We start from the raw sequence: 57,671 nt of genomic DNA, 5'->3' as shown, positions 1-57,671 counted from the left end.
GGAGCGATTACCTTGACTGCTGTAGGAGCAATCACTGGTCTAGATGGATCCGGATTCTCAGGGATTTCACTAGCAGGATCTGTGGCGAGTTTGTTTGCTGTTGCCATTGGCAAAGGTGCAGCCACACTAACTGCACTTGGGCAAATTGCCGCAATCTGGGTGGGTGGCGGAACGCTCGTCCCGTGGGCATTAATTCCCGCTGCTGCAATTTGTAACGTCGATCCATTCGAGCTGGCAAGACGAAACCTTGTACCTGTATTTATTGGGCTCGTCGTAACGACGATTGTTGCAATGTTTTTAATTTAAAGTTAGGGAGAGGCAGACGGAGGTTTAGCCTCTTTTCCTTCTTTAAATAGTGTAAAGGTGTTAAAATAGTTTGAAAATACACTCTTTATTTTAAAGAAATTGGGGGAACTACATATGTTGAATGGATTATTTAGCAAATTAGAAGGTTACTACGAAGAAATGGTCTCCATCCGGCGGTATATGCATCAGCATCCGGAATTATCGTTTAAAGAATATGAAACGGCTAAATTTATTCAATCCTATTATGAAAAACTTTCTATCGAAGTAAAGGGTAATATTGGCGGGAATGGAGTAGTTGCCAAGGTCTATGGGAAAAAACCTGGTAAGACGGTTGCATTACGAGCAGACTTTGACGCATTGCCGATTCAAGATGAAAAAGATGTTCCATACAAATCAGAGGTGCCAGGTGTCATGCATGCCTGCGGACACGATGGTCATACTGCAACACTACTTGTCCTTGCAAAAGCATTAAATGAACTTCACGATGAACTTGAAGGAACCTATGTCTTTATACATCAACACGCAGAAGAATATGCTCCCGGCGGTGCGGCACCAATGATTGAGGACGGCTGTTTAGATGGTGTCGATGTGATTTTCGGTACACATTTGTGGGCAAGTGAACCGACAGGGACCATCCAATATCGAACAGGTCCAATCATGGCGGCGGCTGACCGTTTTGAAATAGAAATTCAAGGAAAAGGCGGCCACGGAGCGCAGCCGCATAAAACAAAGGATGCCATCGTTACCGCTTCACAGCTCGTATTAAATCTCCAGCAGATCGTCAGCCGCAAGGTCAATCCAGTCGAATCTGCTGTTGTGACTGTTGCTTCCTTTACAGCTGAAAATGCCTTCAATGTCATTGCCGACAAAGCAAAATTAATAGGAACTGTCCGCACCTTTAACGAAGATGTGAGGCAGTTTATTGAAGAAGAAATGGAACGAATCATTCACGGCACTTGCTATACAGCTGATAGTACTTATAAATATGATTTTGTCAGGGGTTACCCTGCAGTAGTCAACCATGCAAAGGAAACAGAGTTTTTAATTAATTACGCGAAGGATATTGCGGAAGTGAAAACAATTGAAGAAACGGAGCCGCAAATGGGCGGTGAGGATTTTGCTTATTATTTGCAAAAGGTTCCTGGAACCTTCTTTTACACAGGAGCAAAGCCGGTTGGTGACAATGAAGGGTTTCCGCATCACCACCCCAAATTTGATATTGATGAAAAAGCGATGCTCATCGCCGCTAAAACACTTGGAACAGCAGCAATAAGAATCCATAAAGAAGAATAATAAATAAATCCCCTGGACTCATTAGAGTTCAGGGGATTTTTGCAGCAGCCTTAATCGATAGGCATTCATCGCTGTTTCACCTAAATGCTTCAGGAGATTATTATTGGCATAGGCACCAACAAATGCACCAATTCCCGGCACAAGCTGAAATAACTTTGCCAGGTCAATATAATCGCGGTACTCTTGCTGAAACTTGCGCCAATCCATTTCGGCGAGAGCCTGTCTGCGGTTTTCCCAATTTTCAACTTCGGATAAAGTATCCTTGCGAATGTCATCACTTGAAAAAGCTAGTTGAAAAACATGGAGAATAAATAATCTTTCTTCATATTTTCTTGTATCAAACCCATAAACAGAAGCGGCTTCAAACAGAAATTTCATCTTTATCGTTAATAGTAACGGGAAATCGGCTAGACCTAGTAAAATTCCTCCTGCCCCTGTCCCTGCTCCTTCGACCACTGCTGTCTTCTGATAGGCAGCTATTTTTTTTCGCGCCAATTCATCTCTTTCTGCAAGCGTTAAGCCGCGGGCTTGATCTTTATTCGTTGTCACCTTAGAGCCTAATAACGTCGCTTTAACCATCGCTTTAATACTATCAGTCATGACTTCATGAACCTTTTCAGGAATCCATTCGTTGATTTTTCCTTGAGCTTTTTTCGATACACGGCTCATCATTCCAGAACGTCTGGTTAATTTCCGTTTCCATTCCTCAACTTCATCGTAAACCATTAATTCATACTCGTTCAACCATTCCACCCCTCTCCTTACACTTAACTTATGCTTCATTACGATAGAACCCGCCCAGTGGTTTCAAAAAAAATCCCCTTCATCTAAAAAGGAGATTTCGTAGATTACGCTTTTAATCGATTTTTACCGTAAAAATAAACAAAAATATAGCTAAACGCAAGACCAGCTAGTAAGGCAAGTATAGAAATAAGAAACTCACCTTTAATCAATATAAATAAAGTAAAAATGGCTGCCTGAATCGCTAAGATGGTCATTAATATCAAATGAAACGAAGCGGTTTTATATTTTTGTGCAACCGGATAGAGGTCAACCCACAGTTTGTTTTGGTGATGATTCCATAACGGCAGCAATTGGAAGCCGGTTAGATATAAAAATAAAACACTAAGTAAAATTTGCCCCAGACCAAATGAAATAAAATAGATGCCAAGCGCACCAATCACTGTTAAACGTAGGAATAATCCCAGGTAATCGGAGGAGCGCAAAAACGTTCGTGAAAACAAATACAGATAGGTCTTTTCTTGTGAAAACCGGATACTGCTAATGAATACATCCAGCCATTTTCGTCTTTTCACAGTGTCCTTTAATTTTGGCACATCGGTAAACATGTTGGCCAATCGATAAAAGGAAGCCATCCTCTTTTCTTCCTGTTCAATTAATTGATCCCACTTTAAGCCCATTTTTTTTGTTCGCATCAAAAAACTGTAATAATAAAAGCCCATAATCAATGCAATAACCAAAAAGATAAAAAGGTTTGCCTGTTTAAATAAAAGAAAGGAAAATGCTGCATTGATAAAATAGCGGACAACCATGTCCAATTTATGTACAGATGACTCCACGTAATAATGAATTTTCCAAGTGACAGCTAAATTCCAAACTTTCACAATGAGCAATACGACTAAGAATGGAATAAATGAGCTGAAGCCGTTATCACTTACATGTGCATACATCGGCATGAGTACTGCCAGAACCATTAGCAGAATATAGCCTTGAAAGACAAAGCTTGCAATCCCGGAACGGAGAAAATATCCTTTCAATTGATCCTCTAGCGGCAGTAAAAACACCCTGTCAGCCTCCAGCAGAAAGTTGTATACTGGACTGTATGTGACAAAAATTCCAATAATAACAGCCAAAATAAGCTCTGCGGGAAAATTGGGTGAAAGTGTTTCAAGCCATTTTTGATAATAAAAGGCTGCTGTTCCAATTAGAAATAACAAGACGATCACAAGATGTCCATTGAAAATATAGCGTAAATATCTTCCTAAATCTTTCATCCGACCGCCAGCGCGGTCTTTCCAAAGCTTCTTTTCATCAAACATAATTCTCTTCCTTTGTTAACTGAATATACAAATCATCTAAAGAGGCATTTGGCATCGAGAACTGCTCCCTTAACTCAGTAAGTGTTCCTTTGGCACGGATTTTTCCCTCATGGAGAATAACAAAGCGGTCACAATATTTTTCCGCTGTGGCAAGAATATGTGTCGACATTAAGATTCCCGCACCGTTTTCTTTCATCTTTTTCATTAAATCAAGCAGTGACTGGATCCCGAGCGGGTCAAGGCCAACAAATGGTTCATCAACAATATACAGCGATGGCTGTACAAGGAACGCACACATGATCATGACCTTTTGTTTCATCCCTTTTGAAAAATGAGCTGGAAACCAGTTTAAACGTTTTTCCATTCGGAATTCTGATAACAACGGAGTAATTCGCTGTTTATAGGTGGACTCATCCAGTCCGTATGCCATGGCAGTTAATTTCAAATGCTCATCTAATGTCAGTTCTTCATATAAAACTGGTGTTTCAGGAACAAAGGTAAACAAGCGGCGATAAGCTTCTTTATTTTCAGTAAAAGATTGTCCATTAATTTTGATGGTGCCTTTATGTGGCTCCATTAATCCAATAATATGTTTGATGGTAGTACTTTTCCCTGCCCCATTTAGTCCAATAAGACCAACTAATTCTTTTTCGCGAACTTCAAAGGAAACATCCTTTAATACAGGGTTCCTAGTATATCCTCCGACAATATTTTCAATTGTTAATAAAGACATTTGCAACGTCCTTCCGTAGCATGATTATGGTTTTCATTTTATCAAATTCCTCTGGATAAAAATAGTTTTCAATTTTTCATCAAACGTTTTGTATAATTCTTTCATAAGCGGACATCATAATATTCGAAGGGGAAACAACTGACGAAGATGAAGAAATTCATCAAAACTTGAAATGAGGTGTCTGTTAAAGACAATTTCCTTTCAAACAAGTGAGCTTCTATTCGATTCAAAATAAGGGGATGGTTGTTTTGTACAATGTGCATGCAAACCATTTAGAGTTCAACACCAACTGTTTATCTTAAAATAATAAACGGCAAATGAGGTGTTTACCGCAGATCGCAACCCGTTTTTAAAGGTTAGGAAAACCAATAAAAACAAATAGGGGATGGTCAGCTTGAACAATGATGTCTCTTTATAAAAAACACTCTATGAAAAATGAGGTGTTTATCAAAGAACACTCCTAATATGAACGCAAATTTGAAGCAATCCCCTTCGAGAGGGCAGGATTCCACGCGGATCCTGCCTTTTTCTTTTTTATTTTGTATGGTAAAATAATACAAACTATTTTATTGAGGGGTTGTATATGAAATGAGCGATTGTATTTTTTGTAAAATTGTTAATGGAGAAATACCTGCTGCAAAAGTTTTTGAAAACGAGCATGTTTTAGCGTTTTTAGATATTAGTCAAGTAACAAAAGGACATACCCTGGTCATTCCGAAGGTACATAAGGAAAACTTATTCGAATTGACTCCGGAAATAGCAAGAAATCTATTTGAAGTCGTCCCTTCCATTGCCAATGCTTTAAAAAGGGAATTTGAACCGATTGGATTAAATAGCATCAATAATAACGGTGAACATGCCGGCCAATCTGTTTTTCATTTCCATATGCACCTGATTCCTCGATATGGCAAGGGTGACGGATTTGGTGCCGTTTGGAAAAATAACCAAAGTGACTATTCACCACAAATGTTACAAGAAATCGCAGCAGCTATTAACAAGCAGCTTTAGGCTGGCCATTGAGGTGGTCGAAGATTAATTTTCTGAAAATTATATCTTTATTAATATTATAGTATTATGGTATAATGAATGTAAGTTTTTCGCTGCAGGCAATCAGTGCACTGCAGGAGGAACAAATAGCATAGGATAGCAGAGGAGAGATGAGAAATGAAAACAAAAAATCTAGTCATTTTAGCACTTTTAGCGGGGATTGGGGTCGTTTTGCATTCGGTAATGCCAAACTTTCTTGGTATTAAACCAGACATGATGCTGGCGATGATGTTTTTAGGAATTATTCTTGTACCAGAAGGAAAAAGTGTCATGCTAATGGGAATCGTAACGGGAGTATTATCAGCATTAACAACGGGATTTCCTAACGGACAGATTCCAAATATAATTGATAAGATTGTTACTTCATTAATCTTTTTCGGTTTATTTCTGGTCTTAAGGAAATTTGTAAAACCTATTGTTTGTGCTGCTATTTTAACCGCAGTTGGAACATTAATTTCAGGAACGGTCTTTTTAGGTTCTGCCCTTTTACTTGTTGGATTACCAGGTCCCTTCGCAGCCTTATTTTCTGTAGGTGTTTTACCTGCAATCGCACTAAATACTGTTATTATGATTATTTTGTTTCCAGTAGCTCAATCTATTTTCAAAAGATCTAAAATATCATCAACTTCCGTCATTCAAAAGTAATGCACGGGATCCTTTTTAAGAAAAGAACCCCATGGGGTTCTTTTCTTAAATTACATACTACAATACACCTATGAAAAAGTTGAAAGCAAGAATGCAACTAGCAGGCAAATCCCACCGGCCCCAGCCAATGCTGCTGCTCTTTTCTTTAATACTTGTTTTGGCGGATAGACACCGGGTCTTTTTAATTCAAATAAATATTTACATGTTCCCAAAAAAAGAATAGCACTTACGATAAAAAACGTCACAACGACAACCTTCATTTTTTTGTCCCCCTACTAAAAATCGTAATTCGAACAATGTTTGTAACTATTTATATGTTTTACCGTCCATTCCTATGAACATGGTCTCGTTACGATGGGTGATGACAGGATTACTATTCGAAAAAAATTTTAAAACGAGTTTTCAAAAAGTTGCCACTATTCGGAGGAGGCCAGTAAAATGAAAGTAAAACCTTTTTTATACGGGTTTATAGCAGGTGGTCTTGCTGCAGGTATTAGTAGTTTACTAATAGCTCCCAATGCAGGAAAAGTTACAAGGGATAGAATAAAAGAAAATAAACAGATGGTGCTTAGTCAATTGCAGGAACTTAAAACGGAGCTAATGCAATTGAAAGATTCTTTCACCAATGCAACGAAGGAAGGAAAAACGCAAATTTCAAAGTTTCTTTCAGATGTTAAATTCTCTCTTGCTCACTGGGAGAAAGAAATAAGGCCACAACAGCTTGAGATTCAAAAAGAAATTATTGAAATGAAAGAAACAGTTCAAGAATTAGAAGAGGAAATTTTAGAATATAGCAAATAACGAATATTTGGAGTTTTTTTCAAAATTGATTAGCAGGAACAGGGTTTTTCAATAGATTTTCAAATTTCGATATAAAATTACCCTAATTTCTAAAAATTTTGTGAATTTATATCTTTATTAATTTTTATTTTATTGGCATAATGAAAATAGAGAAATATAAAAGTAGGTGAAAATGGGGATGACTGAGAAACAATATTCGATGAAAGAAGCAATGATTTTTAGTCAGAGAATTACGCAATTAAGTAAAGCGTTATGGAAGTCGATTGAAAAAGACTGGCAGCAATGGATTAAGCCGTACGATTTAAATATTAATGAACACCATATTCTTTGGATCGCCTATCATTTGAACGGGGCTTCCATCTCAGATGTGGCCAAATTTGGGGTAATGCACGTCTCAACAGCTTTTAATTTTTCAAAAAAGCTAGAAGAACGAGGCTTGCTGAAATTTTCAAAAAAGGAAAACGATAAACGGAATACGTATATTCAGCTCACTGACAAAGGTGAAGAGATTTTACTTCAATCAATGGAAACGTATGAGCCAAATGACAATGCTGCTTTTTCCGGTGCCTTGCCACTGCGGGAATTGTATGGTAAGTTTCCGGATATTATTGAAATGATGGCAATTGTTCGCAACATTTATGGTGAAGATTTTATGGAGATTTTTGAACGTTCTTTTCATAATATTGAAAGTCAATTCACTGAAGAAAATGGGACACTGAAAAAAGCGAATAAAACGGAACAAGAGTTAGCGTAGGAACTCCATTATAAATATTTTTGGAACTCCTGAAAAAGAGGCTTATATAAATTCTGGACCAGGCATGCATTAATTACCTCTTCTATCTTCAGGTTAGCTGGTAATGAGGCTGATAAATCGTCAAAAAGCGGATGAAAGTAAACATACCCTTCCGCTTTTTGTTTTTCTAATTTCATGCTCAATGCGTCACATAAATAATAGAACTTGTCTATTTCTTGCTTGGTTACCCCGTTTTCAATGATTAACTTATAAAATGCAAGATTTGGGTTGTTTATCAGCTTTATTAACAGCTTTTGATGATATTCGAGTAGATTAATTCTTTGCATTAGCAATTCCTGTCCATTCATAAAACAACCCTCTTTTCGGTCCTTTAGAATACTCTATATTCATTATTCACCTTTTAAGGTGAAGGGTAAACCTTTATTAAATATTTATAACACAAATTTTAATGGATTTGTTTACATTCAAAAAAAGTCTAACATTCTTCCATTCTTTATGACTATCTTTTTTGTGTAATTTTTGGTATTGTATTAAGCATAACACGAACAACAGGGAGGGAATCGTTGATGATCTCCGTTTTTATTGTCTTCGCTATTTTTATATTGTTTTATGTAAATAAAATGACCAATTCTCTATGTATCCAAAAAGAAATCCCCGAGGAAAACCAGAATAAGGTGTTCCGCACCATTAATGTTCTAATTACGATATTACTGATCTCATCATACGTGGAAATTTTATATACATAATCCAACAATGAAAATAAACGAATGGTTTGGATTTCATTAGAAAACAAAAACATTGAAGCGATGAGGTAGCTCCCATCGCTTTTAGTTTGTCATTCTTATCTTAATAGATCCAAGAAGCCCCAATGATAATTAATAGGATGAAAAGGACTACGATTAATGCAAATCCTCCACCGTAACCTGCTCCACCAGACATATATCATTACCTCCTCTCAAGTATGTTATTTTCCCTGTTAATAAACCCAGGAAGCCCCAACAATAATTAATAGGATGAAAAGGACTACAATTAGAGCAAAGCCCGCTCCATATCCTCCAGCACTCATCGAATTACCTCCTTTTTCATTTGCTAAGATATCCTATTCATCAAGTATTCAATTCGTTTAGGCACTTGGCTTATTTTTAATGGAAAAGTCCATCTTACATTTAGGTATATTTCTAAAACGCACACATCATTTATTTTTGCAGTAGTTCCCATTTATGTTATAGTAAGTGATGTGGACAAAAAGACCAAAAGAATTTACTGATTAGGAGAGATTCAGCATGAAAAAATGGATATTAGCCCTTACATTAACTGGCGGGGTTCTTACATTAGGCGCTTGTAATCAAAGTGGTTCTGATACAGTGGCAAAAAGTAAGGTAGGAAATGTTACACAAGAAGAACTTTACAAAACAATGAAGGACAAGTATGGTGACCAAGCCCTTCAGCAGCTTGTATACGAAAAAGTTCTTTCAAAGAAATACAAAATAACAGATAAAGAATTGAATGAAAAAGTAGATCAATTAAAATCAGATCTTGGTGCAAATTTTGAAGCAACGCTTGCACAATATGGCTATAAAAACGAAGCTGATTTAAAGAAAACGATGAAGCTTGGCATGATGCAAGAAAAAGCAGCTCTGAAAGACGTAAAAGCAACGGATAAAGAATTAAAGGATTACTATGATAGCTATCAGCCGGATATTAAAGCCCGTCACATACTTGTTGCTGATGAAGCTACTGCAAATGAAGTAAAGAAAAAGCTTGATGGCGGTGCAAAATTTGAGGATGTCGCGAAAGAATACTCAACAGATACAGCTTCCGCTCAAAATGGCGGTGATTTAGGTACCATCAACAATACGAATAAAGCACAATATGATGCTGATTTTATAAAAGCTGCATTTGCTCTTAAAGCAAATGAAATTAGTGCACCAGTAAAAACACAATTTGGGTATCATATTATCCAAGTAACAGAGAAAAAAGAGAAAAAGCCATATGAGGAAATGAAGAAAGAGATCGAGTATCAGGTAAAATCATCTAAATTAACTAGCGACGACATTAACAAAGCGATGCAGCGTGAACTAAAAGCAGCAAACGTAACAGTTAGTGATAAAGACTTAAAAGACGCTCTTAATCCACAACCATCTGCAGCACATCAATAAAAAGAAAAGCGCAGGCGCCCTGGCGCTGGAGCTAGCCAAATAGAAAAGCGGAAACGCCACTGGGCGCTTCCGCTTTTCTTTTCGGCTAGCTCTTATTCTCCTGTAACCTTTAGTTCTTCACGCGATTCCTTTTCACGCTCCAGGCGTTTAATATAGATTTCTCCTTCGCGTTCGATGTCTTCCATTTCTAACTGACGCTCTTCCCTTCCAGTTTTGATCGCCATAAGGGCACTGATTACAATTCCAACCACAACTGCATAAATCCAAATAGGTATAGTCAAATTCTCTGCTCCCTTCCCTAGTGGTTGTCCACTTCTGTATTACAACTTATTCGATTTTTTTAAAAATATTCTTTTTCAAAAAAAAAATAACCCAACATGTGGGTTATTCATTATTTATGAAACACTGGCTTATAGAATGATCGGTTATCTAAGGCGAAAATTCGTTCAGTAAATTCTCCAGGCTTCACTCTTTCTAATGCACGATCAAGCATGTTCATTTTTGCATCAAGATTATCTATATAATGAAGAATTTCTGCTTCCTTGATTAATGGCGGTTTTGGACTGCCCCATTCCGCTTTTCCATGATGGCTTAGGACGAGGTGTTGTAAAATTAAAACCTCTTCACCGGATATCCCAAGTTCTTCAGCTGCCTTGCCAATTTCGTTAATCATAATGGTAATATGACCGAGCAAATTTCCTTCGATGGTATAAACTGTTGAAACCGGCCCCGATAATTCCATTACTTTACCCATATCATGTAAAATAACTCCGGCATAAAGGAGATCCGTATCAAGACTAGGATATAGGGAAGCAATTGCCTTGGCTAAATCAAGCATGCTAACAACGTGATAAGCAAGTCCTGAAACAAACTCATGATGATTTTTAGTAGCAGCAGGATATTCCAAAAACGCCTTTTGATGTTTCTTTATTAAATGGCGTGTAATCCTTTGAATGTTAGGATTTTTCATTTCAAAAATATATTGTGTCAGCTTACTAACCATTTCTTCCTGGCTAAGTGGAGCTGTCTCTAGAAAATCATCCAGTTTCACCCCATCAGAAGGTCCGGTTTTTCTAATCTGACGAATTTTCAACTGACTCTTACCCCGATAATTTTGTACATCCCCAAGAATTTTCACAATATTTTGGGCTGCGTAATTCTTTTCATCCTCTTCACCTGCATCCCAAAGTTTTGCCTCAATTTCCCCGCTTTGATCTTGCAGAATTAACGTCAAAAAAGGCTTGCCATTACTCGCAGTCCCTTTTGTGGAACTTTTTATTAAGAGAAATAATTCAACCTGTTCTCCAATATCATAATGTAATATTCCTTTTCCCAACCTATCCACGCTCCTTCCCATAATATGAGTATAACATATACAACTATTTCTCTATTAAATAATCTAAAACGGCACCTTTTTCTAATGAAAGGATATTTTCCCTCCGGAAATGCTGAAGCAAGTGTGAGTGACAAGTAAAGAATAATATTTGATTCCGCTTAAGTCTTTTAAGAAGTTCAATCACCTTGTGCGTTCTTTTAACATCAAAATTGACAAAGCTATCATCAATGATAATCGGAAACTGGTATTTTTCATAAAGCGTTGTTGCTAATGCAAGCCGAATGGATACATATAACTGTTCCGTCGTTGCTTGGCTTAGCTCATTTGCTTCGAATAACGTGTGATCTTTGCGCTCAACAAGGAAACCGGAACCTGACTTCTGCAGGTGAATCTTTTGGTAGCTTCCGTTTGTAAGGAAAGACATGTATTCTTCCGCTTTGGAGAGCATCCTTGGTAAATGAACGTTTTTATATTTATCTATCGTTTGCAACAAAATCTCTTGAGCTAAGCTATAAACAGACCACTCTTTCGCTGTCTCTTCTAGTTCAAACTTTTTTTGCTTATAGTGGTGGAGAATATCTGAATACATACCGCCTTCTTCAAGTATTTGAATCTCATACCTTATGGAAGCATGTTCCTCTTGAAGCTTTTTCAATTTTGCCTGCAAATGCTGTGCTTCAAGATTACATTCCGTAATTAACTCCTCGCTATCATGAATGGGTAAATAGCTTTCCCATACATGTTCAGGGAGGAGTGAGTATTGAAGCTGGCTCTGAAGCTGATTTAGTCTTTCAAGAAGTTTTTCTCTTTTTTCGACTTCTTCTCCCATTTTGTAGAATTGCTGTTCTGTTACTGCCTTAGCTGCCTGTAAGAGGCTAATATGTTCAGTTTGCAAAAGTTTTAATTCTTGAGATTTCTGCTTCAGATCGGCTTTAAGATCAGCAAGCTTTCCCAGCCTTTCTTGACTCTTTATTTGCTTTTCATGCTCTTCTTTTAACTTGTTCCGCAGTAAATAGGCTGAATTATGTAAATCTAAGCCTTTTTCTTGTAAAAAACGCTTTTCAAATGATGTTAGATCTTCCACTATTTTTGCTCGCTGTTGATTGATTTGACCAAGTCTTACAAGTAGTTGATTTTTCTCTCGGTAAATCGACTTAGACTGCTCAATGAACTCGAAAGCTTCTTGTAAAAAGGATGCAGCAATATATTCAGGAATCTTTAATTCTTTGCTTATGGATAACTGCTTTTCTTTATTTTGAGCCGAATCTACTTCCCATTCTTCAAACTTTGCCACTATCTTTTCAAATTGAGAATGCTGTTGTTTTAGCTTCATTTTTAACATTTGGAGCTCTTCACGCCGTTGATTATCCTGCATTAATTTGTTCTCTAGCTTTGTGATATCTAAATATTCTGCTGACTGAAGTTTTTGCTTTAACAGTTTTTCTTTTTCTCTTAAACCATTTAAAGTTTGCTTCATCTCGCCATTTTCCAATGGCTTTTTGCTTTTCACCATAAAAATTGCAATAGTGATACAACCCATCACGCCTAAAAATAAGAGAGCCCACTGCTTTGTAAACAAGCCATATGCGATTAGACCGAAAAAAATGAATTCAAATAGAAAAAATTGAAGCCTTTTCTGCTTTTTCATACTTGTATTTGCGGCAAGATCTCGTTCATATGCCTGTTGATAAAGGTTGATTTTCTCCTCTAATGTCTTTAAATCCCCTTCAAGGTCCCTCTTATCATTTTCAGTCCCTGCTTGCTCCTCAAGCAGTAACCTTTCCTGTTTAGAAAGAACTTGACTCTCAGCAAATCGGACATCCTTTTCAATTTCTTCCAATGTGTTTTTTTCATCCCGATACCGCTCCTCTAACTCTTCCTTTACTTCTTCTAGTTTTTGTTTTTTTCGAGAAACGACTTCAACTTGATTTTTCATATAAATATTTGTATTAATGGCAAAAATGGCTTCCTCATCTAAAGATAAGTGAAGCTTTTCTTTTGTAATGGCCAGCTGATCATCATACACTAATAGTTTTGCCTCATATTGTTGCTTTTCAAGTCTTAATTGCTCCATAATCGGAACTTGGTCAAGCAACGTTAATATCGCTGACTCATTTTCGAGGAGAGAAAGATTCGGCTCAATCGCTTCTAATTCTTTTTTCAAATTTTCGATTCTTTCACCAATACTTATTACCTCTGCATGATAAGGGTGGATAAGCTGATTTAATCTTTCCATTCTTTCAATCCCGCGTGCAGGGAACTCAATTTCCCCAAATTGCTTAAGCTCTTTCTTTGTCCACTTTTCTTCTTTGACGATAGGCTCAATTCTCTTCCATTCATGCAATTTCTCGACCTTTTCGCCCATTTTCTGTAGCGAGTCATTTATTGCTTCCATTTCTTGCTGCAGCATCTCTTTCGTTGTAATCAGGCTTTCATATTCTTTATTTTTGGCTGCGGCTTTTTTCAATTCTCCATTTATTTCATGAAGTGCCTGCAGCCTTTCATTCAATACTGGTTTTTTTCCGGACGGCTTAAAGCGGGACTCTAACTCTTTTTGGAGGATCGTTTCAGCTTTTGATAACTGCTCAGTTCCTAAAGCTCCGGCGGAGAACAAGAATTTCCCTATTTCTTCCCCCTTCATTTGATGAATGTTTTGTAGGCCATGCAAATTAAAGGAAAAAATGGCTTGGAATAAACCTTTGTTGAAATCTCCCAGCAGTTTTTTCAAAAGTTCCTCTCCGCCAATCGTTCCCGAATCCATGACTACCTTCACATCGCCTGAAGCTTTTCCTTTTATTCGCTCAATGACAGCGTATCCGTGCTCTTCATGATAAATTCTGATTTTGCCGCCATATTTGGTACTATGTTTTGGCACATAGCGCAGGTCGGATTGTTGTTTTGTCGGAAAACCGAAAAGAATACCATGAATAAAAGCCATAATGGTAGACTTGCCAGCTTCATTTTCACCATAAAAAACTTGAAAATCAGCTAGGTCCGTAATTTTGACATTCTCTAATTGACCATAACCGTATATGTGCATCTCAATAATTTTCAAAAAAACTCCCCCCTTCCTTAGGTTTGATATAGTAATTCAATGAGCATTTTCTCTGCCTCTTTAAGCAGCTCTTTTTGCTCTGACTTGGTTAAATGGGATAAATATTTTCTCCCTAATTGATGCTCATATAACGGGGCTAAAGCGTGATCAACATGGTCATAGTGATCAATTGTTTCAAATAGTTCCGCATAAAAATTAGCTTCTGTTTTCAATTGTTCTTTGTCAATTTGCCTACTTTCCGTGATGTGTAAGTCTACGATCCAAACAAAGGATTCCTCATCCTTTTCATCTTCTAATAAAAGCTCTAGTAGCTCACCATTCAAACTTCTTTTTTCACGGTCATCGGCCAATTGAATATTTTTCAAAAAAAGAGTTAGTAATGTACCCATTTGAGCTCTTCGAACGCTATTGATGGCAGTTTGGCATAACCTAAGGCAATCGTAAAAGCTGCTCGCTGTGGAGGCATCAATCACAGTCTCTTGCCAGATCATATCAGATGATTCAATATAGTCCATTTTTGCATCAATGTCTGTCAAAATAACATGATAAAACCCTTTACTGCCGGATTCTTTCTTATTTCTTCCTTGGATATTTCCCGGATAGATAATTGGGGGATTTTCAGACAAAACAGCCCGTTTATGGATATGTCCAAGCGCCCAATAATCAAAGTCTTTTTCCTGTAAATCCTTGATCGAAAATGGGGCATAGTTATCGTGCTCAGTTCCTGTACTTTCATTGCCATGAAGAATGCCGATATGAAAGTCAGCGCCTGCTGCCTTCTTATAATCGTCTATTTTACGATCGAACACATGCCGTGTCGGGTAGCTAAAGCCATAAAGATGGACACATTCACCACTCTTCGTATGGAGCACTTTTGTTTCAACCTCAGTATGAAAAACATGAACGTTTGCGGGCATGTCTAGATGAACCCATGATCCGTTTAAATGATCGTGATTTCCATGGATGACATAAACAGGTATTTCTTGTTCGTTAAGTTTAATCATTTCTGCCCGAAAGCGCGATTGCGCCCGTAAGCTGCGATCTTCTCCATCAAATAAATCACCTGCTAAAATAACAAAATCAACTTTTTGGTCAATAGCCGTCGCCGTAAGCTTTTTTAATGCAGTAAAAGTACTTTCTTTTACCCTATTAAAGATGTGTGCCGGCAAATGCTTTAAACCGACCATGGGGCTGTCCAAATGAAGGTCCGCTGCGTGAATAAACGATATTTTTTTCATAAAAAATTCCTTTCACCGTCTTTTCTTCATTGTAGCATTTCCGAAAAACGAATGCACGTTCTGCTTTGGAAATAATAAAGAACTTTACCAAAAGTGGTAAAGTTCTTTATCCGTTATTCGTTCTTTGTTAATTGCAGTGCCTTTTTTATATCTTTATAGGAATTAGACTTCCCGTACATTAAAACGCCCCCTCGATAGACACGGGCACCAAATATGGCTAACACAGTGATGGTTGCAACAAGAATAACGATTCCCAAGATTGCTTCCCATGCCGGGATCGTCAGCATGCCAACACGCAAAAACATGATCATTGGTGTAAAAAAAGGAATATAGGACGTTGCGGTAATGAACGGTGCATCAGGTTTTCCAAGACCAAACATCGCAATCATAAATCCAGCCACCACCAGTAACGTCATCGGCGTAATCATTTGCTGCACATCTTCAATACGACTGACAAGTGAGCCCAAAAAGGCAGCAAGAGTGGCATAGAGGAAGTAGCCGAGAATAAAGAAAATAACCGCATAGATGATGGTTTCTACCGGAATATCGCCAAAGCCATATACTCCAAAAAAGCCTTCTTTTAATGAGTCTATATTTTTCGTTAAAGAGTAGTAGCCAACTATCAGAAATACTGCTAATTGTGTAAGACTCAACAGGCCAATTCCTAAAATCTTCGCAAACATCTGCCTAATTGGTGAAACACTGGAAATCAATATTTCCATTACCCTTGAGGACTTTTCTGTTGCTACTTCCATCGCAATCATATTTGCGTACATAATAACGGAAAAATAAATGATAAACAGCAGAACATATACGAGACCTCGTGCCTGATTTAGTTCCTCTTCCGTTTTTGCATTTTTCTCGAGTGCCAATTTCTCAAAGGCAACCGGTTCATAAAGCTTTTGCAGCTGTGCAGGGGCCAAATTTATTTGAGACGCCGCAAGCATCGTTTTCACTTGTTGCAATGCTGTTTGAAGGTCAGTAAATAGGGAAGAATCAGCAATGCTCATGGCTTTAAAGGTTGCTTCAGGTAAATTTTCCTCATTTAACTGTAACTGGATTACTCCTTGATAATCACCTTTTTCTACTGCTTTTTCTGCGTCTTTTTCACTGCCTTTATATAGTGATAGTGTAATATCTTTGTTTATTGTGTTTAGTTGCTTCTTAAAAGGCTCATAAAGCTGCCCTGTTTCATCAAGTACGGCCACTTTATCTTTCCCGCCATTTTTATCAAAGAGATCAATAATATTATTGATATTCGTCAGTCCTAATACGAGGACAACCGTCAAAATGGTCGTGACGATAAACGACTTACTTTTCAGCTTGTTTAGATAGGTATGGAACAAAATAATCCAAAAACTATTCATAGGAATTACCCACTTTCTCGATAAAAATATCATTTAAAGAAGGCTCTTCAATGGCAAATTTCCGAATGAATCCTTTACCTACAATCTCTTTAAGTATACTTTCTGCCACCCTTTCTCCTTCAATCTGCAAAAGAATTCCTTCCATCGTCGGCGTTGCCTTTACAACGCCAGGATAATTTTTCAATGAATCCAAAGGAAATTCAGCATGGATGATGAGATTCTTTTTGCCAAACTCACGTTTAATCTCTTTTAAGGCACCATGGACAACTGGTTTTCCCTTTTGCATGATGCAGAGATGCTCACACATCTCCTCCACATGATGCATCTGATGGCTTGAGAATACGATGGTTGCACCTTTTTGTTTAAGGGATAAGACGGCTTCCTTAAGCATTTCAACGTTTATCGGGTCAAGTCCGCTAAATGGCTCATCCAGAATTAATAATTTTGGTCTATGTACAACTGCCGCAATGAATTGGATTTTCTGTTGGTTTCCCTTGGAAAGTTCCTCCACCTTTTTATTTTCATACTCCGGAATTTTAAAGCGCTCTAACCAGGATTTTAGTTCAATAAGTGCCTCACTCTTTTGCATTCCTCTTAATCTCGCTAAATAAACGATTTGATCTCGGACCTTCAACTTCGGGTACAAGCCCCTTTCCTCTGGAAGATAGCCGACCAAGTGACTGGTGGAATAATCTATCGGGTGATCATCCCAGGTAATTCTTCCTCCAGTACTATCGAGTAAACCTAATATCATCCGAAAAGTGGTGGTTTTTCCTGCGCCGTTTGCCCCTAAAAAACCAAACATTTCTTTTTCGGGAATCGTTAACGATAAGTCGTCAACTGCTGTGAATTGCCCAAACCGTTTCGTGACGTTCTCAAGTTTAAGAACCATTTCACACACTCCTTTCCTTTCTTTACTACGAATATATCACAAAATGGTTTCATTTTCCTTTTTGCACTATTTTGAGAATTATGCAAAAATAGTAGTATATTATTTTTAAAAGGGGTTTTAGACATGAAGTCTTATAAATTAACAGCATTTGAAGCAAATGGTGAAAAGCTATTAGACGAAACCTTCCAGGCGGAAAATGATGATGCGGCAAAGCAGCAAGGGGAACAACTTTTATCAGAGAAAAACTTATTAGAAAAGACACATCGCTGTACTTCATCCAGCGGCAAACTGCTACTATTTCATGCTTAAAAAAACTAAGAAGCTCACGTTTAAAATGAGCTTCTTTATTTTTTATTTTCCGATATACCTTGGTTTCCTTTTTTCAATAAAAGCCTTGATCCCCTCTTGATGATCAAGAGTTTCACGCATTTTTTGCTGCCCGTACTTTTCTAACTCCAGAATTTTCAATAATTGCGGGCGGTTCTTCTCAGCCATAATCTTTTTTGTTTTAATCATCGCCTGAACGGGACGGCTTAACCAATCTGCGACTCTTGCCTCTAAAGTATCCTGAAGTTCACCATCTGCTGTCTCTTGAATCAAACCCAGCTTTAACGCTTCATCCGCACTGAGCATTTTCCCATCCCAGATCACCTGCTTTGCCTTCGTTTCTCCTAATCGTTTTTCTAAAAAGAAGTGGGCACCGCCGTCAGGTATTAAACCAATGCCAATAAAATTCATCGCCAGCTTGCTGGTTTTGTCAGCAATAATATAGTCTGTTGCCAATGCTAAACTAAATCCCAAGCCCGCTGCTGCACCTGAAACAGCACTAATCGTCAGTTTTGGCATGCTATAAAGAGTAATGATCAATTCACTAATGCAATCCATGACCGGAAAGAAATCGCTCTCATTCATATTTGAAAGCATCGTCTTAATGTCACCGCCGGCTGAGAAGGCTTTGCCTCTTCCAGTTAACACGACAATATCAATATCATCTGAATCGCTAATTTCCTTTAGCTTGTAAACAAGGCCCTTAATGACATCTATATCCATTGCGTTTAAGCTTTCAGGTCTGTTCATTTCCAGTGTTGCAACGCGGCCGTCTACCCTCAAATTTACCTTATCTGTTACAAAATTGATTGACACGGTAAATTCCTCCCTTTTTCTTCATTCAATTCCATTATATATGGAAAGACAACGAATAAAAACAAGCTTTCTTAATATATTGAATTTTCTTTTCATCATAGCAAAAGGCAAAGGAAAAATCCCCTGCCCTTATTTATTAATTTTTTCGCGATACTTCTTTTTGTACCTGATCTCTTAATGCCATCTTCAGGAATTTACCAACGGATGTTTTCGGAATTTCATCAAGGAAAAGGATCTCATCCGGAATCCACCATTTAGCAAACTGTGGTGTTAGAAATTCTAATAATTCTTCCTTTGTTGTTTTTCCTTTAAATGTATCTTTTAAGACGACACAAGCAAGCGGCCGTTCCTGCCATCTTTCATGCGGTACTGCGACAACAGCAGCTTCAAACACTGCATCATGTGCCATTAAGGCATTTTCTAAATCAACTGAGGAAATCCACTCGCCGCCACTCTTAATTAAATCCTTTGTCCGGTCAACGATTTTCACAAAACCTTCCTCATCAATCGTTACGACATCACCGGTGTGCAGCCAGCCATCGTGAAATGCACCCTTTGTCCGCTCATCTTTATAATATTCAGAAGCAATCCATGGGCCGCGAATGCACAATTCACCCATTTCTTTGCCGTCCCAAGCAACTTCGCCGTCCTTACCAAGGATTTTCATTTCTAAACCTGGGACGATGGTTCCTTGTTTGGCCCGCAATTCTAGTCTTTCCTCATAATCTAAGTCTTCTTGGTAGCTTTTTAAAGTGGAGAAGAGCGCAAGCGGGCTTGTTTCCGTCATCCCATAGGCATGCATGAATGGCACATTATATTTTTGCTCAAAGGCTCTAATCATTCCTTTTGGTGCAGCCGAACCGCCGCAAAGTATGCCCCTTAAACTGCTCAGATCATAGGAACCTTCATCAAGTTCTTTTAGTAATCCGAGCCAGATTGTCGGAACGCCGCTCGTAATCGTCACTTTTTCTTGTTCAATTAACTCCGCCAATAATTTAGGCGTGAAATATGGCCCAGGAAGGACAAGTGTGGTACCAAACCATACACCCGCAAACGGCATTCCCCAGGCATTTGCATGGAACATTGGGACAACTGTCAACGCGATATCCTTTTCACTGATAGCTGCGCTGTCAGCAAGACCTAGAGCCAAACTGTGCAGGAAAATCCCTCGATGGGAATAGACTACGCCTTTTGGATTTCCGGTCGTGGCGGAAGTATAGCACATACCTGCCGGATCATTTTCATCAAGATTTTCCGGGTATTTGAATTCCGGGTTAGCTTCAGCTAAAAGCTGTTCATAATGATAGACAGGTGAGAGTGTTGTTTTCGGCAATTCTTTTTCATCGGTCATGATAACATATGCTTTAACAGTTTTTAATTCTGAAGCACAGCTTTCTAGTAATGGCAGGATGTCAGAATCTATGAGGAGAACCTTATCTTCGGCATGATTAATAATGTAGGATATATGCTGTGGTGATAATCGGATGTTAATAGTATGCAAAACGGCCCCCATACAGGGAATGGCAAAATAGGCTTCCAGGTGGCGATGATGGTTCCAAGCTAAGGTTCCTATCTTTTCACCTTTTGTAACGCCTAATTTTGTTAAGCTATCGGCTAGTCTTCTTGTTCTTTCGGCAACTTGTTTATAGGTAAATCTGTGGATGCCGCTTGCCGTCCTTGATACAACTTGCTTCTTTGGAAAATACTTTTCTGCCCTTTCGATCATCTGAGTCATCGTTAAAGGTGTTTGCATCATAGCGAATATTTCCCCCTCCAAATATGAAAGCGTTTTAATTACCCCGTTGAAGTGTATGGGGCAATCCATATAAATATTCGACATTCAGAAGATTTAATCCTTTATTAAGAACTAAAAAAGTTCTCCTGCTCAGTTTAAGCAGGAGAACCTTTTCCAGAGAATAACTCGTCTAGTATTTTTATTTTTTCGTCCGTATAGGCTTCAAAGCCATCATTATAGGATTTCGGATCCTTCGGATTTGCAAAGTGGGTAATTTTTCCGGTAACTGGATCAATAAATTTACTCGCCGCCCCGCAGCCAAGTCCGATAATCGTCTGCTGCTCTTCCATTATCATGATATTATAGATGCTTTCTTGTTTAGGGAACGAGTAGCCGACATTCTCAAGATTGCCGAGAATGTTCTTTTGTCTGTATAAATAATATGGCACATAGCCATGATCTTGCGTCCAATCCTGAGCAAGCTCCATCATCTTTTCGACCTCGTCACGTTCCGCAACCTTATACTTCTCTTTATTTTTGGTCATTTCAGATGCCCGCTTGAACGACAATGTATGGACAGTCAAAGACTCAGGCATCAGCTTTTCCGTTTCGGCTAAGGAATGGGCAAATTCAGCTATCCCCTCACCGGGCAGGCCGATAATTAAGTCCATATTAATATTATTCATGCCCATTTCGCGGGCCATATGGTATTTTTCGATCGTTTCAGTAACAGTATGATGTCTTCCAATTGCTTTTAATGTTTCTTGTGTATACGATTGCGGATTAATACTAATTCGGTCGATATGCCACTTGTTTAGGATGTCTAATTTTTCCGGCGTTATGGTATCCGGACGACCCGCTTCAACGGTAATTTCGCGAATCGTTTCAACATCCGGAAACGACAAATACATTTCCTCATAAAGCATATCCATCTCTTCCGCCGTAATACTCGTTGGCGTACCGCCACCATAATAAACCGTTGTAATTCGGACACCTTTTTCCTTCAGCCAGGCACCAATTTTTTTCATTTCATAATGAAGCCCGCCTAAAAAGGAATCAACAGAGCCTTGTCTGCCGTTAATGGCATAGGCTGGGAATGTGCAGTAAGCACATTTTGTTGGACAAAAGGGAATCCCGATATAAATACTAACTTCTTTTTGAAGCGAGTACAGGTCAGGCACAACGGCTAGCTGACGTTCAACAATTTGCTGCATCAGCGAGATCTTTTCATCAGTAATTAGGTAATCATCCATTAATTGCTGATGTGCTATCTGTAACGGAATTCCCTCCTGGACTTTTCGATGAAGTAATTTGGTTGGTCTGATTCCCGTTAAAATACCCCATTTTTGGGTAATGCCTGTCCAGTCCTGGAGAACAGTTAAATATACATGGGCAACAGCATTTTTTATTTGTTTGAAGCTTTCCTTTTCCGATTCGGTCAGAACCACCTCTTTTTGATACTCAGAAGTAAGTAATTTTCCGCCTTTGTCGTTTAATTCAGCTGAAACAGATATAGTATTCTGCACCTGCAAATTAAATTTTATTTGAATATCAGCCTCTTCAGCATTTGCCATGATAATCTTTGTTTCTTCAAAAAACAAATTGGCAATTAGCTGCAGCGGCCGATTAAATCTTTCATCCTCTAACCCTATTATCGAAATTCGCAATCAAATCACCTTTCAAATTATACTTCTTTTAGTGTACAGAATCGGGAAAATAAGGTCAATACAGTGGAAATCATTCTCAAGCTGCAAGTAAAAAGATACCAATGGCAATTGCCAATGATATCTCTTGGAACTCATTTTTTTATTATTTTCATCTTTCTTAAAAACTCAATTGGCTGCTGCTTGCGAAAATGTTCCTTAACCATATAGGCAACACCATGTTCATTTTCTGACCTTGTTACCCAGTCGGAAGCTCGTTTTACCTCGAAGTTGGCATTCCACATTGAAACACCAAGGCCTGCTGCTTCAATCAAAGGAATGTCATCCAAACCATCCCCAATATACACCATTTCACTTCTCCGGATGCCAAGTTGATTTCCCAGATACGTTAAGCCGGTCAGCTTTGAGACACCGGCAGGAACAATATCCAGACGCAATGAATCTAGTTCGATGACTTCAATCTCGGTAAACATATTACCTAATGCATTTTTTGCATCCTTAAGGTCTTGTTTCTCTTCAAAATAGACCTCAATCTTTGGCGGTGTAACCGGCTGATCATGTAAATATTCACTTAAGGAAGAAACAAATTGTTGAGAATAGAAGACAGGATCTCCTGTAGTAAAAACTGTTTTTGCTAATAAATGATTATTTAGCTTTAACTTATTTGCTAATGAAAATTGTTCATGTACAAGGCGTATTTGACAAGGTAATGCCTCTAAAAAACGGATTGTATCATAAGTAATGTCCTCATTAATTCTTTTAACATATATCGGTTTTGCCTCGTTGCCGGCAATATAGGCCCCTTGATGGGTAATGAGCGGTGATTTTATTTTTAACGCCTTAGCCACCTTTCTGGCTGAGGGGAAGCTGCGCGATGTGACAAGCGTGACATATATTCCTTTTTGCTGGACATATTCTATAGCTTCTTTTGTTGACTTATGAATTTTCCCATTCGTTTGAAGAAGCGTGCCATCAATATTTAACGCAAGCAAGCGATAAATCATTATGTTGCCCCCTGTTCTTGGTGAAATTGCCCTACTATCACTTTTATGAGTTTTCAGGCGTTTATAGAACAGAAAAGCGCAAGCGCCTTTGGAACTTGCACCACTTGTTTATGCTTTTTAGCGTTTAATAAAAAATGCCCCGGTATTCGTACCGAAGGCATTCTCAAATGAAGCTTACATATTTCCATATAAATCTTCTAATGGTTTCATAATGACCTTGTTTAATTCGCCAATAATCATGCTCATCCGCTGCTCTGCTTCCATAAGACGCGAAATTTTTGGATTCTGCTGAACGAGTCCTACTGTTGCCTGTGCCTGCTGGATTTCTTGTTCAGAAATATCCTGGCCCATCATTTGTTTTTGCTGCAAGTTCATTTGAATTTGACGGAACTGGTCAAACATTTGCTTTGCTGCCGGGTCAGCATTTACCTCGTTATATGCCTGTTGTAATTGTGTATATTCGGCACTTTGACGGATGGCTGTTTCTAGCGCATACGCGGAATCATATAAATTAACTGCCATTTTTAGTCACTCCTTTTTTGAAAACAATTCTTCACAACTATAACAAACTATGCATTTAATTGCGAGAATGTTCAAATCACCATCACTATTGTTCCCACATACGATACTATACCAGCAAATGCCCATTTACTCGCAAATGAGGAGTGATTATGTCATTTTCATTAATCCCGATAAAATTAGAGCCTAAAAAACCAACACAAAAAATAGATGGCCATATCCAAATGTCCCACCGATTGTTTACCCGTTTACACTTAAAAGATCACCGGGAGTTAAACATCGCGTTAGGGCAAAAAACGATTACCACAACAGTACAAACGGTTGAAATGGCAGCTAACGAGATTCATATTCCCGATGATTTGATAAAAGCGATAGATCTTCCCGTTCAAGCCTATAAATTTCATGCAATGTTTCTCCCGGAAAGTTACACGCTAAAGCTCGGGCCCGTGATTGGATTACTAACCGATTTCCCTTCAAATAAAACGGAGGATCCTCACTTTCGGTCTGTTCATTTGTTTTGTGAGGAACTTCATCACGGCATTACGGAAAATGGCGGCTTTTTTTACGTATTTTCATATGACAAATTTCCAAGCCAAGGATATTACTTTGAGAATGAAAAGTGGATTCCGGCACAGCTTCCCATGCCAGATGTCATCTACAACCGGATTCATTCCCGAAAACTTGAATATTCGAAGCTTTTTCAGCAATTTCGTCAAAAACTTGACAAGTACAGCATTCCCTTTTTTAATGACCGCTTTCTTTCGAAATGGGAAGTGTACGAACAGTTAAAGGATGAAATTCAACTAGATCCTTATATTCCCGAGACACACCTATTTTCGAAGGAAACCTTTCAAGACTTTTCTGAAAAATATGACACTCTTTTTTTAAAACCTATTCATGGCAGTCAAGGCAGGAACATAATCAAACTTAAAAGGGAAGCGGATCACCAATACTCATTTCAAACTTCATTTACGACCTTGTCTGGCAGTAATAATCAAAGATTTCCTTTAGAAGAAATTTACCAACAAATCAAACCGCTGCTCAATAATCGGATTTATCTTATCCAGCAAGGCATTACATTAGTTACACACGAATTAAAGGCAATGGACTTTAGAGTACTAGTTCACAAAAATCCAGCTAATCAATGGACAGTCACCTCAACGGTAGCAAGGATTGCAGCTGAAAAGGAATTTGTCTCCAATCTAGCAAGAGGCGGGACGATTACAAGGCCTTTGAATGCCTTACGATTTTGTATGAGTCATAAGCAATCTTTAGAGGTACTGTCAGTCATGAAGGAATTAGCGCTTGAAACCGCTTCGGCAATTAGCCGGAATTCAGAAGGAATAACCGGAGAACTTGGTATCGATATCGGTGTCGATCAGGATCGAAAACCTTGGGTAATTGAGGTGAATTCTAAACCTTCCAAAAACTTTGAGGATGGTTTAGGAAATATACGGCCGTCTGCAAAGGCAATAATTTTGTTTAGTACAAAGCTTGCTTTTGAATAAGAAAGTGGAAGCGCCTTGGCCCTGGAGCTGGACAATTCTCAAAGAGTAAAAGGAGGAACTATAATTGATTACATTTGGAATTATGACTTTGAGTATGGAAAGTGAAATTTCATATTTTAATGAGATGGCAAGCCTAGCCGAGTCATGCGGCATGGAGGTTTTTAGATTTATGCCATCTAAGATAGATCCACACACCCTTCAGGTTAAAGGGAAAAAATTTGATTCAAAAGCAAAAGGTTGGCTGGAAATGGAGTTACCCATCCCTGCCATTGTTTACGATCGCTGCTTTTACGGAGAGGATGAACATTCCAAACAATGCCTCCCGATTGTATCCTGGTTAAAGAACAGAAAGGATATTACTTTTCTAGGTTATGGGCTCCCTAATAAACTTGAATTGTATAATGCAGTAAAAAACACAGAGCTATCTTCCTATTTACCTAGTTCTCAATCTATTTCTGATCCGGGCACCGTTTTAAATTATCTAACTTCGATGAAAAAAATTATATTAAAGCCAATAAACGGTGCACAGGGGTATGGCATTTATTATGTTAAGAAAAACGATAAAACCATTCATGTCAAAACCGAAAAACAAAAAAAGATTATTTCGCGAATTTTTCCAAATGAAGCCAAACTCGTTCAATGGCTGCAACCTTTATTAAAACAGCGCAGCTATCTATTGCAGCCTTATCTAGAACTATCAACTAATGAACAGCAACCATTTGATATCCGCATCCTCCTGCAAAAAAATGAGCAAGGGATTTGGGGTGAACGGGGCAGAGGGATTCGCATAGGAAGTACAGGCGGGATTTTATCAAACATAAGTGCCGGTGGTTCCGTTATCACCTTTTCTGAATGGCTTTCCTCCCTTCCACCAGCTAAAGGAGATTATATACGCCAAGAAGTAGATTTTATCCTTAGCAAGCTCCCTGCTATACTCGAAAAAGAGTTTTTGCCATTATTTGAAATTGGCGTTGATATCGGTATCGCCAAAAATGGTTCTATTTGGATTCTCGATATTAATTCAAAACCGGGAAGGAAGGTTCTTTTCCACACCCGTCCAGACTTACAGGAGACTCTTTACCTTGCACCACTGCTTTATGGAAAGCACCTTTCTCAGACGGAGCAAATAGAAAGGAAGAACTATTATGAGAAAACATTATCTCATTGAAGTGGTTCAAAATGATCAATTGATTGTTTTTTGCCCTCCAGAGGTCATTCAGGATATAAAGATGAAAAGAATTGCCTTTGGGTCGAAATCCATGGAGGTCGAATTTCTTCCACATCCTGACCAAAATGATCGCATTGTTATCAGCAGAAAAATTCAAGAGGCTATCCAGTTTCCTCCTTTCACCATACCACTGCATGCCTTTTTGGAAAATGAAATCCTCTATATCGGCCCGCTAGTTGGGATCTTCACAGCCGGATTTACTTCCTTTCCCCAGCGGCCAATAGGCGAAAGAACATTATTTTTTTCAAAACTCCTTTCCGTGAATAAATCGGTCGGGGCCTTACCTTTTGTCTTTGGGGAACAGCATATTGACTGGGAGCAAGGAACGATTGAGGGCTGCTTCTTTCACGATCATGCATGGCAAACAGTTGAGGTCCCCTTCCCAAATGTGATTTACGACCGGCTCCCAAATCGAAAAAGCGAAGGAAATCCTAAATTAATCAAGATTAGGGAACGACTGCAAAAGGAATATCTCATCCCGTGGTATAATCCGGGTTTTTTTAATAAACTTGATATTTATGAAAGACTGCAGCAGGATGCTTCAGTTACGCATTATCTTCCTGAGACCTACCCGTTTACATCCTTTTCTTCCATAGAAACGATGCTTTCAAAATATGGCCATATTTTTATTAAACCCAAAAACGGCAGTCTAGGTCTAGGTGTGCACCAGGTCATATATGACAAATACTCAGACGATTATTATTGCCGCTTTCAAGACAATCGCGAAGTAAATCGCTTACGAAAATATTCTACCTTGGAGCGCTTGTTCCAATCAGTGTTCGCCAATCAATCGCTAGATAGAATGTTGGTCCAGCAAGGGATTCACTTGATCAGAAACGAACAGCGCTCTGTTGATTTTCGCGTTCATACGAACAAAGACGACCTTGGAAAATGGCATGTAACAGCTATAGCTGCGAAAATCGCAGGACAAGGCAGTGTAACTACACACGCACGAAGCGGTGGGGATATTAAAACCATTAATGAAATTTTTCCTAATGAAGAATGTGATTTATTTACTGAAAAACTATCGAATGCGGCGCTCCTGCTAAGTACTGCCCTTGATACAAATATTGAAGGGATTATTGGTGAGATTGGCTTTGATTTAGGCATCGATCGAAACGGCGATGTTTGGCTTTTTGAAGCCAATTCCAAACCAGGAAGGTCCATTTTCAGTCATCCGGAATTAAAAGAATTTGACTTCCTAACACGTAAATTATCGATTGCTTTTGCTGTTTTTCTTACCGAGCAATCCTTATTACATCCAGAGGAATTATTTAAATGAAGGATAACCATCCCACTCCACTGATTGGCATTTTGACTGCACGAAATTCAAATGGGACAATCGCAGGTAACGGCCCGCTTTTTATCGAGCTGCAAAAAAAGCTTATTTCACAAAATGGAATAAGCTTTGTCTTTATTCCTCAAGAAATAGAGAAAGATTTTATTATCGGCTATACTTTTTCACCTGATGACAATCGCTGGCAAAAGAGGCGATTCCGATACCCCGACCTTGTATATAATCGGATCCCTTTTCGCAAATCAGAGCAGAACGACCAATGCCAGCGTTTTTTTTCTAGTTTAAAAGCAAGGAACATTCCCTTTTTTAACCCTTGTTTTATAGATAAATATCAACTTTATGAGTTGCTGATAAACCATGACATTCTAAGGCTTTATTTACCACAAACCATCCTCGCTGATGATAAAAAAAATTTGTATTCCTTTTTAAAAAACCTTAAAGGCATTTACTTAAAGCCGCGGCTTTCTTCAAAAGGAAAAGGGATTTTTCGTTTGCGGATGAATAGCCCATCAAGAATTGAACTTGATGGAATAAATAGCCAAGAAAACTATCAATCCTTTAACCATTTTTGGGAGTGTTGGAACAAGGAGCTGCTTGAAAAAAACTATTTGGCACAGGAGGAAATTATATCTGCTGAGTATGAAGGTGATCGTTTTGACTTTCGCATCCTAGCTCACGCCAATCATGATGAGTACGTTCTAACTGGGATTGGCATAAGGCAATCCCAGGAGCAGGCGATCACCACCCATATTCCGGCCGGCGGCAAACTACTACCCTATAAACTTTTGCAAGCAAACGAACACGACCAGTTTATTCAAACAATTGTTCCCCATATTGGCAAGGCCCTATCAGACCAATTTGGCTATTTCGGAGAATTTTCTATTGATGCGGGAGTAAGTAATTCCGGTCAATACTATATATACGAAGTAAATTCGAAACCAATGAGCTTTGATGAAACGGAAATTGAGGAGAGGAAAATTGAGCAGCTTTGCCGCTTATTCCTTCAGCTGACAGATATTCAGAAATAAGGAAAAATTCTATTTAAATAATCCCCCAAAACAGGTAAGCTATAAGTATGCTTGATGTAATCAAAGGGGGATTTGACAGATGCTAACGCACTTCCAATTCAAACCATTATTTGAAAATAAGAATATTCCTGGCTGGAATTTTTCCTTTTACCATAAAAAGCAACGAATTACGGGGGTCTACCACCAAACGGGGAAAATCGAATGGACAACAAATACACCCGAGCAAGAAGATATCGAGGCATTAACAAGTCAAATCCATGAATTAATGCTTTACCATGTTTATGAATAAAACAAATTAACCTTAAAGTGCATGAAATTTTCTCCTTTCCGCAAAATATATACGAAAAACAGGAAAGGATGGATGGTCATGGAAAAGGGAAAAGAAAAGCTGACGAATGAAGGCTCTGCATTTGAGGGCAGAGAAATGGCCTATATGGATATTGACCGCATGATTAATGAGGGTATGTCCGGCGGCTCCGTACATGCCCGTCATGATACGACAAATATTGAAGAAGCTCGCGACCTCATTGAAGAACAACCCCCATATGAGTGCGATTAATATTTCATCCAATTAGGCTGGCCTCTTTGAAGGCACAGCCTTTTTTATTTTTATCCCATTCATCACTATTGGTATAATAGTGAAAAAAACTTTTGATAATGAGGAATGAAACGTGCTAAGAAAATTATTGTCACTATTTAAAAATTCCATCTTGTTTCCCAGTCTACCCGAAATACCTTCGGAGCAATTCCATTACTTCTTTAGTGAGGCCGAGAATGAATGGATTGGCATTCCGAAAACGGCAGTGAGTGAAAAGGAATTAAACCTGCTGAAAGTACTTTACAAATTAGGTGAATTCCAAGTATCCAGAGCCTCTGCCGCAGAAAAAGGATGGCATGAATATCTCTTTTTAAATGCCCCTCCCCCTCAATATCATTCTGAGACTTATATAAGGTTTATTCAATTCTCTATTCACGGCGATGAAGTGAATCAAGTGGAAATTGAATCTGCATTAAAAGGATTTTTTACTGAGGAAGTCATCATTATTTGGGAGAGTGCCAGCAGGGGAATTGTAGTTGAAGAGAAAAAACAGATTTCACTTTCAGAGGAAGAATTAATTTCGATGTCTGAAACATTGGAAAGCGATTTTTACGTAAAAATCTCCTTTTTCATTGGGAAACTGAATCTCCTTTCAGAAGCGATGCGGACAAAATTTCTTCTTGAACAGGAATACTTTTCATTTGCTATTTCAAAACTTGGCAATTCAACCATTTTTACATTTGAACGAGTGTTCCCAGCTTATTTAGCACATCATTTGCCGGAAGAATTAAAATATAGGGGCAGTCAAGAAATCGTCGAGGTATTCCGCGAAGACCCGGAAATGTTTTCGACGATCAAGGTGTTTCTTGAAAACAATTCGAATGCCAGTATGACGGCTAAAAAACTGTATATCCACCGAAACACACTTCAATACCGGATTGATAAATTTACCGAGAAAACAGGAATTGGGTTAAAGGACTTTTACGGAGCCTTTACCGTCTTTTTAGCCTGTCTTCTTTTTGAACAGAATCAAAAAAACTAGGATGTGGTTCAACTCCCACCATATACATGGAGATAAACTTGAGTGACAATGTGCCCAAAAGAGCGCTTTCAATCTTTGTGCAACCTGTCTATATGGATTTCGAACATATCCCTGTAAACTAAAGGTACAAGATAAACAGGGAGGAATTACAAATGGCAGAATTAAAATTAGATCATATTTATAAAATTTACGATAATAAAGTAACCGCAGTTCAAGATTTCAATTTACATATAGATGATAAGGAATTTATCGTGTTTGTCGGTCCATCCGGCTGCGGTAAATCCACTACACTTCGGATGATTGCCGGTCTTGAAGATATCTCCAAAGGTGACTTTTTTATTGATGGAAAACGGGTCAACGACGTCGCTCCTAAAGATCGTGATATCGCGATGGTTTTCCAAAACTATGCACTATATCCGCACATGACTGTATATGATAATATGGCTTTCGGCTTGAAGCTTCGTAAATTTCCAAAAGATGAAATTGAGCGCCGCGTTCAAGAAGCCGCAAAAATTCTTGGCTTAGAGGCTTACTTAACTCGTAAACCAAAAGCACTTTCAGGTGGTCAGCGTCAGCGTGTTGCCTTAGGTCGTGCGATTGTCCGTGATGCAAAGGTATTCTTAATGGACGAACCATTATCAAACCTTGATGCTAAGCTTCGTGTGCAAATGCGTGCCGAGATTGCTAAGCTTCACCGTCGTTTAGATACAACTACGATCTATGTTACGCACGACCAAACTGAAGCAATGACAATGGCAACAAGATTAGTTGTTATGAAAGACGGTGTCATTCAGCAGGTTGGTTCACCAAAAGAAGTATATGAAAAGCCAGAAAATGTCTTTGTTGGCGGCTTTATCGGTTCACCTGCGATGAACTTCTTTAATGGTAAACTTGAAGATGGAAAATTTGTGATTGAAAATGTCTCCATTGCGGTGCCAGAAGGTAAAATGAAATTCTTGCGTGAACAAGGTTATGTTGGCAAACCGATTACCCTTGGAGTACGCCCGGAAGACATTCATGATGAGCCTGTATTTATTGAAGCATCTGTTGGAACTAAGATCAAAGCCAAGGTTGATGTAGCAGAATTAACTGGTGCAGAATTGATGGTATATTCAAGTGTTGGAGGTCAGGACTTTGTTGCCCGCCTTGATTCACGTGCAGATGTCCATCCTGGTGATACTGTAGACCTTGCGTTTGACTTAAACAAGGCTCATTTCTTTGATGCTGACACAGAATCACGGATTAGAACACTTAACGAAAAATAATTTAAGTCTGATATCCCCGTTAGTCTTTTAACGGGGATTATTCTTTTATAAAAATGACTTCATCCGAATGGCAAGCAGGACACCTGTATATATGGGGGCACTTTTGACCGGAATTTGTATCTGGATACCCGTCCTCCATCTTCATTAAATTAATCTCCATATATGGACTATAATTATCATAAAAATCCATGAGCCTTCCGCTTTCCATCATAGGCTCCCCGCAATTTGAACACAATAAGTAGAGCTCCCTTAAACCATTACAAACTGGGCATATCTCCATACGTTTCACCCTTTAATTAGTTAATAAGTATAGTTTGTGTTAGTTTATTTGCTCTATGTAGTGGAATAAATTACTAAATAGTATTTCGAATAGATCTCCAAGAATTAATCATAATAAAGATTACAAAGCAACAATTACACCGATGGATGAAGCCAACAAGGGTAGTAACCGGTGCAACTCCGGAACATCCAACCATTTACTAAAAGGAAACAGTTAATAATATGGGTTAGGCCAAGGCGGCAATCATATGGTTCAATTCCATACTGACCCCAAACTTATTAAGAGGAGTGTTATTCAACTATGGCAAGTAACAACAACTCTAATCAACTTTTAGTACCAGGCGTTCAACAAGCACTTGATCAAATGAAGTACGAGATTGCATCAGAATTTGGCGTAAATCTTGGTGCCGATACTACTTCACGTGCTAACGGTTCTGTCGGTGGAGAAATTACAAAGCGCCTTGTTCAAATGGCTGAATCTCAAATGGGCGGGTTCCAACGATAATTTTTAGCAAACTTTATTTAACAAATTAATAATATGGCTTAGCCCCCTCCCTTACTGGAGGGGGCTTTCATGTAGTGTTTTATACCATTTTTTCAGGCTTCATCCATTCGGTGAATTGCTCATCAGTAACATATCCAGTTTTAAGGGCTGCTTCTTTCAACGTACTATTTTCCTTAAAGGCAAGCTTGGCAATCTCTGCGGCTTTTTCATAGCCAATATGAGGGTTTAATGCCGTTACCAGCATCAAAGACCTGTCAACATGTTCCTTAATAATTTCCATATTTGCCTCAAGCCCCACCGCACAATTTTTATTAAAAGATTGCATTCCATTTGCAAGAAGCCTGATAGATTGGATAAGATTATAAATGATCACCGGTTTAAATACATTCAGTTCAAAATTTCCTTGGCTTGCGGCAAAGCCGATAGTCGCATCATTGCCAAACACTTGGCATGCTGTCATCGTCAAGGCCTCACTTTGAGTTGGATTCACTTTTCCAGGCATGATCGAACTGCCAGGTTCATTAGCCGGGATGGTTAGTTCGCCAATTCCACTTCTTGGCCCGCTTGCGAGCCAGCGGACATCATTGGCAATCTTCATTAAATCTGCAGCCAACGCCTTTAGCGCCCCGTGGACAAAAACAATTTCATCATGACTAGTTAATGCATGAAATTTATTTTCTGAAGAGCGAAAAGCATGGCCTGTAAGAGTAGAAATCTGCTCAGCAACTTTTTCGCCAAACTGTGGATCAGCATTGATTCCGGTCCCAACCGCTGTCCCGCCAATCGCCAAATCGAGGAGATAGGCACTTGCTTCCTTGATCATTCGTTCGTTTTTTTCAAGCATTGCCCGCCATCCGCTAATCTCCTGTCCAAGTGTCAGCGGTGTGGCATCCTGTAAATGTGTCCTGCCAATTTTTACAATTGCTGAAAAAGCTAATTCTTTTTCATGGAGGGTATGTTTTATTTCTTGGATTGCCGGGATTAGAGTTTCTGTAATTTTCATATAAGCTGCAATATGCATCGCCGTTGGAAACGTATCATTGGAGCTTTGCGACATATTGACATCGTCATTGGGATGAATTTTTTCTGCGCTGCTCTGTTCCTTTAATAAGTGATTTGCGCGATTCGCAATCACCTCATTCACATTCATATTGGTCTGGGTGCCGCTTCCTGTTTGCCAGACGACTAATGGAAAATGTTCATCCAAGTTACCATGATGAATATCATCACATATCTTTTGAATCGCCTGCATTTTTGCTTCGCTAAGCTTTCCTAATTTAAAATTAACAGCCGCGGCCGCCTTTTTAATAAAAGCAAGTCCATAAATGAGTTCCAATGGCATTTTTTCGGTGCCAATTTTAAAATTTTCCTTGCTTCGCTGTGTCTGTGCCCCCCAATATTTGTCCATCGGCACCCGAACCTCACCAAGTGTATCTTTTTCAACTCGATAATTCTCCACGTGGATTCCACCTCACAAATTCGTACTACTTCAATATATATACCCAGTTGTATCCATTTTATTAAAAATAAAAAAACTGCAGACATTTTGTCTGCAGCCTATGCGCTATAAATGGTATATCCGATATAATAAGAAAGGATTAAAAAACTGCCGATGGCTAATACAACTGAGTAATCTGACATATACTTCCCACCCTAATTTATTTTAAATATCATGTTTAACTTATCATAAGGGGTAGGGGTAACAAGTGATAGAAATTACACTTTAGTGACTAAGGAGTGAATTTTTTGTGAACATTTGCCTATTGGGGGCAACAGGAAGAGTTGGCTCGGTGATTCTTGAAAATGCATTATCACATCATCTTTCTGTTCATGCTGTAGTAAGAGATTCAGAGAAATTTAACAAAGTGGCTGCAGGCCTTACGGTTACTGAAGGGAACGTTCTAAACGAAGAGGTGATTGCCCAAGCACTTTACGGCAAGGATGCTGTGATTAGTGCCTTAAATACAGATGGAGGGACAACCCTTTCCGATTCCATGCCCGTCATTATTAAGCATATGAAAAGGAATGGAATGACGCGGATTATTACCATTGGCACAGCGGGCATTCTGCAGGCTCGTTCAGCGCCGCATTTATACCGGTTTCAATCTGCTGAGTCAAAGCGAAAAAGCACAAAGGATGCAGAGGAACATTTAAAGGCTTATTTGTTATTAAAGGATTCGGGGCTTGATTGGACGGTGGTTTGTCCCACCTATTTGCCTGTCGGCGAAAGATTGGGCACATATCGCTATGAAAAGGACGTTTTACCCGAAAATCCTTCGTCCATTTCGGTTTATGACACCGGCGATTTTGCCTTTCAGCAGCTTTTTAGTGATGAATTTATTGAGGCACGAGTTGGACTTACATACTAATGGTTATTTATCGACGGATTTTTATGATTTATCGGCGAATCGGAACTTATACTCTAACAAAAAGCTGGCTCTCCTAAATAGAGCCAGCTAAATATTATTATCCTGCTAATTCTGTACCGCCTTGCTGGAGTTGATACATTTGATAATACTTTCCCTTTGTCGCCATTAATTCATCATGCGTTCCTCTTTCCACAATCGTCCCGCGATCCAATACAAGAATCTGATCGGCATTGCGAATGGTGGATAATCGATGGGCGATGATAAAGGTTGTTCGGCCTTTCTTTAAAACATCCATTGCCTCCTGAATAAGCGCTTCAGTTTCGGTATCAATACTGGAGGTTGCTTCGTCTAGAATCAGAATAGCTGGATTAAAAGCAAGTGCACGGGCAAATGAGATCAACTGCCGCTGCCCGCTTGAAAGGGTACTGCCCTTCTCAATGACCGGTTCGTCATAACCATTTTCTAAATTCTTGAACACCTTTTCTGCCCCAACATCTCGTAACGCCTTTTCGACTTTTTCCCTCGTAATCGATGGATCATTTAAGCTTACGTTCGAAGCAATTGTCCCCGTAAATAAATAGGGGTCCTGCAAGACGATGCCCATGTGATTACGAATCGTCTGACGCGGAATACTTTCGATATCTTTGCCATCAATTAGAATCTTTCCTTTTTGGCAATCATAAAAGCGGAAAAGTAAATTCATAATCGAACTTTTTCCAGAACCGGTATGACCTACAAGGGCAACCGTTTCACCATGCTTTGCTTCAAAATCAATATCCTTGAGGACATAATCTCCTTCTTTATAGCCAAATGAAACATGATCAAAGGTTACGTTCCCTTTATAACGGTCAATTCGCTCACTGCTGACATTTTCGCCAGGCTCATCCATCAATTTAAACACCCGTTCACCGGCCACGAGCGCCTGCTCCAAATTGGCCAATTGATTGACAATGCCCTGAACTGGCTGAAATAGACGGTTCACATAATCAACAAACGCATACAGTACCCCTAGTGAGATGATATTTGATGGAGTAAGTGCTAAACCGCCGAAATACCAAATAAAGGCCACAAAGACGAGATTCCTTAAAATCCCAACAAGGTTATGTGAAGTTAAAGCATTTAAACTTAACAATTTATTTTGATAGGTAAATTGTTCGTGGTTAAGCTTTTCAAAATCTGCTTTTGTTTCTTTTTCGCGGCTGAATGCCTGAATAATACTCATCCCTTGAATCGACTCATTGATCATCGCGTTAATATCACTATTCCGCGAACGAATGACACGGTTATATTTTGAAGCATACTTCCGGTAAATTAACATCCATGCATACAGGATTGGCAGCAGCAATAAACAAATCGCCGCAAGTTTCACATTCAAAATAAACAAGGCCGCATATATACCGGTAATATAAATCGCACTGGTGAAAAATGTGGCCAGGACGGTTACGTAAAGTTCACGGATCGCTTCCGTATCATTTGTGATTCGTGCCACCACTTTTCCGGCTGGCAAATTATCAAAATAGTTGATTGGCAGCCGTTGAATATGACCGAAAACATCTTCACGCATTTTTTGGATGATCCGGTTCGCTGATTTTTGCAAAAAATAACGTTCTCCGTATTGAAAAATCGCTGATACCACGAGGAGCCCAAAATAGAAGGCTAATAATTGAAAAATCGCTGGAATCTCCGGTTGGTAAAACCTTAACAGCTCAGACCCCTTAATAATTTTCGCCTGATATTCCGCTTCTTGTGCACCTTTTTTTATGAGTAAAATGCCTTCTTTTAAGCTTCTTTTTCCATCAAATTTAATCTCTTGTTCAATAAATACGAACTTAGAACCAACTTGGAGAATCCGCGCTTGATTCCCCTTTTGCTCGCCTGTAGAAAAATACTTTTCTCTTTTGTACACTTTCCCGTTATAGTTTACTGCCTTTTTACTATTGGAGGTTTCATACCAAACAGATTCTATCCCTAAAATATGCTGATCAATGATGTTTTTTGCAATAAACGGCCCTGCTAGATCCGTTACGACTGAAATGGTCAGCATGAACAATGCCGCCAAAATAATTTTTTTATAAGCAAGTGCGTACCCGATTAATCGTTTGCCTGTTGTCATGCTGACACCCCCTCTTCAGCTTTCCGTTCAATCTGCTGCCGTAAAAATTGTTCACTGTACCATCCGCCTAGTTCCAAGAGCTGTTCATGTGTCCCTTCTTCGACAATTCTTCCTTCATCTAGGACAATAATGTGGTCGGAGTGCTGAACAGCTGACATCCGATGCGTGGTAATAATCGTTGTTTTATCTTGTCTTACATCACGGATGTTGTCTATGATTCTCTTTTCTGTTTTGGCATCAACTGCTGATAAGGAATCATCGAGAATGAGAATTTCCGGATTTTTAATAAGTGCACGGGCAATCGAGATCCGCTGCTTTTGGCCGCCGGACAAGGCCACACCTTTTTCACCTACAAGCGTACTTAAGCCTTCTGGAAGCATTTCTAAATCTTTGCGGAACGCTGCTAAATCGATTGCCGTCTCAAGATCTTCATCGCTTGCATCATTTCTGCCGAAAAGGATATTCTCCTTCACACTTCTTGAAAAAAGCACATGGTCCTGCGGTACATAGCCAATCCAACTGCGAACCTGGTTTACTGTTTGTTCCTCTAGCGAAACGCCCGCGATGGATACCTCACCATCTCCAAGTGGGTATTGTCTTAATAATTGTTTAATAAACGTAGTCTTTCCGCTTCCCGTTTTACCGACGATCCCCAATGTCTGACCTTGCAGCAGTTCTACATCAACATTTTCAAGATTTTTAGTTTTAGAGGAAGGATAACGGAAGGTTACCTTTTGATAATCAATTCGTTCAGCATCAGTGACCGGAACCGGATTAACTGGATTGCTGACCTCCGCCTCGTAGCTAAGGGTTTCATTGACGCGGTCCAGGGAGGCATTTCCCCGCTGCATCACATTGATTAACTCGCCAATCGCAAACATCGGCCAAATCAGCATCCCCAAGTAGACATTAAAGGAAACAAGATTTCCCAAGCTAATCGCTTGATGGAAAACCAAATATGCACCATACCCGAGACCAATTAAATAACTGACTCCAACGAGTATCTTTATCGTTGGATCGAATAGGGCATCAATTTTTGCTACTTTAATATTTTTATGGTAAACATCTTCTGTCAGCTGGTGAAACCGATTGCTATCGGCCTTTTCCTGCACGTATGCTCGGATAACCCTGACACCTGCTACCGATTCAAGCACCCGATCATTTAGCTCGCCGAAGGCATCCTGTGCTTCCATAAAGCGGGTATGGATTCTTTTTCCGTATATTTTCATTAAAATAGCCATAATGGGCAGCGGAATAATCGCTGCTAATGTCAGTTTCCAGCTAATAAAAAGTCCCATTGTAATTAGCAAGGTCAGCATCCAGACACTAGAATCCACAAGTGTCAAGATTCCAAAACCCGCAGTGATTGAGATGGCTTTTAAGTCGTTCGTCGCACGGGCCATTAAGTCACCTGTTCGATTTTTTTCATAAAAGGCCGGGGTCATTTTTAATAAGTGCTTCACAAAGCGTGACCTCATTTTTCTTTCTACCAGAAATGCTCCCCCAAATAATTTATATTGCCAAATATAGGTGATACCATAGGATGAAACCGTTATGATCAGAAGAATGCCAAGATACCGTGCTATTTTCACTTCACTTATGGCACCTACATGGATATCATCAATCGCCTTACCAATTAATTTTGGCGGCATAACATCTAATATACCTACTATTGTTAAGAGCGTTACAGCGATCACATATCGCTGCCAATTTTCTTTAAAAAACCAACTTAATTTTTTTAATACCGAAAACATCGTTCTCTTCCCCCTTTTGTTTTACTATCCGCCTTCTGTCTCACCTATTGTGTGTGCTAGACGTACCTCGAGTCGTAGTAACATTGTTTGTTCCTCCTCATTTATAAAAATTATTAAAAAAGACATACCGCATTTGTGCAGTATGCCTCCTTCTAAAAAAAGGGACAAAAAAACACACGTCACGTGTCAAAATAGAACGCAACCTGTGTTATTGGTCATTTATTGGCTTTCCATAAAAAAGTCAGCAGGAAATTTTCCGTGGGCAGGTTACGTTCAAATATTCAATTGATAACAAAGATTGAATGAATCTGTTCATTTTGTAACCCTCCCTTTCCTGTTTTTTCTTCCTTTGTTAGATTATCACCAGTCGTTTTAAAAGTCAATTCCCATTTTTCAGAATTGTTGCCGATTATGCAATAAACAGACACTGATTAAACATCACTTATTCCACCCATACCGCCGTTCCATATGCAATAATTTCCGATGCACCTTGCATGACGGAGCTGGATTGCAATCTCATTCCAATGATGGCATTCGCCCCTAAATTCTCTGCTTCCTCCATCATTCTTTCAATTGCTTTTTGTCTTGCCTCATCCAGCATATCTGTATATTCCTTTATTTCACCGCCGACAATGGTTTTGAGTCCTGCCATTAAGTCCTTGCCAATATGTTTTGATTGGACAGTGCTCCCCTTTACAAAACCGATTAGTTCCCTAACTTCCTTACCTGGTAAGAAATCAGTCGTAACAATCATCATAGTTTGAATCCCCCTTTTTCCGATTGTTTTTGCGGAATATTTTTCTAACAAAAATTAAGTAAAACAGGGTCGGCATTGGGGCTTGAATCAGACCGACAATTCCCCAGAGCCAATAATTATGGCTGCGCTTCCTTGCATCCATAAATAAATATATGCTTTGCGTTAATAAAATTACGACAACAACAATAATTGTGACGAGTGAAAGGTCCTTGTTCATATCTGATTCGCCTTCTTTATTAGCCGAACACTTGTGTATACCACGATAAAGAGGGTGGTGATAATTTGCACAAGAATAAAAATAACTGGCATTTGATATAGGGTTATAATCATTCCACTTAAAATGATCAATGCAATCATAAAAAAGACCGATAAATCTCTAAATAATTTTTTCCTTTTGGTCTGCTGCTCTTGAATCACCATTTGTTCAAACCATTGTAAATTGGGCGAATAGACAGGGAATTGATCGATTCTTTGTAACCCCTCTTGCAGCTCGTGAATAGTATCAAAGTCTTGTTTATTTTGCTGTTCGTTGTCGAGTATAATGACTTTCTGTTTCTTCACCCAGCTTCAGCTCCCTTCTGACTGACTTTATTCCATTATGCACCCTTGATTTAACTGTTCCGGGAGAAATTTTCATCCAATCTCCAATTTCTTCGTATGAATACCCATAATAATGCTTCAAAATTATGGGAATCCGAACGTCCTCAGGCAGCTTCCCGAGCGCCTCAAGAGCGTCATTCCATTCTTCATTCCTGCTTTCAAAATGCCATTTCAACTTACGAAATACTTCCTCTTGTCCCTGCCAGTTTTTCTCTCGCTTCAATTTTCGACATTGGTCAATATATGTATTTGTCGCGATTGAAATCAGCCATGTGGTAAATTTACTCTGACCATTATAAAGGTGAATCTTCTGCACACATTTCGCCATTGTCTCCTGTGCTAGTTCTTCGGCAGTATCGGGATTCATTGTAATTTTCATTAAATACTTTACAAGGAATGGATAATTCTCTTTAAACAACATGGCAAAAGCAAGATGGTCCCCTTTTTTCGCATTTTTAATCAATGCATCCATTCGGCAATAGCCCTCTCTTTCCCCCATCAACCTTGCTTATCTCTATATCATTTAGACGAATAAAATAGAATTTCGTTCACACTAATTTTTAGCTTCGTTTTATTTTAGATAAATGTCAATAAATGTACATACATTCTCACGCACGAACTCCGCCGCGCCTTTCCTGGAGGTTAATGACCATTATCATGCCCTTTACCCTTGTCTTTCCCTTTGTCCTTCCACTTCTCTTTTTGTTTGTTCCATTTTTCTTCCCATTTTTGCACTTCATTGTTAAATTTCTCTTGGAAACCATTTTTCTTTTCTTCTTCCTTTTTTCTCTGTTCAATAAATGAAGAAATATGAGGCACCTTGAAGCTTTCGTTTGGTGAATTTTTTAAAGCTTCTTTCATGACTTCACGGAAAATAACCGATGATCCTGTACCGCTGGTTGGCGTTATATAATGCTCAGCATCTGTTTTATCATAGCCAACCCAAATGGCACCCACTAACTGCGGTGTATAGCCGACAAACCATTGATCCTTCAAGCCATTGATTCCTTTAATTGGAACCTGAGTAGAACCGGTTTTCCCTGCCGTTTCACGTCCGGGTATTTGTGCCGGTTTTCCTGTCCCCTGCTCGACCACACCAAGCAGCATCGTCGTCATATTATCGGTTACAGCTTTTGTCGTAACTTGCTCTTTTTGAACCTTCCATTCAGCCACGATCGTCCCATCGGCATCCACAATTTTTTTAATCACATGCGCTTTGATCCTTACACCGTTATTCGGAAAAACGGAAAAGGCTTCAGCCATGTTCAATGGAGAAACACCTTTATGCAAGCCGCCAAGGGCCATTGATAAATTCGCATCTTCTTTATCTAATGAAATACCAAATCGCTTTACGGAATCTATCCCTTTTTCAATCCCTAACTCATTAAGGAGCCAAACAGCAGAGACATTTTTTGATTCCTTTACCGCCTCATACATCGGGACTTCTCCTGCATATTGATGGTCGTAATTACTAGGTTGATAATTCCCAAAATTCATTTGCTCGTCTTTTAACATATCCGTTATTTTCCAGCCTTCTTCAAGTGCCGGGGTGTAGACGGCCAAAGGTTTAAAGGAAGATCCTGGCTGCGCTTTTAATTGGGAGCCACGATTATAGCCTCTAAAGGTATGCTCTCCTCTTCCACCGGCAAGTGCCCTGATCCCGCCAGTTTTGGGATCAATTAAAATACCCCCGCTTTGCACAAGAGGATCTTGACCATTTGGAAATAAGGCATCATTCGTATAAGAACTCTCCATCGCCGTTTGCATCGCTGGATCAAGCTCTGTATAAATTTGATAGCCGCCTGTCAGTAATTCATCCTGGGTAAACCCGTACTCACGAATGGCCTCATCTAATACTTGATCGACATAATATGGGTATTTCCCGCGGAACGGGTCGCCGCCTTTATCATTCAAAACCACTTTTTCCTGTTTTGCCTTTTCATATTGGTCGCTGGAAATAAACCCTTGCTGCTTCATTTGCACTAACACCAGATTGCGGCGCTCCGTCGCTTGTTCCATATGCTCGTATGGATTAAGTGCCGATGGAGCTTTAATTAATCCAGCTAATAATGCAGATTCGCTTATTGACAGGTCTTTAACCTCTTTAGCAAAATATTTGCCGGCAGCTTGTTTAATTCCATAGGCACCATTTCCAAAATAAATTTGGTTTAAATACATTTGTAGTATTTCTTGTTTCGTGTATTCCCTTTCAACTGCAATGGCTAAAAATACTTCCTGCATTTTTCTTTTCAGAGTTTTTTCAGAAGTAAGAATTGTATTTTTCGTCAATTGCTGTGTGATCGTACTGCCGCCTTCGACCATTCCGCCTGCTTTTAGATCACGGAAAAGAGCTCTAGACGTACCAATTAAATCAACACCGTTATGTCGGTAAAATCGATGGTCCTCGATGGCAACGATGGCATTTTTCATTGAATCGGGAACTTCCTTGATTGGAACACCTTCATTTTTATTGGCAGACACCTTACTTGCCACATTCCCACTGACATCATAAAAAACGGTAGGCTGTGGAAGCTCATTTTTTAGCTCTGAAATATCGGCATCCTTAGAAAAATAAGCTAGAAGTCCAAAAAAACTTAGAATCAAAATTAGCACAAGTAAAACGATTATTTGGAGCAAATGCCACTTTTTCCAGTTCTTAAAAATGGCAATCACTTTATCTTTAAATACCAATTCGATGACATCCTTTATCTGTAATCTCTATAACAGGTATACTTTTCGATATTTTGCTTGCTTTTATGTCGGTTAGGTTACGAAAAAAAGATGAGCGTTGGAGCCCATCTTTTCCATTTCTTCATTATTATTCACTCTTTGATAATTCTTTAAAGCGCTGTTTTGAAAGCTTTTCATCAAAACTGCTAAAGATGCGGTAATTTCGCTCATCTAGTATCCGAAAATGTTTACTTAAAATATTTTGTTGGAGAATAAATCCATTTTTCTGTGTTAGCACTCTCCACCAAACCCGACCGCCCAACGTTTTGGTTTTACGGAGATCGATGCCATCGAGGGCAACTGTTTCTAACACTTCTAGGGGCTCGTTTCCAAATAAAAATTGGACCGTTTCCGTTTCTCGAAAAAGGGCACAAATCGAAACTACAGTAGACCAGTTGGCAAGAACTCTTCCTTTTTCAATTTGCACAAGTGTTTTCTTCGATACACCAATAATATCCGCCATTTTATCCTGCGTATACCCTGCTTCAGTCCGAATCAGGCGAAGCTTTTCAGAAACCTGCATAATAATTTCATCCCTGGTCATTTTAAGCCCTTCCTTCAATTGCATCTAGTGTAATTTTACACAAGTTCCCCGCATCATTCAAATTTAAAGAACAAAAACTGCCATCATCCTCGATAGCAGTTTTTACAAACATTTATTTCACTTCCGGAGGAATTCCACACTGACTTGAACATGAATTTTTCAGGTCACAGGCAGCACATTTTCCCTTTTTCGATTTATTAATAAACCTCACCAAAGCCCAGCTTGCATATCCAAAAATAGCTACACCTATCAAAATACTGGCAATCATTTGTTCCACCTCTTTTTCGAATTAAACCAGTCCAAACAGCTTTCCGCCTTGATAAATAATCAAGGACAAAACATAAGCAATCACGAATGCATAAATCATTGAAAAAGCCGTCCATTTTTTGGATCCGGTTTCTTTATAAATCGTTGCTACGGTTGCCAAGCATGGAATATACAACAAAATAAAAACCATAAAGCTATAGGCAGCAAGCGGTGTGTAGTAATCAGCCAATAATCCCTGCAGGCTGGCATTGTTCGGAACAAAATAAATAATATTCATCGTTGAGATAATGGCTTCTTTCGCAAGGAATCCGGTAATTAATGATGCGGATGCCTGCCATGTCCCAAAACCAATTGGATCAAAAATTGGGGCGATCACATTTCCGATCGCGGCTAAGTAGCTATGGTCCATATCTACTTTTAATCCGTTTGGCCCTGCATATGATAATAGCCAGATAAAGACAGAACCGGCAAAAATAAAGGTTCCAGCCTTTCTTACAAACCCTTTCCCTTTATCCCAAGTACTTCTCCATAATGACTGGAACTGCGGAAGTCTATATGGCGGCAGCTCGATTACAAATAATGATGTTTCTGATTTTAATAAAGTGGTAGAAAAGATTTTTGCTAGAATTAAAGCCACGACAATCCCAAGAACATAAAGGCTAAGGACGACAAATGCCTTATGGCCTGCAAAAAATGCTCCAACAAATAAGGCATATACAGGCAAACGGGCAGAACATGACATTAATGGCGTTAACAAAATGGTCAATAAACGCTCTCTTGGTGTTTCAATCGTTCTCGCCGCCATAATTCCAGGTACGTTACAGCCAAAACCGATCATCATCGGAATAAACGCCTTGCCGTTCAGGCCAACTGATTCCATGATTCTATCCATTACCAAAGCAACTCGTGCCATGTAACCAGAGTCCTCTAATAATGAAATAAAGAAGAAAAGAATAAAGATTTGCGGTACAAATACGAGAACTCCGCCAACCCCTGCGACCAATCCTTCAATAATTAAAGCATGGATAAACGCTGATGCATTAATAGCAGATAAAACATTTTCAAATCCAGTGGTTACTGGTCCAGTTAAAAAGCCATCTAAAACATCTGACAGCGGCGTGCCCAGCCAATCAAATGTCAGCATAAACATCAGATACATGAGCAGCAAAAAGATCGGCATCCCTAGGTAACGATTTGTCACGATTGAGTCAATTTTTTCAGATAACGGGATTGTCGAATCACTCTTTCTTGCTACTTCAGCTACTATTTTTTCAATGACTTCTTTTCTCTTTAAATAGATGAAATTTGCTAACGATTTGATATCATAATGTTTCTGTAACTTTGACTCCAAATTCACAATAATTCCATTTAGCTTTTGAGCATTGGCAATACTATTTACATAGTTTTTAACGTATTCATTTCCTTCAATATATTGAATAGCAAGAAAGCGTGGAGAGTGGCTGGTCTCGCCGATTAGTTCACCAGTCAATGCTGTAATGGCCTCTTCCACCTCTTTGCCATAGTACACAAGGTTCTTTCTGGCAGGCTCGATTGATTTTGTAGATACGACATCTACTAGCTTGTCACAGCCTTTTCCGCTTCTTGCCACGACAGGAACAACAGGGACACCGAGAGCACGCGAAAGCTTCGAAGCGTCTATTTGAATCCCGCGTTTATTCGCCACATCCATCATATTAAGGCCGATAAGGGCTGGCTTTTCAAACTCAAGTAATTGAAGCGTTAAATGTAAATTCCGTTCTAATTGTGAAGCATCTAATATATTTAGCAAGCGATCAACGGACTCATTTAAAAAGAATGAGGTCACAACACCTTCATCCTTTGAAAGCGGATTAAGTGTGTAGACACCAGGTAAATCAATTAATTGGCCGATATTATTTTTGAATACGCCAACTTTTTTTTCAACTGTAACACCGCTCCAGTTACCAACATACTCATAGGAACCTGTTAGATTATTAAACAATGAAGTTTTCCCAGTATTCGGGTTTCCAATAAGAGCGATTTCCATTATATTCTCTCCACTTCAATCTGAACTGCTTCTTTACGGCGAATGCCAACACATTGTCCGCATGATTCAATCATAATCGGCCCGCCAAACGGCATGACGCATTTCACACACACTTCTGATCCTTCGGTAATCCCTAAGTCAAGCAAGCGTCTTTGTACCAGGTGACCAACATGAGAAATGTCTATGATCTTTCCCTTATCTCCTGCTTTTAAAGAACCAAACATGTATATCACCCTATCTAGGTTAATTGAGAATGATTATCTTTCTATATTGACATTTTAACACTTTTTTTAGGGAAAGGGCATACTAATTTTGTGACAAAAGTTCGAAAAAAAAAAGAAAAGCAATTTGCCTTTCTTTTTCACTCCATATTAATGTTCTTGTAAAAAACTTTTCTTTGGCATTGCACCGATCACAAGAATGATGATAATCGCACTGATGACGAAGCTAGGGAGCATATAGGTTCCATTATATATGAGCGAGTAGGTTGTTACCGGCTGGCCCTTAGGTGCATATTCACCGAAGAAAACGATCCCGGAAACCACATGACATAGATAGCGGAGAAAACTTCCAAAAAAGGCTCCAATTATTGTGAATATCATCCATTTCCCTTTATTTCCTTCCGCAAGGGCTTTTTGAATTTGACCAACAAAAACGCCTGCTAAGCCCACAACTGTAAAAGCAATAAAATAATCGATAATACCTTGAACAATGGTATAAATTTGGGCAAAACCTAGGATAAATTGTAATAGACCTAGTAAGAAGCCTGTTAGCAGGCCACCCTTTATTCCCCAGCGATAGGCCATGAGAAAAATTGGGACCATAGCAATAGAAATGGATCCACCCTGCGGCCAAAATCTTGCCATTAAGAAACCTGATAACAGATCAAGTAAGTAGGCAAGTGCGGTAAAAACAGCAATTTCCGTAATAAATAGCGTGTTACTTCTCTTTTTGTTCATTCTTCTTCCCCCCTATTCATGTTTGGAGTCGTTTGATATCTTCCTACAATTAACTGGGTATCTAAATTAAGCGCAAACAAAAAAAGCAATGCAAGACAAAAAGGATTGTCTGCATTGCTTTAATATCCGGCAAACCACATCCCTACGCTAGCGTTAACTAACAGGTTCATAGGGTCAGAACTTAAAACGTTCACTCTCAGCCGCCCTAATAGCAGCTCCCCCTGTGGAAGTATTCAATTGATTCCATACAAAATATACTATTCTTTTATGGTTTTTACAAGGAAATTATTACATTTCCACTGTGATACTATTAAAAGAGCCGTTTTATCATATTATTCAGCAAAAATCATATTGGGAAAATTTTTTTATCTTTCATTAAAAAAGGATTTTTGCCTTCATCAGCGAATTTAAGATGGTAATCAGTTTTGTTAATACCATAGGGGGAAACAACATGTTTACGGGAGAACAAACGGATTTAATTGCTTTTTTTAATCAAAACAAAGAAAAATTGGTACAAGAATGGGAAGATGCTATTGTCATTAACCACGGAGACCCCTTCAAATTGAAAATTCGCGAAAACGGGGTAGCTCTATTAAATGTGTTACTAACGATGCATTTAAGATCTAAAAAAGAACTAGTAGACATGATTGAAAACATTGCGATAGAAGTGTCAGAAGAAAGAGTTTTGGCCGATATTAACATAGGTGATTTTGTCTACAATGTTAATCTTGGCAGAACGATTTTGTACAGCTATTTAAGTAAAACAGGAATGTCATGGTCAGATATGCAAGAATCGATCAATATGATCAATTTTTGCTTTGATAAATTTCTATATTTTGCCGTATCCCATTTTTCGGAAGCGAAAAATAAAATCATAGAAGAAAAGACGATGTTCATTGACTCGACACATCAAGATCGTTTGACACTTCTCGGACAGATGACTTCAAGCTTTATTCATGAATTTAGAAACCCACTCACATCTGTTCAAGGGTTTATTCAGTTACTTAAAGCAGATTTTCCAAACATGAGATATTTGGATATCATTTCAAGTGAATTAGATCAGCTTAATTTTCGAATATCACAGTTCTTATTACTTTCTAAAAAAGAATTAATTGGGAAGGAAAAAGTACAATTTGGGTTAAATACGCTTATTGATGAGGTATTAAACTTCCTTTATCCTAGTATTCTGGACGGCAAAGTAAAAATCAAAAAAGATTTAAGTGAAGATTTTACCCTGAATGGGTATGCGGATGAAATCAGGCAGGTTTTTATTAATATCATTTTTAATGCGATTGATGTTTTAAATCATCACGGGGTTCCTATTCCAACTATAGAAATTAGCAGCTGTTTGGAAAATACCGAACAAATAAAAATCAGTATTACCAATAACGGTCCAGTAATCCCGGCAGAATTACGAACAACCATTTTTGAACCCTTTTTTACGACTAAAAAACTAGGGACAGGTCTTGGATTATTTGTATGTAAAGAAATTATTGAAAAACATAAAGGGACTCTTACCTGTGATTCAACACTTGATAAAACCACGTTTTCTATATATTTACCTGCTGTTTTAGAGCCTGCAGGTCTAAACGAAACTATTTTCTAGTCATATACCGCCAAATCCCACTTTTACTAAAGCAGGGATTTTTTTGTGTTTAATCTCCCAAATGTGCCTTCTTTTGCATATGATGTACTAAAAATTTTCACCGGGAGAATCTGCCTATGTTTACATTAAAGGTTGACCATGAAATTGAGCTTCAGTTGTTTCAACGACATCATGCCATGAAGCTGTATAAGCTTGTTGAGGAAAATCGAGAACATTTACGCGAATGGATGCCATGGGTGGATAGTATGACATCTCCCTATCATTTCGAGTCGATTATTCCAGTATGGCTTACGCAATTTGCCGAAAATAGCGGCATGAACGCTGGAATTCTTTATAAAGATGAACTTGTCGGCTCTTTAGGATTGCATCAAATTGATTGGTACAACAGTTCGGCAAGTATCGGTTATTATCTTGCCAGAAATGCAGAGGGTCATGGTATCATCACTCGTACTGTTCAAGCCTTTCTGAATTATGCCTTTTTCCAATTAGGGTTAAACCGCATTGAAATCCGATGTGGCGTGAGAAACAAAAAAAGCCGGGCGATTCCTGAAAGGCTCGGTTTTGTGAAGGAAGGGAGACTTCGGGACGGTGAACAATTAAATGGTCATTTTCATGATTTAATCGTGTATAGCATGCTTGCCCGTGACTGGAAACCACTGCGCAACTAAAGTTGTTTATTTGTCATGCCGTCGATTTGGCGGCATTTTCGGCTATATTTGCTAATCAACACTTTTTTTGAAATAATATTATTACTGTCTTATGTAAAGTTGGAAATAATGAAAATATAGAGTTAATCGTAAGTGAGGTGGCATACCTTACTCATAGTAAGGGTACCGATGATTTGGATGAATGTTTTCATTATAGCTGTATTAATTGCCTTAACTGCTTTTTTTGTAGCATCAGAATTTGCCATCGTAAGGGTAAGAACAACGCGAATCGATCAATTAGTATCCGAAGGGAATAAAAAGGCTGAAGCGGCAAGAAAGGTAATTTCTAACATGGACGGGTACCTTTCCGCCACACAAGTGGGCATTACCATTACTTCCTTAATCTTAGGATGGCGGGGCGAGTCCACTGTACGAGAAATTTTGATGCCAATCTTTTCATGGATTCACATTCCTGTATCTTTAGAACCCATTATAGCGACGTTTCTTGCTTTTGCCATCATTACTTTCTTCAATGTAGTCATTGGTGAATTAGCACCGAAAACATTTGCCATTCAAAAGGCTGAAGAAATTATTTTGTTATTTGCAGGGCCGATGATCGTATTTTATAAGGTTCTGTATCCGTTCATTTGGATTCTTAATCGATCAGCTCGTTTCATAACAGGACTTTTCGGGATTAAACCAGCATCAGAACAAGATCTTGTCATGTCTGAGGAAGAGTTGCGTATGATTCTTTCACAAAGTTATGAAAGCGGTGAAATCAATCAATCCGAGTATAAGTATATGAATAAAATATTTGAGTTTGATGACCGGATTGCAAAAGAAATCATGGTGCCACGAACGGAGGTCATTATGATGTCTAAAGAGGCCACAATGGATGAGATTATCGAAACAGTTAAAGAAGAAAAGTACACGAGGTATCCCATAATTGACGGTGACAAAGACAATATTTTAGGTATTGTCAATATTAAGGAAGTTTTAACCGATTGTATCCAGCAGAAATGTACTGGTGAAGAACCACTTATTCCCTTTATAAAGCCCGTTATTCATGTGATAGAAACGATACCAATTAAAGAACTTTTACTGAAGCTGCAAAAAAACCGCTCTCATTTAGCAGTATTATCCGATGAATATGGTGGTACTGCGGGAATCGTCACGGTCGAAGATATTCTTGAAGAAATTGTCGGGGAAATTCGGGATGAGTTTGATATGGACGAGCTCCCACTTATCCAGAAAAAAGGAAAAGAAAATTTTATTTTGGATGGAAAAGTTCTGATCAGCGAAGTAAATGACCTGCTTGGGACTACTCTTGATGTGGCAGATGTAGACACGATTGCCGGCTGGTTTTTAACGCAAAAGTTTGATGTGCATCAAGATGATTTCATTGAAAAGGAAGGATTCATTTTCCAAATCAAAGAAATTGAAGGTCACCATATTTTATATATTGAAGTATCTAAGACTAAGGCTGCAGCGTCTCCAGATTAGGGGACGTTATTTGCATTGTTAAACTTTTGTAATATTTTGATTCCTCCATTCATATTTACTGTTATTTTCCATAAAATGTTGATATCAACTACTATCCTAACCGGAACGTTTGACTGTATGGTTTAATTTCTTTATAATTATGATTAATTTATAAAATGTTGAGGTGGTAAGATGGGGCTGTCTACCGAATTGGTGAAATAGCAGAAATAGCGCATATGTCTAAACGAACGATCGACTATTATACGTCTATTGGCTTATTGAAGGCAGAACGCTCTAAGTCAAATTACCGCATCTATTCCGATGAATCATTAGATGACTTGAAATTTATAGAAGAATGCAAGAGCCTGCACTTTCCTTTAGACGAGATTAGAAGAAAACTAGAAATGCGAAAAGCAAAAGACATTCGTGAATCAGAGGTGGAAAAACATGTAAGTGCTGTTACACAGCAGATGAAGCAGTTGCATAGTGACTTATTCGATCTCCAATCCATTCTAGAAAAAATGGATGAACAACAAAAAGAGAAGCTAACGAATAACCTTAGCCTGCTAAAAACCGCACTCATGAAATCCCTTTTGAATGTAACGAGCTAATTTTTTTAAAATACTGGGAGGTGACTCCTTACCCGTCTAACAACGGGATAAGGGAACTTATTTGGACATATTTAACTTGGTTATTATAGCCATTTTAATTGCCTTAACTGCTTTTTTTGTAACTTCAGAATTTGCTATAGTAAAGATTAGAAGTTCAAGAATTGATCAGTTAATTGAAGAAGGAAATTCGAAAGCTATTTCAGCAAAAAAAGTAATATCAAACCTAGATGAATATCTGTCTGCCTGTCAATTAGGTATTACGATAACGGCATTAGGTTTAGGTTGGATTGGGGAATCGACGATTGAGCACATGCTTGGTCCCGTTTTCGATAAACTTAACATTCCTGAGAGCGCCACGCAAATATTATCAGTCGGAATTGCGTTTGCAACGATAACATTTTTACATGTTGTGGTTGGGGAGCTCGCACCTAAAACACTGGCCATCCAAAAAGCTGAACTGATTACTTTGCTTGTCTCTCGTCCGCTTATCCTATTTTATAAAATCATGTACCCGTTTATTTGGGTTCTTAATGGTTCAGCTCGGGTTGTTTCCAGTCTCTTTGGGCTAAAGCCCGTTTCTGAAAACGAAATAGCTCACACGGAGGAAGAGCTTCGAATTATCCTATCTGAAAGCTATAAAAGTGGTGAAATTAACCAATCAGAGTTTAAGTATGTAAATAAAATTTTTGAATTTGATAACCGGATTGCAAAAGAAATCATGGTTCCACGAACAGAAATGGTTTCATTGTCAAAGGATGATTCATTAGAAACCTTTCTACAGGTTTTACGTGAAGAAAAGTTCACAAGGTATCCTGTCATTGATGGTGATAAAGACCATATTATTGGTCTTATCAATATCAAAGAGGTCATGACCGATTTAATTGGTAATGAAAAACTATCATCTCAAACTTTAGAAAACTATTCGCGTCCAATTATTAGGGTAATAGAAACAATTCCAATCCATGATTTATTAGTAAAAATGCAAAAAGATCGTGTCCATATGGCAATCTTAATGGACGAATACGGCGGAACATCGGGTCTTGTTACGGTTGAAGATATCCTTGAAGAAATCGTTGGCGAAATTCGTGATGAATTTGATATGGATGAAATTCCGGAAATTCGCAAAATTAAGGAAAACCATTATATTATTGACTCGAAGGTTTTAGTGAGTGAGATCAATGATTTATTGGGTGTTGAGATTGATGATGATGATGTAGATACAATTGGCGGTTGGGTTCTGACGGAAAATTATGAAGCAAAAGAAGGCGATATCCTCCTTCACGATTCCTATACCTTTAAAATTCTTGATATGGAAGAACATCATATTAAATATATTGAAGTAACGAAAAATGCTCCTAATGAAGAAACAACCATTCAGAAAATTGCTGTATCAAAATCACAGGTTTTATCTTAAGAAAAGCGGTAGCGCCCTGGTCAGCGGCGTATGGCCTGGAGCGCTCCAACTGAGATAAAGGAAACACGAAGAGCCGGAGGCGATTCGATGTTGACTTATCGTAGGGCGGAGAGCGAAGGACACTAGCCGCTAGGGCGCTGGAGCTGGACAATTCTCAAAGTCCAAATTTATACTTTCTTATCACTTAAAAAGCAAAATAGACCGTCACTCGGTCTATTTTTTTGTACCTGAAGTTATTTTGTTTTTAACATAATAAGTTCTTCTTCTGCTTTTGCTATTTTCACTAAATGAGAATCAAGGCGGCGGTTGATATGTTGGATATCGCTGTTCTTTGTTTCCTCAATCCGCTGAAGTGAGTCTTTAATATCCGATAAATCAATTTGGTTTACTTCAACCCTGTGTTCAATGCTGTCCATCTTTTCTAGTCTTGCAAGCCTTTTTTCAATATTTTCCAATGTTGTGTTAAATGTTTTGATTAAACTTTTTATATCATTAACGTTTTCAGTTAGCTTTTCAAATTCCTCTTCCATCGTTAAAAACTCCATTGTCTTTTTTTCTTAATTTTATCATCGTTTCCCCTATTAACATGTTACAAAAACAGTAACAATAAGCGTTAAAGTTCAAAAAGAATTCATAAGTTTTCCAAACACACATGTGAACAATTCGAAGCGAAAAAATGAACATTTTTTAAAATAAGTGTGTATCGGCTGTGACCGTTAAAATTGTCACATGCAAAACACCCGAAAAGATATAATCTTTCAATATAAGGAATTGGTGAGTAACATCAATTTTTCCGATTCATCTCAATTCTTATGACAAAATCAACTAGGAAAAGGTTGGTGTATAAATATGTTCATATCTATCGACGAAAAAGCATCCTCATGGTTCACAAGAGAATTCGAGTTCAATAAACCATTCAGCATAAGGATGTTTCCTCAATATGCCGGGTTTGGACAGAGGAATAAAGGATATAGTCTGGCATTTTCTGCTGAATATCCTGCAAATGCTGGCTTTACTCAAGAAGTAAATGGAATTACCTTTTATGTTGAAGGGAACGATGTTTGGTTTTTTAAGGATACTGAAACATACTTGTCTGTAGATGATCTCAATGAAATACAGGTTACCTTTAAGGAAGAAATCATCACCGCCATTAATTAATATTAGTGTTACTGATAAAAAAACAAGCCGGGTGATTTCATCCGGCTTGTTTTTTAAAGTTATTAGTTTACTTGCTTTCCTAAGCTTGGAGGGAGTAATTTTGCAGTTTCAAATACTTTACCAAGTTTTTCTTCAGCCTGCGCAAAGGTTTCATCCGCTGCATCAAGGGCTGGAGCATCCTTTTTCAATTCATCCGCCTTAGCTTTGTAAGATGCTGCATAATCCTTTACTGCTGCCTCAAGATCAGCCTTTTGGTCTTTAAGCTCTGAAGGAACTTGGATGCTATTTAATTCAGCAGCAACAGCGGCTGCTGATTCACTTGCCTTAGCTCGATCCTCGGCAGTTGGTAATTCTTCAGGCTTTGCATCTTCCTTAGTTGCTTTCGCCACATACGCATTTAAATCAGCATCTTTTGCATTAATTTTATTTCCAAGATCCATATAGAATTTAACTAATTCCTTCTTAACATCCACTTTAGGTGATGCTGCTTGTTTGGGTTCTTCTTTCTTTTCTGTTTTTGCGTCGTCATTGCTTGAACAAGCAGCTAGACCAATGGCCAATGTTAAAGCTGATAATAATAGTAAGATTTTTTTCATCTGATGTTCCCCCTATTTCTCTATTTAGTGCCTTGATTATTTTACACCATTTAATGAGACGAAAAAAGTACTAAAAGGTTTCAAAAAGAAAATGTTTTTAGGACTTTAAAAAGAAAATGAACAAATTTCACTAAATAAATTAATCTTGATATTACTATTCTACACAAAACAAAATGTAAAACCTAAAGTAATGCTTACAATCTTTCCTACCATGCCTACTTTATTATTCAGAAAATTAGGAAATAATTGTGAACTATGTTACAATAACAAAAATTTTTGTATATAATAAACATGACATGATCTATTCCTCTCACTCAAAGGTTCCTTATCATTCTGTTCTATACTTTTTCTAGAAAGGGGTTGGACATCACGGAACATGCGAGGCCTCAAGTAGTTTGGTTTCATTTAACGTTTGATTTATCCATCATTTTAACCACAACCATTGCTTCCATTATTGTATTTCTTATTGCATACTTATTTACAAGGAACCCAACAACAAGTGTACCAAATAAATGGCAGAATTTTATGGAATGGATTCTGGAGTTTGTAAAAAACATCATGAACTCTTCGATGGTTGCTTCCAACAATTTATTTATTATTTCGACCGGGGTTTCTCTTTTAATGTACTTATTTATTGCAAACCTAATGGGAGTCCCCTTCTCTATTATTACTGTTCAAGAACATTCTGTTGCCTGGTGGAAATCTCCTACTGCTGATGCACATGTTACCATGACGCTGGCCATCATGATCATCGCTTATACCCACTTCATCGATATTCGCATACACGGATTCAAACATTTTGTTGTAAGCTTCTTCAAACCATTTAAGGTCTTATTTCCGATTAATGCCATTGAACAACTCGCCACAACATTGGCGCTCGGTCTCCGTTTGTTTGGGAATATTTATGCAGGCGAAGTCATGCTTGCACTTTTAGCAAGTGCTGTAACACACGGATTTTTAGTCAGCCTGTTTGCTTCTGTACCAATGCTAATCTGGCAGGCATTTTGCATTTTTATCGGTGCGATTCAAGCCTATATCTTTGTAACACTTACGATGGTTTATATTGCACATAGATTGGAATAAAGAATGAAGGGAGAGAGTATAGTATGGGGGATTTTATGTTATTCGGGCTTCCAGTTTCTTTCGGGACAATGATATACCAAGCAATTATTTTTACTGTTCTAGTTTTTATTTTAAAGAAGCTTGTTTTTAAAAAGCTTGTAGATATTCTTGATAAAAGAAAGGAGCACATTGAGAATCAGCTCCAATTAACGGAAAAGTACAAAGTTGATGCAAAAAAGAAGCTCGAGGAAAGCGTCGCCATTCTTAAACAAGCTAAAATAGATGCACGAGAATTAATGAAACGCAGTGAAAAAGAATCAAATGTAATAATTCTAGATGCAAAGGAAGAGGCAAAACAAATCCGAAAAAAGGCAAAAGAAGAAGCATTTCCATCCCATTCACGGTCCTATCCCCAAAACACGCAAATAAAGGGGGCATAAAATTATGAAGCACAAATTTACAAAGTATTTGGGCAGAGTGACAGAAAATCTCGAATTAGGATTTGAAGAAAAGTGGATTTACGTACATTACACAAAAGGATCCACCGAAAAGACTGCTTGCCTGTTAAAGAATGAGAAGAAATCCGAGGAAGAGTATCTCGAAAGATTTTTCGAAGAAAATATGGTGTCTGAAGAAATGAAAAAAGAGGTTAAAAAATTTTTAAAAAATGAAAAGAACCATAATGATACACATTGGAATGAATTCACAAACTTTCTTATGAAAGCCCTTTCCTTAAATATGGTATTTGGGATTTCCATTGCCTTATCGGTCTATGGCGGATTTAAACTCGGATCGTTTCTTGACAGCCGATATGAGATATACCCTACATTTACATTAATTGGGACATTTTTAGGGATAGGAATTGGAGGGTTAACGGTATACTCAATGGTTCATAAATACTTTAAATCCCCCATAAAGAAAGGAAAAGAAAATGTGAAAACTGTTAATAGGGATTTAACGGATAACATAGACTACCCGATTATTGATGTGACCATTGAAGAAGTGCGAAGAGCAGTAAGGACGTTTTCTGATAATCTGCCAAAGGGAGCTTTCCGGACCATTCTTGTTCAAGAGGATAACAGTATTGACTTTAAACAGCTTGCTTCTCATCTTGGCGGTATTCCTTCTAAAAAGTTCTATATGTCAAAAGAAACCTATGATTTATTTGAAGAAAGTGAAAAACTAATTCCAATTGAAATGGATATCGTTCAAAGGGCCGTTGATCAGTATGTGAAGGAACGTAAGGAATATCCAATGTTAAAATTTGATCCACAGCGGAGAGTTAATTATTACCAACTTTTACAAGATCATTACCTTAAAGCAGCTCCTGAAACACAATTTTATATCACAGACCTTGATGGTCTTGTCACACATATTCTGCCACAGAAAAAAAACTCCTCTCAAACTTGAGAGGAGCTTTTTGCTAGATTTAGCCTAGTTATTGAATCCAAGTACCATCTTTTCCAATTTTGTACGTTCCGATTGTAGTGTTAGCCGCCATATGGCCATCACTGTATAGGAAGTACCACTTCTTGTTTACTTCTATCCAACCGGTTTGCATTGCACCACTTGATGCAAGATAATACCAGTTGTTATTTACTTTTAGCCAACCCGTTTGCATTGCACCGTTAGCAGTTAAGAAGTACCATTTGCCGCCGGATAGTACCCATGAATTTGATTTCATGACACCATTCGCATCAACAAAGTACCATTTCCCGCTAGTAAGGATCCATGCATTTGTTTTCATGACACCATTTGCATCAACATAGTACCATTTCCCGCTAGTAAGTACCCATGCATTTGTTTTCATGACACCATTTCCATCAACGAAGTACCATTTTTCGCCAGTTTTTACCCAATCATTTGTGAGCATCGAACCGTCAGTTCCTAGGTAATACCATTTTCCTTGGTAGTCGACCCAAGAATTTTTGGTCATAGCACCTTTTTCATTGTAGAAATACCATTTGCTTTTTTCTAATACCCAGCCTTTTTTGATCTCTGGCTTTTCAACTGTTTTGCTTACAGTTACTTCGGTTACTGCACTTTCGTTACCTGCTGCATCAGTTGCAGTTACAGAGATTTTTTTGCCTGCTGCTTGTTTCTCGATTGTGATTTCAAATTTACCATCTTTATTAGCTGTTGCATGACCAATTTCTTTACCATCTACTTTCGCAACAACCTTTGCTCCTGCTTCTGCAGTACCTTTGATGACTATGTCAGCATCGGTTACAGGATTTACCATCGGAGCTGCTGGTGCTGTTACATCTGTAACGGTTACTTCTGTTGCTGCACTTTCATTTCCTGCTGCATCAGTTGCAGTTAAAGAAATTTTCTTGCCTGCTGCTTGTTTCTCAATCGTGATTTCAAATTTACCATCTTTATCAGCTGTTGCTTGACCAATTTCTTTACCATCTACTTTCGCAACAACCTTTGCTCCTGCTTCAGCTGTACCTTTGATGACTACGTCAGCATCCGTTACACCATTTACTTTTGGTGCTGCTGGTGCTGTTACATCTGTAACAGTTACTTCTGTTG

Annotated in this window: 62 protein-coding genes and 1 riboswitch (1 of these 63 only partly in view); of the genes, 28 read left to right on the top strand and 34 right to left on the bottom strand. The window is 38.5% G+C overall.

Annotation, left to right across the window (positions count from 1 at the left end; all coding sequences use genetic code 11):
• On the top strand, positions 1–306 hold the end of the coding sequence (locus ACIQXV_RS18100; RefSeq protein WP_402960731.1) for a hypothetical protein. The gene continues 1,092 nt to the left of window position 1, outside the view; only the last 306 of its 1,398 coding nucleotides appear in the window; its start codon lies beyond the left edge, outside the window; it ends in the stop codon at positions 304–306.
• A gap of 114 nt (positions 307–420) precedes the next feature.
• A complete protein-coding gene (locus ACIQXV_RS18095) occupies positions 421–1,599 on the top strand; it encodes a M20 family metallopeptidase (protein WP_402960729.1) in 1,179 nt (392 codons plus the stop codon).
• A gap of 21 nt (positions 1,600–1,620) precedes the next feature.
• Here ACIQXV_RS18095 and ACIQXV_RS18090 read toward each other — a convergent pair whose 3' ends face one another.
• The 3 genes from ACIQXV_RS18090 to ACIQXV_RS18080 form a co-directional block, all read right to left on the bottom strand.
• Entirely contained in the window at positions 1,621–2,343 is a 723-nt protein-coding gene (locus ACIQXV_RS18090; RefSeq protein ID WP_402960802.1) for an EcsC family protein, read from the bottom strand.
• Between the two features lie 104 nt (positions 2,344–2,447).
• Entirely contained in the window at positions 2,448–3,659 is a 1,212-nt protein-coding gene (locus ACIQXV_RS18085; RefSeq protein WP_402960727.1) for an ABC transporter permease, read from the bottom strand.
• The gene (locus ACIQXV_RS18080) at positions 3,652–4,392 is read right to left on the bottom strand and encodes an ABC transporter ATP-binding protein (protein WP_402960725.1); all 741 of its coding nucleotides are present in this window, start codon (positions 4,390–4,392) and stop codon (positions 3,652–3,654) included. The genes ACIQXV_RS18085 and ACIQXV_RS18080 overlap by 8 nt, the downstream gene beginning before the upstream one ends.
• A gap of 588 nt (positions 4,393–4,980) precedes the next feature.
• Between ACIQXV_RS18080 and ACIQXV_RS18075 the strand changes: the two genes are divergently transcribed.
• Together ACIQXV_RS18075 and ACIQXV_RS18070 are read left to right on the top strand one after the other, a co-directional pair.
• Positions 4,981–5,400, top strand: coding sequence for an HIT family protein (locus ACIQXV_RS18075; protein WP_402960723.1), 420 nt, complete (start codon positions 4,981–4,983; stop codon positions 5,398–5,400).
• A 156-nt stretch (positions 5,401–5,556) separates the two neighbouring features.
• Entirely contained in the window at positions 5,557–6,084 is a 528-nt protein-coding gene (locus tag ACIQXV_RS18070; protein ID WP_402960721.1) for a tryptophan transporter, read from the top strand.
• Between the two features lie 68 nt (positions 6,085–6,152).
• Here the strand turns inward: ACIQXV_RS18070 and yhzF are convergent, their stop codons facing one another.
• Positions 6,153–6,344, bottom strand: coding sequence for a membrane protein YhzF (gene yhzF, locus ACIQXV_RS18065; RefSeq protein ID WP_402960719.1), 192 nt, complete (start codon positions 6,342–6,344; stop codon positions 6,153–6,155).
• A gap of 178 nt (positions 6,345–6,522) precedes the next feature.
• Here yhzF and ACIQXV_RS18060 point away from each other — a divergent pair, with 178 nt between their 5' ends.
• On the top strand, positions 6,523–6,885 hold the full coding sequence (locus tag ACIQXV_RS18060) for a YtxH domain-containing protein (protein ID WP_402960717.1): 363 nt from the start codon (positions 6,523–6,525) through the stop codon (positions 6,883–6,885).
• Positions 6,886–7,063: 178 nt separating this feature from the next.
• Positions 7,064–7,639, top strand: a complete 576-nt coding sequence (locus ACIQXV_RS18055; RefSeq protein WP_402960715.1) for an HTH-type transcriptional regulator Hpr — start codon at positions 7,064–7,066, stop codon at positions 7,637–7,639.
• Positions 7,640–7,647: 8 nt separating this feature from the next.
• Here ACIQXV_RS18055 and ACIQXV_RS18050 read toward each other — a convergent pair whose 3' ends face one another.
• Positions 7,648–7,986: a DUF1878 family protein gene (locus ACIQXV_RS18050; protein ID WP_402960713.1), complete on the bottom strand. Its 339-nt coding sequence runs from the start codon at positions 7,984–7,986 to the stop codon at positions 7,648–7,650.
• Between the two features lie 219 nt (positions 7,987–8,205).
• On the opposite strand from ACIQXV_RS18050, the gene ACIQXV_RS18045 reads away from it, so the two are divergent.
• Positions 8,206–8,385 (top strand): hypothetical protein, encoded by a 180-nt coding sequence (locus tag ACIQXV_RS18045; RefSeq protein WP_402960800.1) that lies wholly within the window; start codon positions 8,206–8,208, stop codon positions 8,383–8,385.
• A gap of 100 nt (positions 8,386–8,485) precedes the next feature.
• On the opposite strand, the gene ACIQXV_RS18040 is transcribed toward ACIQXV_RS18045, so the two are convergent.
• On the bottom strand, positions 8,486–8,578 hold the full coding sequence (locus tag ACIQXV_RS18040; protein ID WP_205178909.1) for a YjcZ family sporulation protein: 93 nt from the start codon (positions 8,576–8,578) through the stop codon (positions 8,486–8,488).
• A 37-nt stretch (positions 8,579–8,615) separates the two neighbouring features.
• On the bottom strand, positions 8,616–8,705 hold the full coding sequence (locus tag ACIQXV_RS18035; protein WP_149869218.1) for a YjcZ family sporulation protein: 90 nt from the start codon (positions 8,703–8,705) through the stop codon (positions 8,616–8,618).
• Positions 8,706–8,922: 217 nt separating this feature from the next.
• On the opposite strand from ACIQXV_RS18035, the gene ACIQXV_RS18030 reads away from it, so the two are divergent.
• Complete coding sequence (locus ACIQXV_RS18030) at positions 8,923–9,798, top strand: peptidylprolyl isomerase (RefSeq protein WP_402960710.1); 876 nt, start codon at positions 8,923–8,925, stop codon at positions 9,796–9,798.
• A 92-nt stretch (positions 9,799–9,890) separates the two neighbouring features.
• Here ACIQXV_RS18030 and ACIQXV_RS18025 read toward each other — a convergent pair whose 3' ends face one another.
• The 6 genes from ACIQXV_RS18025 to ACIQXV_RS18000 all read right to left on the bottom strand — a co-directional run bounded on the left by ACIQXV_RS18025 (position 9,891) and on the right by ACIQXV_RS18000 (position 17,686).
• Complete coding sequence (locus ACIQXV_RS18025; RefSeq protein ID WP_402960708.1) at positions 9,891–10,079, bottom strand: sporulation YhaL family protein; 189 nt, start codon at positions 10,077–10,079, stop codon at positions 9,891–9,893.
• A gap of 110 nt (positions 10,080–10,189) precedes the next feature.
• A complete protein-coding gene (gene yhaM / locus ACIQXV_RS18020) occupies positions 10,190–11,134 on the bottom strand; it encodes a 3'-5' exoribonuclease YhaM (RefSeq protein ID WP_402960706.1) in 945 nt (314 codons plus the stop codon).
• 43 nt (positions 11,135–11,177) lie between these two features.
• Positions 11,178–14,189, bottom strand: coding sequence for an AAA family ATPase (locus tag ACIQXV_RS18015; RefSeq protein ID WP_402960704.1), 3,012 nt, complete (start codon positions 14,187–14,189; stop codon positions 11,178–11,180).
• Positions 14,190–14,206: 17 nt separating this feature from the next.
• Complete coding sequence (locus ACIQXV_RS18010) at positions 14,207–15,427, bottom strand: metallophosphoesterase family protein (protein WP_402960702.1); 1,221 nt, start codon at positions 15,425–15,427, stop codon at positions 14,207–14,209.
• A 113-nt stretch (positions 15,428–15,540) separates the two neighbouring features.
• Positions 15,541–16,794, bottom strand: coding sequence for an ABC transporter permease (locus ACIQXV_RS18005; protein WP_402960700.1), 1,254 nt, complete (start codon positions 16,792–16,794; stop codon positions 15,541–15,543).
• Positions 16,787–17,686, bottom strand: a complete 900-nt coding sequence (locus ACIQXV_RS18000) for an ABC transporter ATP-binding protein (RefSeq protein WP_402960698.1) — start codon at positions 17,684–17,686, stop codon at positions 16,787–16,789. Before ACIQXV_RS18000 ends, ACIQXV_RS18005 begins: the two co-directional genes overlap by 8 nt.
• 123 nt (positions 17,687–17,809) lie before the next feature.
• On the opposite strand from ACIQXV_RS18000, the gene ACIQXV_RS17995 reads away from it, so the two are divergent.
• Positions 17,810–17,995, top strand: a complete 186-nt coding sequence (locus tag ACIQXV_RS17995; protein ID WP_402960696.1) for a YhzD family protein — start codon at positions 17,810–17,812, stop codon at positions 17,993–17,995.
• Between the two features lie 42 nt (positions 17,996–18,037).
• Here ACIQXV_RS17995 and ACIQXV_RS17990 read toward each other — a convergent pair whose 3' ends face one another.
• The 5 genes from ACIQXV_RS17990 to ACIQXV_RS17970 form a co-directional block, all read right to left on the bottom strand.
• Positions 18,038–18,829 carry an enoyl-CoA hydratase gene (locus ACIQXV_RS17990; RefSeq protein WP_402960694.1) on the bottom strand — a complete coding sequence of 264 codons (792 nt, stop codon included), beginning with the start codon at positions 18,827–18,829 and terminating at the stop codon, positions 18,038–18,040.
• A gap of 136 nt (positions 18,830–18,965) precedes the next feature.
• Positions 18,966–20,585: a long-chain fatty acid--CoA ligase gene (locus ACIQXV_RS17985; protein ID WP_402960692.1), complete on the bottom strand. Its 1,620-nt coding sequence runs from the start codon at positions 20,583–20,585 to the stop codon at positions 18,966–18,968.
• Between the two features lie 134 nt (positions 20,586–20,719).
• Positions 20,720–22,231, bottom strand: coding sequence for a coproporphyrinogen III oxidase (locus tag ACIQXV_RS17980; protein ID WP_402960690.1), 1,512 nt, complete (start codon positions 22,229–22,231; stop codon positions 20,720–20,722).
• Between the two features lie 131 nt (positions 22,232–22,362).
• Positions 22,363–23,232, bottom strand: a complete 870-nt coding sequence (locus tag ACIQXV_RS17975; RefSeq protein ID WP_402960688.1) for a Cof-type HAD-IIB family hydrolase — start codon at positions 23,230–23,232, stop codon at positions 22,363–22,365.
• Positions 23,233–23,406: 174 nt separating this feature from the next.
• The gene (locus ACIQXV_RS17970) at positions 23,407–23,754 is read right to left on the bottom strand and encodes a YlbF/YmcA family competence regulator (RefSeq protein ID WP_402960687.1); all 348 of its coding nucleotides are present in this window, start codon (positions 23,752–23,754) and stop codon (positions 23,407–23,409) included.
• A 149-nt stretch (positions 23,755–23,903) separates the two neighbouring features.
• Here ACIQXV_RS17970 and ACIQXV_RS17965 point away from each other — a divergent pair, with 149 nt between their 5' ends.
• The 9 genes from ACIQXV_RS17965 (at position 23,904) to ACIQXV_RS17925 (ending at position 32,441) form a co-directional block, all read left to right on the top strand.
• Entirely contained in the window at positions 23,904–25,259 is a 1,356-nt protein-coding gene (locus ACIQXV_RS17965; RefSeq protein WP_402960685.1) for a YheC/YheD family endospore coat-associated protein, read from the top strand.
• Positions 25,260–25,323: 64 nt separating this feature from the next.
• On the top strand, positions 25,324–26,427 hold the full coding sequence (locus tag ACIQXV_RS17960; RefSeq protein ID WP_402960684.1) for a YheC/YheD family endospore coat-associated protein: 1,104 nt from the start codon (positions 25,324–25,326) through the stop codon (positions 26,425–26,427).
• Complete coding sequence (locus tag ACIQXV_RS17955) at positions 26,405–27,769, top strand: YheC/YheD family endospore coat-associated protein (protein ID WP_402960682.1); 1,365 nt, start codon at positions 26,405–26,407, stop codon at positions 27,767–27,769. Before ACIQXV_RS17960 ends, ACIQXV_RS17955 begins: the two co-directional genes overlap by 23 nt.
• A complete protein-coding gene (locus tag ACIQXV_RS17950; protein WP_402960680.1) occupies positions 27,766–28,812 on the top strand; it encodes a YheC/YheD family endospore coat-associated protein in 1,047 nt (348 codons plus the stop codon). Before ACIQXV_RS17955 ends, ACIQXV_RS17950 begins: the two co-directional genes overlap by 4 nt.
• Positions 28,813–28,891: 79 nt before the next feature.
• Complete coding sequence (locus ACIQXV_RS17945) at positions 28,892–29,101, top strand: YheE family protein (RefSeq protein WP_402960678.1); 210 nt, start codon at positions 28,892–28,894, stop codon at positions 29,099–29,101.
• A gap of 78 nt (positions 29,102–29,179) precedes the next feature.
• Positions 29,180–29,371: a hypothetical protein gene (locus ACIQXV_RS17940; protein WP_402960676.1), complete on the top strand. Its 192-nt coding sequence runs from the start codon at positions 29,180–29,182 to the stop codon at positions 29,369–29,371.
• A 112-nt stretch (positions 29,372–29,483) separates the two neighbouring features.
• Entirely contained in the window at positions 29,484–30,392 is a 909-nt protein-coding gene (locus ACIQXV_RS17935) for a PucR family transcriptional regulator (RefSeq protein ID WP_402960674.1), read from the top strand.
• Positions 30,393–30,544: 152 nt separating this feature from the next.
• On the top strand, positions 30,545–31,657 hold the full coding sequence (locus ACIQXV_RS17930) for an ABC transporter ATP-binding protein (RefSeq protein WP_402960671.1): 1,113 nt from the start codon (positions 30,545–30,547) through the stop codon (positions 31,655–31,657).
• Positions 31,658–32,237: 580 nt separating this feature from the next.
• On the top strand, positions 32,238–32,441 hold the full coding sequence (locus tag ACIQXV_RS17925; RefSeq protein WP_149869196.1) for an alpha/beta-type small acid-soluble spore protein: 204 nt from the start codon (positions 32,238–32,240) through the stop codon (positions 32,439–32,441).
• 79 nt (positions 32,442–32,520) lie between these two features.
• Here ACIQXV_RS17925 and fumC read toward each other — a convergent pair whose 3' ends face one another.
• Positions 32,521–33,900: a class II fumarate hydratase gene (fumC, locus tag ACIQXV_RS17920; RefSeq protein ID WP_402960668.1), complete on the bottom strand. Its 1,380-nt coding sequence runs from the start codon at positions 33,898–33,900 to the stop codon at positions 32,521–32,523.
• 289 nt (positions 33,901–34,189) lie between these two features.
• Between fumC and ACIQXV_RS17915 the strand changes: the two genes are divergently transcribed.
• A complete protein-coding gene (locus tag ACIQXV_RS17915) occupies positions 34,190–34,810 on the top strand; it encodes an NAD(P)-dependent oxidoreductase (protein WP_402960666.1) in 621 nt (206 codons plus the stop codon).
• Positions 34,811–34,907: 97 nt separating this feature from the next.
• On the opposite strand, the gene ACIQXV_RS17910 is transcribed toward ACIQXV_RS17915, so the two are convergent.
• The 12 genes from ACIQXV_RS17910 to thiT form a co-directional block, all read right to left on the bottom strand.
• A complete protein-coding gene (locus tag ACIQXV_RS17910) occupies positions 34,908–36,923 on the bottom strand; it encodes an ABC transporter ATP-binding protein (protein ID WP_402960664.1) in 2,016 nt (671 codons plus the stop codon).
• Positions 36,920–38,677, bottom strand: a complete 1,758-nt coding sequence (locus ACIQXV_RS17905) for an ABC transporter ATP-binding protein (RefSeq protein ID WP_402960662.1) — start codon at positions 38,675–38,677, stop codon at positions 36,920–36,922. The genes ACIQXV_RS17910 and ACIQXV_RS17905 overlap by 4 nt, the downstream gene beginning before the upstream one ends.
• A gap of 442 nt (positions 38,678–39,119) precedes the next feature.
• Entirely contained in the window at positions 39,120–39,434 is a 315-nt protein-coding gene (locus ACIQXV_RS17900; RefSeq protein WP_402960660.1) for a YbjQ family protein, read from the bottom strand.
• Positions 39,415–39,651 carry a sigma-Y antisigma factor component gene (locus ACIQXV_RS17895; protein WP_402960658.1) on the bottom strand — a complete coding sequence of 79 codons (237 nt, stop codon included), beginning with the start codon at positions 39,649–39,651 and terminating at the stop codon, positions 39,415–39,417. The genes ACIQXV_RS17900 and ACIQXV_RS17895 overlap by 20 nt, the downstream gene beginning before the upstream one ends.
• Entirely contained in the window at positions 39,648–39,995 is a 348-nt protein-coding gene (locus ACIQXV_RS17890; RefSeq protein ID WP_402960656.1) for a YxlC family protein, read from the bottom strand. Before ACIQXV_RS17890 ends, ACIQXV_RS17895 begins: the two co-directional genes overlap by 4 nt.
• The gene (sigY, locus tag ACIQXV_RS17885; RefSeq protein WP_402960654.1) at positions 39,949–40,506 is read right to left on the bottom strand and encodes an RNA polymerase sigma factor SigY; all 558 of its coding nucleotides are present in this window, start codon (positions 40,504–40,506) and stop codon (positions 39,949–39,951) included. Before sigY ends, ACIQXV_RS17890 begins: the two co-directional genes overlap by 47 nt.
• 170 nt (positions 40,507–40,676) lie before the next feature.
• Entirely contained in the window at positions 40,677–42,725 is a 2,049-nt protein-coding gene (locus tag ACIQXV_RS17880; RefSeq protein ID WP_402960652.1) for a transglycosylase domain-containing protein, read from the bottom strand.
• 127 nt (positions 42,726–42,852) lie between these two features.
• Positions 42,853–43,308 (bottom strand): helix-turn-helix transcriptional regulator, encoded by a 456-nt coding sequence (locus ACIQXV_RS17875; RefSeq protein ID WP_402960650.1) that lies wholly within the window; start codon positions 43,306–43,308, stop codon positions 42,853–42,855.
• 112 nt (positions 43,309–43,420) lie between these two features.
• Positions 43,421–43,576 carry a FeoB-associated Cys-rich membrane protein gene (locus ACIQXV_RS17870; RefSeq protein ID WP_402960648.1) on the bottom strand — a complete coding sequence of 52 codons (156 nt, stop codon included), beginning with the start codon at positions 43,574–43,576 and terminating at the stop codon, positions 43,421–43,423.
• 21 nt (positions 43,577–43,597) lie between these two features.
• Entirely contained in the window at positions 43,598–45,601 is a 2,004-nt protein-coding gene (gene feoB, locus ACIQXV_RS17865) for a ferrous iron transport protein B (protein WP_402960646.1), read from the bottom strand.
• On the bottom strand, positions 45,601–45,825 hold the full coding sequence (locus ACIQXV_RS17860) for a FeoA family protein (RefSeq protein ID WP_024030721.1): 225 nt from the start codon (positions 45,823–45,825) through the stop codon (positions 45,601–45,603). Before ACIQXV_RS17860 ends, feoB begins: the two co-directional genes overlap by 1 nt.
• A gap of 147 nt (positions 45,826–45,972) precedes the next feature.
• Positions 45,973–46,560 (bottom strand): energy-coupled thiamine transporter ThiT, encoded by a 588-nt coding sequence (gene thiT / locus ACIQXV_RS17855; RefSeq protein ID WP_402960643.1) that lies wholly within the window; start codon positions 46,558–46,560, stop codon positions 45,973–45,975.
• 122 nt (positions 46,561–46,682) lie between these two features.
• Positions 46,683–46,792: riboswitch (TPP riboswitch) on the bottom strand.
• Between the two features lie 219 nt (positions 46,793–47,011).
• Between thiT and ACIQXV_RS17850 the strand changes: the two genes are divergently transcribed.
• The 5 genes from ACIQXV_RS17850 to ACIQXV_RS17830 all read left to right on the top strand — a co-directional run bounded on the left by ACIQXV_RS17850 (position 47,012) and on the right by ACIQXV_RS17830 (position 52,320).
• Entirely contained in the window at positions 47,012–48,166 is a 1,155-nt protein-coding gene (locus ACIQXV_RS17850) for a histidine kinase N-terminal domain-containing protein (RefSeq protein ID WP_402960641.1), read from the top strand.
• Positions 48,167–48,282: 116 nt separating this feature from the next.
• The gene (locus tag ACIQXV_RS17845; protein ID WP_402960639.1) at positions 48,283–48,834 is read left to right on the top strand and encodes a GNAT family N-acetyltransferase; all 552 of its coding nucleotides are present in this window, start codon (positions 48,283–48,285) and stop codon (positions 48,832–48,834) included.
• Between the two features lie 168 nt (positions 48,835–49,002).
• Positions 49,003–50,316 (top strand): hemolysin family protein, encoded by a 1,314-nt coding sequence (locus ACIQXV_RS17840; RefSeq protein ID WP_402960637.1) that lies wholly within the window; start codon positions 49,003–49,005, stop codon positions 50,314–50,316.
• Between the two features lie 188 nt (positions 50,317–50,504).
• Positions 50,505–50,906, top strand: coding sequence for a MerR family transcriptional regulator (locus ACIQXV_RS17835; protein ID WP_402960798.1), 402 nt, complete (start codon positions 50,505–50,507; stop codon positions 50,904–50,906).
• A gap of 61 nt (positions 50,907–50,967) precedes the next feature.
• Positions 50,968–52,320, top strand: coding sequence for a hemolysin family protein (locus tag ACIQXV_RS17830; protein ID WP_402960635.1), 1,353 nt, complete (start codon positions 50,968–50,970; stop codon positions 52,318–52,320).
• Between the two features lie 233 nt (positions 52,321–52,553).
• On the opposite strand, the gene ACIQXV_RS17825 is transcribed toward ACIQXV_RS17830, so the two are convergent.
• A complete protein-coding gene (locus tag ACIQXV_RS17825; protein WP_402960633.1) occupies positions 52,554–52,850 on the bottom strand; it encodes a hypothetical protein in 297 nt (98 codons plus the stop codon).
• A 319-nt stretch (positions 52,851–53,169) separates the two neighbouring features.
• On the opposite strand from ACIQXV_RS17825, the gene ACIQXV_RS17820 reads away from it, so the two are divergent.
• Positions 53,170–53,478, top strand: coding sequence for a HesB/YadR/YfhF family protein (locus tag ACIQXV_RS17820; protein ID WP_402960631.1), 309 nt, complete (start codon positions 53,170–53,172; stop codon positions 53,476–53,478).
• A 62-nt stretch (positions 53,479–53,540) separates the two neighbouring features.
• On the opposite strand, the gene ACIQXV_RS17815 is transcribed toward ACIQXV_RS17820, so the two are convergent.
• Positions 53,541–54,074 (bottom strand): hypothetical protein, encoded by a 534-nt coding sequence (locus ACIQXV_RS17815; RefSeq protein WP_402960629.1) that lies wholly within the window; start codon positions 54,072–54,074, stop codon positions 53,541–53,543.
• A 360-nt stretch (positions 54,075–54,434) separates the two neighbouring features.
• On the opposite strand from ACIQXV_RS17815, the gene atpB reads away from it, so the two are divergent.
• From atpB to ACIQXV_RS17800, 3 genes are read left to right on the top strand one after another with little or no spacing between them, the layout of a single operon-like run.
• A complete protein-coding gene (gene atpB, locus ACIQXV_RS17810; protein WP_402960627.1) occupies positions 54,435–55,157 on the top strand; it encodes a F0F1 ATP synthase subunit A in 723 nt (240 codons plus the stop codon).
• 23 nt (positions 55,158–55,180) lie between these two features.
• Entirely contained in the window at positions 55,181–55,576 is a 396-nt protein-coding gene (locus ACIQXV_RS17805; RefSeq protein ID WP_402960625.1) for a F0F1 ATP synthase subunit B, read from the top strand.
• Positions 55,577–55,580: 4 nt separating this feature from the next.
• Positions 55,581–56,546 carry an AtpZ/AtpI family protein gene (locus ACIQXV_RS17800; RefSeq protein ID WP_402960623.1) on the top strand — a complete coding sequence of 322 codons (966 nt, stop codon included), beginning with the start codon at positions 55,581–55,583 and terminating at the stop codon, positions 56,544–56,546.
• A gap of 28 nt (positions 56,547–56,574) precedes the next feature.
• Here the strand turns inward: ACIQXV_RS17800 and ACIQXV_RS17795 are convergent.
• Positions 56,575–57,671 (bottom strand): Ig-like domain-containing protein (locus ACIQXV_RS17795; RefSeq protein WP_402960621.1); only part of this gene is annotated, 1,097 nt, incomplete at its 5' end.

Source organism: Neobacillus sp. NPDC097160 (assembly GCF_044762155.1).
Classification (GTDB): Bacteria; Bacillota; Bacilli; order Bacillales; family Cytobacillaceae; genus Neobacillus.
This window is presented reverse-complemented; position numbering and strand designations above follow the sequence as displayed.

What these genes read in the sequence shown, in the direction of transcription:
- ACIQXV_RS18010 (WP_402960702.1), bottom strand. Translation starts at nt 15,427, where the DNA reads ATGAAAAAAATATCGTTTATTCACGCAGCGGACCTTCATTTGGACAGC.
- ACIQXV_RS17895 (WP_402960658.1), bottom strand. Translation starts at nt 39,651, where the DNA reads ATGAACAAGGACCTTTCACTCGTCACAATTATTGTTGTTGTCGTAATT.
- ACIQXV_RS18040 (WP_205178909.1), bottom strand. Translation starts at nt 8,578, where the DNA reads ATGTCTGGTGGAGCAGGTTACGGTGGAGGATTTGCATTAATCGTAGTC.
- ACIQXV_RS17840 (WP_402960637.1), top strand. Translation starts at nt 49,003, where the DNA reads ATGATTTGGATGAATGTTTTCATTATAGCTGTATTAATTGCCTTAACT.
- ACIQXV_RS18070 (WP_402960721.1), top strand. Translation starts at nt 5,557, where the DNA reads ATGAAAACAAAAAATCTAGTCATTTTAGCACTTTTAGCGGGGATTGGG.
- ACIQXV_RS17965 (WP_402960685.1), top strand. Translation starts at nt 23,904, where the DNA reads ATGTCATTTTCATTAATCCCGATAAAATTAGAGCCTAAAAAACCAACA.
- ACIQXV_RS18095 (WP_402960729.1), top strand. Translation starts at nt 421, where the DNA reads ATGTTGAATGGATTATTTAGCAAATTAGAAGGTTACTACGAAGAAATG.
- ACIQXV_RS17800 (WP_402960623.1), top strand. Translation starts at nt 55,581, where the DNA reads ATGAAGCACAAATTTACAAAGTATTTGGGCAGAGTGACAGAAAATCTC.
- sigY (WP_402960654.1), bottom strand. Translation starts at nt 40,506, where the DNA reads ATGGATGCATTGATTAAAAATGCGAAAAAAGGGGACCATCTTGCTTTT.
- ACIQXV_RS18005 (WP_402960700.1), bottom strand. Translation starts at nt 16,794, where the DNA reads ATGAATAGTTTTTGGATTATTTTGTTCCATACCTATCTAAACAAGCTG.
- ACIQXV_RS17930 (WP_402960671.1), top strand. Translation starts at nt 30,545, where the DNA reads ATGGCAGAATTAAAATTAGATCATATTTATAAAATTTACGATAATAAA.
- ACIQXV_RS18045 (WP_402960800.1), top strand. Translation starts at nt 8,206, where the DNA reads ATGATCTCCGTTTTTATTGTCTTCGCTATTTTTATATTGTTTTATGTA.
- ACIQXV_RS17950 (WP_402960680.1), top strand. Translation starts at nt 27,766, where the DNA reads ATGAAGGATAACCATCCCACTCCACTGATTGGCATTTTGACTGCACGA.
- yhzF (WP_402960719.1), bottom strand. Translation starts at nt 6,344, where the DNA reads ATGAAGGTTGTCGTTGTGACGTTTTTTATCGTAAGTGCTATTCTTTTT.
- ACIQXV_RS17995 (WP_402960696.1), top strand. Translation starts at nt 17,810, where the DNA reads ATGAAGTCTTATAAATTAACAGCATTTGAAGCAAATGGTGAAAAGCTA.
- ACIQXV_RS17860 (WP_024030721.1), bottom strand. Translation starts at nt 45,825, where the DNA reads ATGTTTGGTTCTTTAAAAGCAGGAGATAAGGGAAAGATCATAGACATT.
- ACIQXV_RS17970 (WP_402960687.1), bottom strand. Translation starts at nt 23,754, where the DNA reads ATGGCAGTTAATTTATATGATTCCGCGTATGCGCTAGAAACAGCCATC.
- ACIQXV_RS17900 (WP_402960660.1), bottom strand. Translation starts at nt 39,434, where the DNA reads ATGATGATTGTTACGACTGATTTCTTACCAGGTAAGGAAGTTAGGGAA.
- ACIQXV_RS18060 (WP_402960717.1), top strand. Translation starts at nt 6,523, where the DNA reads ATGAAAGTAAAACCTTTTTTATACGGGTTTATAGCAGGTGGTCTTGCT.
- ACIQXV_RS17815 (WP_402960629.1), bottom strand. Translation starts at nt 54,074, where the DNA reads ATGAAAAAAATCTTACTATTATTATCAGCTTTAACATTGGCCATTGGT.
- ACIQXV_RS17940 (WP_402960676.1), top strand. Translation starts at nt 29,180, where the DNA reads ATGGAAAAGGGAAAAGAAAAGCTGACGAATGAAGGCTCTGCATTTGAG.
- ACIQXV_RS18080 (WP_402960725.1), bottom strand. Translation starts at nt 4,392, where the DNA reads ATGTCTTTATTAACAATTGAAAATATTGTCGGAGGATATACTAGGAAC.
- ACIQXV_RS17955 (WP_402960682.1), top strand. Translation starts at nt 26,405, where the DNA reads ATGAGAAAACATTATCTCATTGAAGTGGTTCAAAATGATCAATTGATT.
- ACIQXV_RS17910 (WP_402960664.1), bottom strand. Translation starts at nt 36,923, where the DNA reads ATGACAACAGGCAAACGATTAATCGGGTACGCACTTGCTTATAAAAAA.
- ACIQXV_RS17870 (WP_402960648.1), bottom strand. Translation starts at nt 43,576, where the DNA reads ATGATTGCCAGTATTTTGATAGGTGTAGCTATTTTTGGATATGCAAGC.
- ACIQXV_RS17845 (WP_402960639.1), top strand. Translation starts at nt 48,283, where the DNA reads ATGTTTACATTAAAGGTTGACCATGAAATTGAGCTTCAGTTGTTTCAA.
- ACIQXV_RS18055 (WP_402960715.1), top strand. Translation starts at nt 7,064, where the DNA reads ATGACTGAGAAACAATATTCGATGAAAGAAGCAATGATTTTTAGTCAG.
- ACIQXV_RS18030 (WP_402960710.1), top strand. Translation starts at nt 8,923, where the DNA reads ATGAAAAAATGGATATTAGCCCTTACATTAACTGGCGGGGTTCTTACA.
- ACIQXV_RS17875 (WP_402960650.1), bottom strand. Translation starts at nt 43,308, where the DNA reads ATGACCAGGGATGAAATTATTATGCAGGTTTCTGAAAAGCTTCGCCTG.
- ACIQXV_RS18085 (WP_402960727.1), bottom strand. Translation starts at nt 3,659, where the DNA reads ATGTTTGATGAAAAGAAGCTTTGGAAAGACCGCGCTGGCGGTCGGATG.
- ACIQXV_RS18075 (WP_402960723.1), top strand. Translation starts at nt 4,981, where the DNA reads ATGAGCGATTGTATTTTTTGTAAAATTGTTAATGGAGAAATACCTGCT.
- ACIQXV_RS17850 (WP_402960641.1), top strand. Translation starts at nt 47,012, where the DNA reads ATGTTTACGGGAGAACAAACGGATTTAATTGCTTTTTTTAATCAAAAC.
- thiT (WP_402960643.1), bottom strand. Translation starts at nt 46,560, where the DNA reads ATGAACAAAAAGAGAAGTAACACGCTATTTATTACGGAAATTGCTGTT.
- ACIQXV_RS17975 (WP_402960688.1), bottom strand. Translation starts at nt 23,232, where the DNA reads ATGATTTATCGCTTGCTTGCGTTAAATATTGATGGCACGCTTCTTCAA.
- ACIQXV_RS17945 (WP_402960678.1), top strand. Translation starts at nt 28,892, where the DNA reads ATGCTAACGCACTTCCAATTCAAACCATTATTTGAAAATAAGAATATT.
- ACIQXV_RS17825 (WP_402960633.1), bottom strand. Translation starts at nt 52,850, where the DNA reads ATGGAAGAGGAATTTGAAAAGCTAACTGAAAACGTTAATGATATAAAA.
- ACIQXV_RS17820 (WP_402960631.1), top strand. Translation starts at nt 53,170, where the DNA reads ATGTTCATATCTATCGACGAAAAAGCATCCTCATGGTTCACAAGAGAA.
- ACIQXV_RS17905 (WP_402960662.1), bottom strand. Translation starts at nt 38,677, where the DNA reads ATGTTTTCGGTATTAAAAAAATTAAGTTGGTTTTTTAAAGAAAATTGG.
- ACIQXV_RS18000 (WP_402960698.1), bottom strand. Translation starts at nt 17,686, where the DNA reads ATGGTTCTTAAACTTGAGAACGTCACGAAACGGTTTGGGCAATTCACA.
- feoB (WP_402960646.1), bottom strand. Translation starts at nt 45,601, where the DNA reads ATGGAAATCGCTCTTATTGGAAACCCGAATACTGGGAAAACTTCATTG.
- ACIQXV_RS17805 (WP_402960625.1), top strand. Translation starts at nt 55,181, where the DNA reads ATGGGGGATTTTATGTTATTCGGGCTTCCAGTTTCTTTCGGGACAATG.
- ACIQXV_RS18050 (WP_402960713.1), bottom strand. Translation starts at nt 7,986, where the DNA reads ATGAATGGACAGGAATTGCTAATGCAAAGAATTAATCTACTCGAATAT.
- ACIQXV_RS18035 (WP_149869218.1), bottom strand. Translation starts at nt 8,705, where the DNA reads ATGAGTGCTGGAGGATATGGAGCGGGCTTTGCTCTAATTGTAGTCCTT.
- ACIQXV_RS17985 (WP_402960692.1), bottom strand. Translation starts at nt 20,585, where the DNA reads ATGATGCAAACACCTTTAACGATGACTCAGATGATCGAAAGGGCAGAA.
- ACIQXV_RS17925 (WP_149869196.1), top strand. Translation starts at nt 32,238, where the DNA reads ATGGCAAGTAACAACAACTCTAATCAACTTTTAGTACCAGGCGTTCAA.